We start from the raw sequence: 55676 nt of genomic DNA on the forward strand, positions 1-55676 counted from the left end.
CGTCCTGGTGGCCATGTGCGTGCTCCTGGTCATGCCCGTGGTCATGGTCATGCCCGTGGTCGTGGTCATGCCCGCGGTCGTGGTCATGCCCGCGGTCGTGGTCATGGCCGTGGTCATGGTCATGCCCGCGGTCGTGGTCATGCCCGTGGTCGTGGTCATGGCCGTGGTCGTGGTCATGCCCGTGGTCGTGGTCATGCCCGTGGTCATGGTCATGCCCGTGGTCATGGTCATGCCCGTGGTCATGGTCATGCCCGCGGTCGTGGTCATGCCCGTGGTCGTGGTCATGCCCGTGGTCGTGGTCATGGCCGTGGTCGTGGTCATGGCCGTGGTCGTGGTCATGCCCGTGGTCGTGGTCATGCCCGTGGTCGTGGTCATGCCCGTGGTCGTGATCATGCCCGTGCTCATGGTCATGGCCGTGGTCATGCTCTCCGCCATGTCCTTCTTCGCGGGCCTCTTCATGCGCCGCATCATGATCGTGACCGTGGTCGTGCGGTTCCCAGACCCCGCCCGAGCGCGTGGGCAGCAGATCGAGGTCCATGTCCTCCATCAGGGTCACGACCGTGGTACCTTCTCCCCGATTGCGCAGGGGTGATTCGAGGAAGGTCTCCAGGTCGGGCCCGACCCAGACCACCACTTCGGCGTTCTGCAAACGCCGGGCTTCGGACGGGCGCATGGAGTAGCCGTGCGGTGAGGCATCCGGCGGCAGCAGGACATCGGCCTCCATGACGTCATCCACCAGGCCCGCGACCAGGCCGTGGATCGGGAGGATGCTGGAGACCACCCGCGGGTCGTCCGCCTGTGCGGGTATGGCCAGCGTGGCGCTGGCGACCAGGGTGCCGGTGAGCAGGGGGAAACGTTTGCGCATCATGACCGGGGCTCCGTCTGGGATCTGGATGTTATACAATACCATCATGTTCGCGAGCGTCCACAACTGGTTACGCGGTCACCGTGCGGGCCGCCATCCGCGGCCGCGCCCGGAGCGGGGTTCCGGGCCGCTGGTGGCGGCCCGCGAGGTGACGGTGGAGCGGGGCGGACGGACGATCCTCGACCGGGTGTCGATGGCGGTGCACGCGGGCGAGGCGGCGATGATCATCGGCCCCAACGGCGCGGGCAAGACCAGCCTGCTGCGTGTGCTGATGGGACTGTGGCAGCCGGACGGCGGCCATGTGGAACGCGCCCCGGATCTGCGGGTCGGTTACATGCCTCAGCGGCTGCAGATCGAACCGGTGCTGCCGCTGTCGGTATATCGTTTTCTGCGCATGCGCCAGCGGCTGCCGCGGCGTGAACTGCTGGCCAAGCTGGAGCGGGTGGGGGTCGGCCACCTCATCGATTCGCCGATCCAGTCGCTGTCCGGCGGCGAGACCCAGCGGGTGCTGCTGGCGCGGGCATTGCTGGGCGAGCCCGATCTGCTGGTGCTGGACGAACCGGCCCAGGGGGTCGACGTGGTGGGGCAGGGCGATGTGTTCGCGATGCTGGACGACATCCGCCGCGAGTCCGGCTGCGGGGTGCTGATCGTCTCGCACGACCTGCATTTCGTGATGGCCGGGGCGGAGACGGTGATCTGCCTGAACCGGCATGTCTGCTGCACCGGAAACCCCGAGGAAGTCTCGCGCCACCCGGAATACCGGCGCCTGTTCCCCAGCGTGGATCTGCGGGGTCTGGCGGTCTACACCCACGATCACAACCATGTGCACGGCCTGCACGGCGAGGTCCGGCCACTGGACGGGGCTCCGGAAGACTCGGCCGGGGCTTGTGACGACCCGAAGCACGGCCCGGGGTGCCGTCACTGATGGACATCGCCGGCTGGCTGGATGACTTCCTGGTGCGCGCCGTGCTGGCGGGCCTGATGGTGGCGGTGGTCGCGGGGCCGCTGGGTGCCTTCGTGGTGTGGCGGCGCATGGCCTATTTCGGCGACACGGTGTCGCACTCGGCACTGCTGGGGGTGGCCCTGGGCTTTCTGCTAGGGCTGAATCTCAACCTGATGGTGACGCTGGTGTGCATCGCCATCGCGGTGCTACTGGTGATCCTGCAGCGCTATCAGGAGCTGGGCTCGGACACCCTGCTGGGGATCCTCGCCCACAGCGCGCTGTCGCTGGGGATCGTGGCGGTGGCCTTCGTCGAGGGGCTGCGGGTGGACCTGATGGCCTATCTGTTCGGCGACATCCTCGCGGTGGGGCGCGACGACCTGCTGGCGATCGCCATCGGCGGGCTGATTGCGCTGGTGCTGCTGATCGCGCTGTGGCGGCCTCTGCTGGCACTGACCGTGCACGAGGAACTGGCGCGGGTGGAGGGCGTGCGGGCCCTGCCGGTGCGCCTGGGCATGATGCTGCTGATCGCGCTGGTGATCGCGGCGGCGATGCAGGTGGTCGGCGTACTGCTGATCACGGCGCTGATGATCATCCCGGCGGCGACCTCGCGACGCTTCGCCCGCACCCCGGAGCAGATGGCGATCCTCGCCGGGGTGCTCGGCATGCTGGCGGTGGGGGCGGGGATCGCCGGCTCGTTCCAGTGGGATACCCCCACCGGGCCGAGCATCGTGGTCGCGGCCCTGCTGGGCTTCATCCTGGTGCAGCTGCTACCCGCGCGGCTGCTGCCGCGCTTCGGCACGCGCTGATCCGGCTCAGCGCCGCTCCAGACGCTCGAAGGTGAACGCGCAGGCGTGCTGCTCGTCGGCCGGGTGGTATTCCGACTCGATCAGCGTCCATTCCGCGGGATCGATGGCGGGGAAATACGTATCGCCGGGATGGCGTTCGTGCACCCGGGTCAGGTGCAGGACCCCGGTGCGCGGCAGGGCCTCGGCGAACAGCCCGGCCCCGCCGATGACGAACGCCGGACCCGAATCGATATTCGCCAGCGCTTTGTCCAGGTCGGAAAAGACCTCGACGCCTTCGGGCTGCTGCCAGTCGGTCTGCCGGGTCAGCACCAGGTTGCGGCGCTTCGGCAGCGGCCGGCCGATGGATTCGAACGTGCGCCGGCCCATGATCACCGGATGGCCGGCGGTCACCCGCTTGAAGTGCCGCAGGTCGTCCGGCAGCCGCCACGGCAGGTCGTTGTCGCGCCCGATCACGTGATCCGGGTCCAGCGCCACGATGATATGGATCTCGGGTCCCCGGGCTTCAGGCTGCATCGATTCGCACGGTTTCGCTGGAATGGTGCGGTTCGGGAATCGGCTCGCCTTCGTCATGCAGGGCTTCCAGGTGCATGGTGATCGCCTCGCGAATCGCGGCCATGACTTCCTCGCGGCTGTCACCGGTCGCAATGCAGCCCGGGAGGTCCGGAACATAGGCTCCCCAGCCGCTGTCGCCCTGCTCGATAATGACCGTGTATTGCTTCATGGTCGCCTCCCGGTCCTCAGAACCAATCTAGCGCATGGCGGGCTAGATGGCGATGGGGGCGCGGATGGCGGGGTGGGACTGGTAGTCGCGGACCTCGATGTCCTCGAAGCGGAACGCGAACAGGTCGCGCACCTCCGGGTTGAGGTGCAGGGTCGGCAGCGGCAGCGGTTCGCGCTCCAGCAGGGTGTCGACCTGCTCGGCGTGGTTGGCGTAGAGGTGCGCATCGCCCAGGGTATGGACGAATTCGCCGGGTGCCAGGTCGACCACCTGCGCGATCATGTGCGTCAGCAGGGCATAGCTGGCGATGTTGAAGGGCACGCCCAGGAACACGTCGGCGCTGCGCTGGTAGAGCTGGCAGGACAGCCGGCCGTCGGCCACGTAGAACTGGAACAGGGCATGGCAGGGGGCGAGGGCCATAAGGCCGGCGGCCGCGTTCTCTTGCGGGGCACGGGTCTCGTCCGGCAGGTCGGCGACGTTCCATGCGGAGATCACGTGGCGGCGCGAGTGCGGGCGGGTGCGAAGGTTGTCCAGCAGCTCCGTCAGCTGATCGTGGGTGCCTCCGTCGGGCAGTGGCCAGGAACGCCACTGGGCGCCGTAGATCGGGCCCAGTTCACCGCCCTCGGTGGCCCATTCATCCCAGATGGTTACCTTGTTGTCGCGCAGGTAGCCCACGTTGGTGTCCCCCGCGAGGAACCAAAGCAGCTCGTGGATGACCGAGCGCAGATGGGTCTTCTTGGTGGTGACCAGGGGGAAGCCCTGCGCCAGGTCGAAGCGCATCTGGTAGCCGAACACCGAGCGCGTCCCGGTGCCGGTGCGGTCCGGGCGGTCGCTGCCGTGGTCGCGGATGTGGCGGACGAGATCCAGGTATTGCCGCATGGTGCGTCCTCAGGGCTTCCCGGAGGTGTCCGGGCGGGGTTCGGGCAGGGGATTGCGGCGCGACCAGACGATCAGGCCGAGGCCGAACAGGATCACCGGTAGTGACAGGACCTGCCCCATGGTGACCCAGCCGAAGGCGAGATAGCCGATGTGCGCGTCCGGTTCGCGCACGAACTCCACCAGGAAACGGAACGCGCCGTACAGGGTCAGGAACAGGCCCGAGACCAGACCGGTCCGCCGCGGCTGGCGCGACACCAGCCACAGCACCACGAACAGCACCACGCCTTCGAGAAAGGCCTGGTAGAGCTGCGAGGGATGCCGGGGTACGTAGTCGGCCGCGGGGAAGACCATCGCCCACGGCAGGTCGGTGGGCTTGCCCCACAGCTCGCCGTTGATCCAGTTGCCCACGCGCCCGGCGCCCAGACCGATGGGGATCAGCGGGGCGATGAAATCGGTCAGGCGGAAGAACGGCTGGTGCAGATGCCGGGCGTACAGCCAGGCGGTGACCAGCACGCCGATCAGCCCGCCGTGGAAGGACATGCCGCCCTCCCACAGCCGGATCAGGCTCAGCGGGTCGGCCAGCACGCCGTCGAAGTTGTAGAACAGCGCGTAGCCCAGGCGCCCGCCGATGATCACGCCGATCGCGCCCCAGAACAGCAGGTCGCCGACCTGGCGCGGTTCCAGCGGATCCCAGTCGCGCGAGCGCGCGCGCCAGACCCCCAGCCCCCAGAAGGCCAGGAATCCGATGACGTACATCAGCCCGTACCAGTGGATGCTGACCGGGCCCAGGGAGAACGCGACCGGATCGATAAACGGGTGAACAGGCATGGGCGCTTGCGGTGGCCGAAACAGCCGCACATCCTACCGGTCCTGCAAGGCATTCGCACGCATCGGGACCGTCTTCGTCCCGGCTTTCGCCACCCACGTTTCCAGGGAGGTCGCCATGAACCGTCTCGCCGGCGCCAGCAGCCCGTATCTGCAACAGCACGCGGACAATCCGGTCGACTGGTATCCGTGGGGCGAGGAGGCCCTGGAGCGGGCGCGGACCGAGGACAAGCCGATCCTGCTGTCGATCGGGTACTCCGCCTGCCACTGGTGCCACGTGATGGCGCATGAATCCTTCGAGGATCCGGCGACCGCGGAGGTGATGAACCGGCGCTATGTGAACATCAAGGTGGATCGCGAGGAGCGGCCCGATCTGGACCGCATCTACCAGAACGCGCACATGCTGCTGGCGCAGCGCCCGGGTGGCTGGCCGCTGACCGTGTTCCTGACCCCGGATCAGGTGCCGTTCTTCGCCGGGACCTACTTCCCGAACACCCCGCGGCACGGGCTGCCGTCGTTTGTCGACCTGCTCAACCGTGTGGCCGATTTCCTCGCCGAACACCCGGAGGAGATCCGGCGCCAGAACGATTCGCTGCAGCAGGCGCTCACGCGGATCTACAACCCGGAGGGCGGCAGCATCCCGGCGCTGAGCGTGGTGGACAAGGCCCGCGCGGAACTGGCGCAGAGCTTCGATGCGGAGCATGGCGGTTTCGGCGATGCGCCCAAGTTTCCGCACCCGGCCTCGCTCGACTGGCTGGCCTGGCATGCGGCCCGCCACGGCGACGGCGAGTCCCGCCGCATGCTGGACGCCACCCTGGACGCGATGGCCGCCGGCGGGCTGTTCGACCAGGTCGGCGGCGGGTTCTGTCGCTACTCGGTGGACACCCGCTGGATGATCCCGCATTTCGAGAAGATGCTGTACGACAACGGGCCGCTGCTGGGACTGTACGCCGAGCGCGCGGCGCGCGGCGACACCCGTTCGCGGCGGGTCGCGGAGCAGACAGTGGCCTGGCTCGAGCGCGAGATGCGGGATGCCAGCGGCGCCTTCTGTTCCAGCCTGGATGCCGATTCCGAAGGCGAGGAAGGGCGCTTCTATGCCTGGGACCCGGAGACCGTGGAATCGCTGCTGCCGGCCGAGGAATGGGCGGTCGCCGCACGCGTGTGGGGTCTGCAGGGGCCGCCCAACTTCGAGGGCCGCTGGCACCTGCACGAAGTGGTGCCGCCGGACACCGTCGCGGATGCCCTGGGGATCTCCCCGGAGGAGGCCGCGTCCCGCCTGAACCAGGCGCGCGAGCGGCTGCTGGAGGCGCGTGAACAGCGCGTGCGCCCGCATCGCGACGACAAGCTGCTGGCCGGATGGAACGCGCTGATGATCACCGGCCTGGCGCGCGCCGCCCGCGCGCTGGATCGCCCCGACTGGCTGGTGCTGGCACAGGACGCAATGGCGGCGGTACGGCGCCTGCACTGGCACGACGGCCGCCTGTATGCCAGCTATCGCGAGGGGGCGAGCTCGGCCATGCCGCGCGCCTGCCTCGACGACTATGCCGCGCTGCTGGAGGCGACCCTGGCGCTGCTGGAGACTGAATGGGACAGCGAGCTTCTGGACTGGGCCGTGACCCTGGCCGGGGCCCTGATGGAGGATTTCCACGATGATGCCAGCGGCGGCTTTTTCTACACCGCGCGCGACCACGAGGCCCTGATCCAGCGGCCCAAGGTGTATTCCGACGATGCCATGGCCGCGGGCAACGGGATCGCCGCGCAGTGCCTGATCCGGCTGGGGCATCTGCTGGCCGAGCCGCGCTATCTGGAGGCGGCCGAGGGTACGCTGGCCAATGCCGGGCCGATGATCGAACACGCGCCGATGGGCCACATGAGCCTGCTGGTGGCGCTCGACATGCATTATCACGCCCCGCCGCTGGTGGTCCTGCGCGGGCAGGGCGAGACGCTGGCCGACGCGCGCCGGACGATCGCTGCCGCCGATGGCGCGGCGCGGGTCTTCCCCGTGCCCGACGATGCCCGCGATCTGCCCGACGCCCTGGCCGGCAAGGCGCCGCGCGAGGGCGGACCGCGCGCCTGGCTGTGCCGCGGTCTGCATTGCGAACCCCCGGTGGACGACCCGGCGGCGCTGGCGGAACGTCTGGCGGCGGGCGAATGACGCCCCCGAAGAAACACTGAGCCGGAGAAACACTGAGCTTGAAATCGGCGGCGAAGCCCTCAGACTGCAAGGGTTATCCGTTCAACCATCAAAACTTCACCGAACAAAAGGAATGCCCCATGAGCGAAAAGCTGATGAAGGATTTTGTCGCCGCGGCACGCGAGGACATCCGCGAGATCTCCCCGGAAGAGCTGCACGAGGCGATCCAGAAGGGCGAGGACTGGACCCTGGTCGACGTGCGCGAGCCCTATGAATACGAACGTGCCCACGTGCCGGATTCGCTGCTGATCCCGCGCGGTCTGCTGGAAGGCGCGGCCGACCCCAATACCCCGCATCGCATCGAGGCGCTGTACTCCGCGCGCGAGAAGCCCGTGGCCATCATCTGTGCCACCGGTGGTCGCGCCGCCCTGTCGGTCCTGCGCCTGCAGGAGATGGGCTTCACCAACGTGGTCAACGTCGCCGGCGGGATGAAATCCTGGGAAGGCGAGGACCTGCCGGTCGAATCCGGCGCCTACACCGGTCAGCTGCCGTAGGCCCGAGCCGCCCCTTCCTGCCCGACCGGGCCGCTGCCGCCAGCCGGCGGTTGCCTCCGGCCCGGTCACTCAAACGTCACGCGCCGGTCAAGGCGCTGCAAGCCGATGGCCGTAGTCTCCCGGGATATGACCCGTGGAGACTTCGCCATGTCCGATTCGTCCCTTCATGCGACACATTCCGCCGACCCCGGTTACGAGTGGCGCGTGGCCAGCGACCGCGAAGAACTGCGGGCAGCCCAGCGTCTGCGCTTCCGGATCGCGGCGGAGCATCGCGGTCGCTGTCTGCCGGCGCGTCTGGCCGGGCTGGATCGTGACCCGCTGGATGCCTGGGGCCACCATCTGCTGGTATTCGCTCGCGGCACGCGCGAACCGGTGGCCTGTGCCCGTCTGCTGGTGGAGGAGACCGTGGCTGCGGCTGGCGGCTTCCCGGGCCTCGAGGACTTCGATCTCGGCCCGCTGATGGCCCTGTCCGGGCGCGGTGCGGAGCTCGATCGCGTCCGTTTCCTGCCCGGGTTCGAGGAGCGTGAAGCGGCGGTCGCCGCGCTCTGGCGCGGGGTGACCCGTCTGCTGGAAAGCCTCGACTGCCGCTACCTGATCGCGCGCACGTCGCTGCCTCTGGATCGCCATACGCCGGCCAGCCTTGCCTGGTTGCGCAATTTTCGTCGCACCCCGTCGCGGTGCCGCGTGAGCCCGCGCAAGCCGCTCCCCAATGCCCTGACGATCTGGCACGGCATGCCGTCGGCGGAGGGCCTGCCGCCGCTGGCCCGGTCGTGGCTGGCGTTCGGGGCGAAGGTCGCCGGCGAGCCGTCGCATGACGTCAGCGGGGATGCGGCCAGCCTCCTGATGCTGCTGCGGCGCGCGGACATCCCGGCCCGCTTCCGCTCGGCGGAGCCGTGGCATTCCGGGGCTGGCAGCGACCCCGCCGGCCCGGGTCGTTTCGCCTCGGGGGAATGGTGATCATGGCGGCCAGCCCGCGCGTGGCCGTGGTGACCGAGACCTGGCCACCCGAGATCAATGGCGTGGCCCTGACCCTGCACCGCCTGGTGGAAGGGGTCCGCGAATGTGGCTGGCAGGCCGAGGTCGTGCGTCCTCGCCAGGCGGTGGACCGGGCGCGCGGTCCGCAGCCGGTGGCGGAGGAAGACGAATACCGGGTGCCGGGGCTGCCGCTCCCGGGCTATCCGGGCCTGCGCATGGGGTTGCCGGTGCGTCAGCGTCTGCTGCGACGCTGGTCACGCCTGCGGCCCGATGTCGTGCATGTGGCCACCGAGGGCCCGCTGGGGCACGCGGCAGTGAGCGCCGCCCGCCGCCTCGGCATCCCCGTCAGTTCGGCCTTTCACACCCGATTCGATGGCTACGCCCGGCATTACGGCATGCGCTGGGCCGAGCCTCTGGCGCTGGCGGTGCTGCGGCGCTTTCATAATCGTTGCCATGCCACCCAGGTCCCGACCCGGACCCTGGCCAGAGAACTGGATTCGTACGGCTTTCACGGTGTCCGGGTGCTGGCGCGGGGGGTGGATTCTGCGATGTTTCACCCCGGCCGGCGGTCATGGCCCCTGCGCCAGGAATGGGGTGGCGGCGTGGACGCGCCGGTGCTGATGAGCGTGGGCCGGCTGGCGCCGGAGAAGTCACCCGAAGACGTCATTCGCGCCTGGGAAGCGGTCCGCACCCGCCTCCCGAATGCGCGTCTGGTGATGGTCGGGGACGGACCGTCGCGTCCCGCCCTGGAGGCCCGCCACCCCGAGGTGATCTTTGCCGGCATGCGTACCGGCGAGGACCTGGCGGCCCATTACGCCAGCGCCGACCTGTTCGTGTTCGCCTCGCGATCCGAAACCTTCGGCAACGTGGTGATCGAGGCGATGGCCAGCGGTCTGCCGGTGCTGGCCTTTGACCGCGCCGCGGCGCGCGAACACCTGCGCGACGGCGAGAACGGTGCGCGGGTGCCGGTCACCGGTCATGCGGATCGGGACAGCGAGGCGTTCGCCGGAGTGGCACTGCGTCTGGCGGAAAAGCGTCGGCGTGACCGCCTGGCCTGGAAGGGCATGGGCGAGGCCGCCCGCCTGCGGGCCGAAGGACTGGACTGGTCCTGCATCGTGGCCCATTTCGCCGCCCAGCTGGAAGAACTCCTTGCGGAGGAGGGGCGGCATGCGTCTGCTGCAGCGGGTTGACCATCTCGACGGCCGTGTCGCTCGCCACTGCAACCGGTTCGCGCGGCATCCGCTCGTCAGTCGGTTCTTTGCCGTCGTCTCGCGACTGGGCAATGGCGGGGCCTGGTACGCGATCATGCTTGCACTGCCGGCGATCCACGGGATCTGGGCGTGGACGGTCAGCCTGCACATGATGGCCGTGGGTCTGGTGTCGATGCCGCTTTACCGGGTACTCAAGCAGGGGGCCGGCCGGCCGCGGCCTTACCGGCGCCACGACGACCTGCTGCCGGGGGTGCCTGCGCTGGACGAGTTCAGCTTTCCGTCCGGGCACACCATGCACGCCGTGGGTTTCACGGTCGTGCTGGTGGCCTGGCTGCCGGCCTGGGCCTGGCTGGTGGTGCCGTTCGCGCTGCTGGTGGCCATGTCGCGCCTGGTGCTGGCGCTGCACTACCCCAGCGACGTGGCGGTGGGGGCCCTGATCGGCGCATTGATCGCCGGTGCCAGCCTGGCGCTGGTTCCGTGGTTGCCCCTGCCGCTTCCGGTCTGAAGCGCACGGGCGAGCGCGCTGTCCAGCGACACCAGCAGGGCCGTCAGCGCCAGTGTCAGGCCGGCGCGTTCCAGGACCGGGGCCGCGGCCAGCGCAAGTCCCGGGTGGCCGCGCAAAACGAGTCGTTCCATCCAGTCGAGCCCGCCCCTGCCGCTTCCGCGACGGGATCCCGGGATCGGGTCCTTCCTGAACCGCTTCGATAACGCCTGCAGTCCACCGGTACGGCAGGTCTCGTTTACCATGAGCGGCGCGAACCGGGCGCACGCCATCCGGCCGTGGCCCCGCAACACAAGGGAAGGGCATGACAGGTACCGCAAGAGGGATATTCCGACTCGTCCGGATTCTGGGCCATCTGCTGGTCGGGGTCTGGGTCACCTGGCGGCTGCAGCGACAGGGCGCCGGCCCCGAGGCGCATTCGCAGGTGCGGCGCGCCTGGTATCGCAGGGCACTGCAGCTGGCGGGCGTGTACTGCGAGGTCGCGGGGGAACCACCCCGCGAGGCGTCGCTGGTGGTCGCCAATCATGTGTCCTGGCTGGATATCCCGTTGCTGGGCGCGGCGGTGGACCCCTGTTTCCTGTCCAAGGCCGAGATCGCCCGCTGGCCGATCATTGGCTGGCTGGCGCGACGCCACGGTACGCGCTTCATCCGTCGCGGCGGACACGAAGCATCGGCGCACGTGGAAGCGATGCGCGAAGGGCTGGACGCGGGGCGGCATTTCGTGGTGTTCCCCGAGGGCACGACGACCCGGGGACACGGGCTGCGCCGCTTTCATCCCCGGCTGTTCGCTGCGGTCACGGGGACCGCGCATCCGGTGCAGCCGGTGGCGCTGGATTACGAAAGCTACAGCGACGGTACGGTGCCGGTGGCTTTCGCCGGACATGATCGTCTGGTGCCCAACGTGTGGCGGCTGCTGTGCCGCCCGCGCACGCGGGTGAGCGTGCATGTGCTGGAGCCGCTGCAGGGGCATGATCGCCCGCGCCGCGAGCTCGCCGAGGCGGCGCGTTCGCAGATCGTGGAGGCGCTGGGCGTCCCCGCGGAGCCGGTCGACGATCCCCGCCCCGGGCGGGGCTGACGAGGGCCGTCCGGGGCTTCTCAGGTCCCCGGACAGGGGGTCTGTTCCACCGGCGCGGTCTGCGGCGTGGCACCGTCCAGGCGTGCCAGGCTCATCGCATTCCCCCAGACGCAGCCGCTGTCCAGCGCCAGCCAGTCGGGGCCGCGGCGGTGACCCAGCGCGGCCCAGTGGCCGAACACCACCGGGGTGCCGCGGCTGCGGCGTGCGGGGTGTTCGAACCACGGGACCAGCGTCGCCGGGGCTTCTTCCGGCGGGCCGTTGCTGGCGAATTCCAGCGCGCCGCCGGGACCGCCGCCGACCATGCGCATGCGGGTGAAGCCGTTGATCGCGAAGCGCAGGCGATCGTAGCCCTGAAGGGCCGGATCCCATTGCGCCGGCGTGTCGCCGTACATCACCTCCAGCAGGGCACGACGCCGGCGCGGTTCGCCCAGTTCGGCCTCTACTCGCCGCGCCTCGGCGGCGGCGGTGTCGGTGTCCCATACCGGCGGGATGCCGGCGTGGACCAGCGTCCAGTCGTTGTCGGGGTCGCGATGCAGCAGCGGCTGGCTGGCCACCCATTCCAGCAGCTCCGCGGCATCCGGGGCGTCCAGCACCTCGCGCAGGGTGTCGCGCCGGCCGGGTTCGCGCAGGCCCTCGCTGGCAGCCAGCAGATGCAGGTCGTGGTTGCCGAGCACGGTGGTCGCGGCCGCGCCCAGCGAGCGCACCCGCCGCAGGCAGCCGGCCGAGTCCGGCCCGCGGTTGACCAGGTCCCCGACCAGCCACAGGCGATCGCGGGACGGGTCGAAGCGTACGCGTTCCAGCAGGCGCTCCAGCGGATCCAGGCAGCCCTGCAGGTCGCCGACGGCGTACAGTGCCACGCCGGCCTCAGTGCAGCGTGCGGGGAACGGACAGGGTGAACGGCGGGATGGTGGCCTCGAAGGTGTGCCCCTTCTCGTCGCGCATCTCGTAGCTGCCTTCCATCATGCCCACCGGGGTCTCGATCACCGTGCCGCTGGTGTACTCGAAGGAGTCGCCCGGGGCGATATGGGGCTGCTCGCCGACCACGCCCTCGCCGCGCACTTCCTGGGTCTGGTCGCGCCCGTCGCGGATGATCCAGTGGCGGTTGAGCAGCTGCACGCTGCGCTCGCCGGCGTTGCGGATCACCACGTGGTAGGCGAAGACGTAGCGGTCCTCTTCGGGTTCCGACTGGTCTTCGACATAGGCGCTGGAGACCTCGATCTCGACGGGATTTTCCTGCTGCATGGTCATGGGGCGGATGCTCCGTGGGGGCCGGCCCGGGAAGCGGCGACCGCGGCTCCCAGCAGGCCCGGTTCGGGATGAATGATCAGTTCCACTGGCAGGCGTTCCAGCAGGTCTTCCATCGGCGGGCGTGCACGGAAGGCCTCGCGGAAGGCCGGGGCGAGAAAATGGTCGGCCCAGCGCGGGGCGATGCCGCCGCCGATGAAGACGCCACCGCGCGGCAGCGCGGTCAGCGCCATGTCGGCCAGCTGCCCGGCGTACAGGGTCACGAAGCGGCGCACCACCCGCAGTGCGGCCGGGTTACCGGTGTCCGCCAGCGCGCTGATGGCGGCGGCGGGTTCCGCGGCGGCCAGCGCGCGCCCGAGTTCGGGGTCGTCGCGGCGCTGCAGCTCGAAGCGCCCGATGCGCGCGATGCCGCGGCCGCTGAGCAGGTGTTCGCGAGTGCACAGGCCGGCCTCGGCGGTGACGAAAGCGGCCAGTTCGGTCTCGTCGGCGTCGGTCGGGGAAAAACGCGCGTGGCCACCTTCGCCGGGATGGATCGCCGGCGGGGCATCTGTGCCCGCGGGCGGGGTGACCAGGCAGGTGCCCAGCCCGGTGCCGGCCCCGGTGACCAGCCGCGGTCCCGCGGGGTCGGCTTCGCCGTCCTGCAGGATCAGGCGGTCTTCCGGGGTCAGGGCCTCGAGACAGGCGCCCACCGCGCCGAAATCGTTGAGCAGGGCGACCGGCACGCCGGCCACCGCGGCCAGTTCGGCGGTCGCGAGTTCGGGCCAGCGCAGGTTGGTGACCCGGGCGCGCCCGGCGTGCACCGGCCCGGCGACGGCCATGCCCGCGCCGCTGAAGCTCATCCCGGACTGTTCCGGGCGCGCCAGCCAGTCCTCGAGGATTGCACCCAGGCCGGCGTACTCGCGGCTCGCATAGCGGGTGGTCGCGTGCAGTTGCCACGTACCCCGGGCGTATTCGGCCTGCGCCAGGCGGGTGTGGGTCCCGCCGACATCGGCGACGATCAGCTGCATGCGGTCCCTGCCAGTCATGTGCCCATGGTAACGCGAGCGGGGCGTGGAGGGAGAAAAACGGACCCGGCGCGGGGCCGTGCCCCTGCCCGGGTCACTCCGCGCCGGCGGATTCGGGGATCCGCCGGGCGAGGGCGTCGAAACCGGCGACGTCGACGGTCTCCGGACGCTGGCCCGGGTCCAGGCCGGCGGCCTCGATATCGGCCGCCTCCAGCAGGCCGGCAAGCCCGCGCCGCAGGGTCTTGCGCCGATTGGAGAACGCGCGGTTGACCAGCGCGGCGAAGGCGGGCAGCCGCGCAGCGGGTACCCGCGGCTCGGCATCCGGGACGATGCGCACCACGGCCGAATGCACCTTCGGCGGCGGGTGAAACGCCCCCGGCGGGACTCCCAGCAGTTCGGTGGCGCGGGCGCGCGCGGCGACCATCACGCTCAGGCGGCCGTAGCGCTTGCTGCCCGGCCCGGCGGTGATGCGTTCCACTACCTCGCGCTGCAGCAGGAAATGCATGTCGCGGATGTGCTCGCTCTGCGCCAGCAGGTGGAACAGCAGCGGGGTGGAGATGTTGTAGGGGAGGTTGCCCACCACGCGCCAGCCGGCGGGCGGGGTTTCGCCGAGCGCGGCCAGGTCCAGTTCCAGGGCGTCGCCGGTGTGGAGGGTCAGGCGTTCGGGCGGGAAGTGACTGCGCAGCGCTGCGGCCAGATCACGGTCGATCTCCACCGCGTCCAGTTTCTGCAGGCGGTCCAGCAGCGGGGCCGTCAGGGCGCCGCGCCCCGGGCCGATCTCCAGCATGCGATCGTCCGGCTGCGGGTCGATGGCCCGCACGATGCGATCGAGGATGCCGGGGTCATGGAGGAAATTCTGGCCGAAGCGGCGGCGGACCGGGCCCGGTCCCTCGTCGGCTGCGGCCGGGCGCCGGGTGCGTCGGGTCATGTCGCGGTCCCCGCCGGGGGTGCCCCGCGGTGGCCCGCGAGACGGGCGGCCAGGTTCTCCGCCGCGGCCAGACTGCCGACCTCGGCGCGTCCGCTGCCGGCCAGATCCAGCGCGGTGCCGTGATCCACCGAGGTGCGCACGAAGGGGAGGCCCAGGGTGACGTTTACCGCCTCGCCGAAGCCGGCGTGCTTGAGCACCGGCAGGCCCTGGTCGTGGTACATGGCGAGCACCGCGTCGACCCGGGCGAGGGCACGCGGGGTGAAGGCGGTGTCGGCCGGCAGCGGCCCGGTCAGGTGCATGCCGCGTTCGCGCAGGCGGGCGAGCACCGGTTCGATCACGAGCTCTTCCTCGCGTCCCAGCACGCCGCCCTCGCCGGCGTGCGGGTTGAGCCCGAGCACGGCGATGCGCGGCCGCGCCAGGCCGAAGTCGCGGCGGAGGTCGTGATCCAGGATGTGCAGGGTCCGTTCCAGCACCGGCGGGGTAATCGCGTCGGGGACCTCGCGCAGGGGCAGGTGAGTGGTCACCAGGGCAACGCGCAGATCACCGGCGACCAGCATCATCACCGGTCGGCCGGAGCCGGCGCGCTCGGCCAGCCATTCGGTGTGGCCGGTGAAATCGTGGCCGGCCCGATGGATCACTCCCTTGTGGACCGGGGCGGTCACCATGGCGTCGAAGTGCCCGTCGAGGCAGCCGTCGGCGGCTGCGGCCAGCAGGTTGAGCACGTGCCCGGCATTGGCCGGTTCCAGGGCCCCGGGGGTCACCGGTGCTTCCACCGGGACCTCCAGCAGCTCGAGGGTGCCGGCAGGTGTAGGTTTGCGCGGTGCATCGGGGTCGTGCGCGCGCAGGGTGAGGGCGATGCGCAGATCGCGTGCGCGGCGTTCGAGGACGCCCGCATCGCCGATCGCGACGCGCTGGGCCGGACCGGCGTGGCGCGCCAGCATGGCCAGCAGGTCGGGTCCGATTCCGGCGGGTTCGCCGGCGGTCAGCGCCAGACGCGGGACCGGTTCTCCGGCCATCGGCTCAGGGCTCGAGGCCGTCGACGCGGTATTCGACATAGGCGCCCTCGCGCAGGCGGCGCAGCCACAGCTCCATCTCGTCCTGGCGCTTGCGGTTCTGCAGGACTTCGCGGGCGCGGGCGCGGATCTGCTCGCGGGTGGTGTCGACTTCGCGGCGGTCCAGCACCTCGATGATGTGCCAGCCGAACTCGCTCTGCACCGGCTCGCTGATCTCGCCCGGCTCGAGCCGGTTCATGGCCTGTTCGAAGCCGGGCACCAGCTCCCCGGGGCTGACCCAGCCCAGACGGCCGCCCTGCGCGGCGGACCCCGGGTCGTCGGAGTTGCCGCGGGCGAGATCGCCGAAGTCCTCGCCCTCCTGCAGGCGGTTGTACAGGGCGCGGATCTGGCGCTCGGCCTCTTCCTCGCTGCGGACCTCGTCGGGACTCTTGAGGATGTGACGGACTTCGGTCTGCTCCACCAGCGTCTGGTCACCGCCCTCGCGGTCCTCGAGCCGGATGACGTGGAAGCCCTGCGGTGAACGCAGGACGTCGCTGACCGCGCCGGTGCGCATCAGGATGGCCTCGCGGGCCAGCACCGTGGACAGCTCGCCGGGGCTGCGCCAGCCCAGGTCGCCGCCCTGCAGGGCCTGCGGTCCGTCGGATTCTTCCATCGCCACCCGGGCGAATTCCTCGCCTTCACGCACGCGGGAGCGCAGCTCCGCGGCCTTTTCCCGCGCCTCGCGGATCTCGTCGCTGCCGGCGCCCTGCGGCACCGCGACGAGGATGTGCGAGAGGCGGTAGCGCACGTCGCGGTCGATGGCGCCGCTTTCCGAGGCGATGAGGTCTTCGATCTCCTGATCGGAAACCCGGACCCGGTTGTCGACCTGGCGGCTGCGCAGCTGGTTGATGGTCAGCTCGGTGCGGATCTGTTCACGAAACGCCTCGAAGTCCACGCCGTCCTGCATCAGGGCGCGGCGCAGCTGGGGCAGTGTCATGCGGTTCTCGCGCGCGATCTGCTCCATGGTTCGGTTCAGTGTCATCTCGTCGATGCTGATGCCGATCCTGCGGGCTTCCTGCAGCTGCACGCGTTCGGTAACCAGCTGTTCCATGACCTGGCGGGCGAGGGCATCCTGGCCGGGCGGACGCTGCCCCTGTTCGGCCATCTGCTGAGCCACCAGGTTCATGCGTTCCACCAGCTCGCGCTGGGTGATCACGTCTTCCTCGACGATCGCGAGGATGCGGTCGGTGAACTGGTCTTCCTCCGGCGGAGTGATTGCCGGGGCGGGCGCGCCGGCATCGGTGGCGGCACCCGGGGTGACCGGGGCCTGTACCCCCGTTTCGGCGCCGGGGCCCGCTCCGGCGCCCGCTCCGGTGCCCGTACCTTCGGGCATGGAGAGCGGGTCGTGCTGGGCCTGGGCCAGCGGCGCCAGGGCCAGGGCAAGCCCGGCCAGGAGCAGGGGGCGGGCAAGCATGCCCGCGCGGCGACCGGCGCTTTTAGCGGTCGGGGTGCGCATCATATCCGGCAATACCTTCGCTCAGGAGGCTGTCGACTCCGCCGTCGAAACGGGCCAGTCCGTCCAGCGTGATCTGGAAATGGATCGAGTTGTCGTAGCGCTGGTCGGAATCCAGCGAACGCCGGGCGACCACGCGCAAACCATAGCAGCAACTACGATACTGGAGACCGGCCAGAAGTTCGAGGTCGCGTTCACTGCGCAGGCTGTAGTTCCAGCGTCCGACCAGGTCCACGCGGTCGCCGGCCGGCCACAGTACGGACACGTCGGTCTGTTCCAGCTGATCGGCCCGCTGGCGGTAGCCGAGGTTGATGCGCCGGCGCTCATCCGGGCTCCAGGACACGCCGAGCGCGGCCAGCGAGGTGTCCTTGTGCTCGCGGTTGTAGAGCACCGAGCCGCGGCCGTCCCAGGCGTCGCCGATACGCAGGCGCCCCTCCACGGCGAGGTCCGAATGGCGGTCCTCCAGTGCCGGCGCGGAGGGGCTGCGGCGTACGCGGCGGTCGCGGAAATAGCGGATCTCGCCGACCGACAGCCGGGCGCGTTCCTGTCCGGTGGTCGTATCGAGGATGCGGCTGGTCAGGGCGGCGGTCAGCTGGTGGGTGTCGCCCACGCGGTCGGCGCCGGTAAAGCGCTGCAGGCTGAACAGGTTGTCGAAGCTGAACTCGCGCTCGCCGGTGTCGAACACCGGGATGTCGTCCTGGTCGCGGTAGGGCACGTAGCCGTAGAACAGCCGGGGCTCCAGGGTCTGCAGCCGTTCGCCGTCGGCCAGGTCGCGTTCGAAGATCAGGCCGCTGTCCACCGCGGCGTGCGGTACGGTGCGGCGGATGGACTCGGGGCCGGGTTCGCCGCGGCGGTCCAGCTCGTAGGCGGTGTAGCGCACCCCGGCACGGGGCTCGACAAAGATCCCGCCGGTGTCGAAACGCCAGGCCAGTTCCGGGTCGAGGTCGAAACGCAGGCCGGTGGGACGGTCCGAGGCGCGTTCCTGACGGGCGAAACGCACCAGTTCGGCGTCCAGGTCCCAGGTGACTCCGCCGCCGGCCCATTGTCCCGCGTATTCGCCGGCTTCCAGGGTGATCTGCGGGAGGCGCTGGTAGGGCTCGCGCCGGTCGGCCAGCTCGGTGTCGACGATCTGATAGTCCTCGACCCGGGTGCGCAGGCGGTAGCGCGGTTGACTCCAGGTCAGGTCGGCCCGGCGACGCAGGTCGCGCACCGAGCTCGAATAGCGGTCGGCGGAGCCGAAATCGCGGAAATATTCACTGTCGGAGACGTCCGCGGCATCGATGTCCAGGCGCAGGCCCGGGGTGATGCGGGTGCGGTGCTGCCAGGCCACGAACTGCCGATCCTCGCCGGTCTCGCGATCGTCCGGCAGGTAGCGAAAATCGACCTGTCCTTCGTGGGCAGGCTGCAGGTAGCGGAATTCGGTGCTCAGCTTGATCCCGCGGTCGGCCATGATGCGCGGTGTGAACGTGGCGTCGTAATTGGGCGCGATGTTCCAGTACCACGGCAGGGACAGATCCGCGCCGGTGCGTCCGCCGGTGCCGAAGCTGGGCAGCAGGAAGCCGGACTTGCGCCGGTCGTCCAGGGGGAAATCGATATACGGGGTGTAGGCCACGGGTACGTTGCGCACGCGCAGCACGGCGTGGCGGGCGACCCCGCGTCCGCTTTCCTGGTCGAGGTCGAGGCGGGCGGCGTCCAGGCGCCAGGAGTCGCGGTTGACCGGGCAGGTGGTGTACTGCGCCCGTTCGAAGCGGTGCCGGTCGGGGTCGAGCTGCGTGCCGGCCCCGGCCTGTCCGCGTGCGGGCACCGAGCGCACCATGTAGTCGATGCGGCTCAGCTCCCCGGTATCTTCGTCGAGCTGGAAGCGGCCGTCTTCGCCTTGCAGCAGCAGGTCGCCGTCGAACAGCCGGACCGCTCCCTCGGTCCGTGCCAGCCCCCGGGCGCGGTCGTAGTCGAGGACCTCGGCGTCCAGCCGTTGACGGTCTGCGTACAGCTGGACATCGCCCTCGGCGCGCACCTGGTCGCCCTCGCGACGTACATGATCCGCCTCGATCTCGCGCACGTCGGGCGGCAGTTTGCGCAGGGCGGGCCAGACGGCGTCGGGCGCGAATTCGCAGCCGGCGGGACGATCCCCGCCGAAGGCCGTCTCCGCGCCGGCCGCCGGGGCGGTGGCGACCAGCGCGAGGCACACCGCCGCGGCACGCGCCGGCCGCATCGCGGATCAGTCCAGCAGGCCGCGGATCTCGTCGAAGATCCGTTCCATGTCGCGGGTGCCGTCGACGTGCTTGAGCAGATCGCGGGTGTCGTAATACTCGATCAGCGGCTGCGTCTGTTCCTCGTACACCTGCAGGCGGCTGACCACCGTCTCCTCGGTGTCGTCCGCGCGGTGGACCAGGTTGCCGCCGCACTGGTCGCAGATGCCTTCCTTCTGCGGCGGGAAGGTGTGGGTGTTGAACACCGCGCCGCAGCTTTCGCAGGAGACCCGGCCGGTCAGGCGCTGCTTCAGTTCCTCGAACGGCACGTCGATCTGGACCGCGCGGTCCAGCGGACGCTCGATGTCGCTCAGCATGCTGTCCAGGGCCTCGGCCTGGGCGCAGTTGCGCGGGAACCCGTCGAGGATGAAGCCCTTTTCCGCGTCCGGTTCCTGCAGCCGGTCACGGATCAGACCGAGCACCAGGTCGTCGGGAACCAGCTGGCCGGCATCCATGGCACTCTTGGCCTTCAGGCCCAGTTCGGTCTCTGCGGCGACGGCCGCGCGCAGCAGGTCGCCGGTGGAGATCTGGGGGATGCCGAAGTGGCTGACCATCTTCTTGGCCTGGGTGCCCTTGCCGGATCCGGGGGCGCCCATCAGGACGATTCGCATAATTGACTCCTGCCGTGTGCCGTTCGCGCCCGCATCGGCGCCGGCACGTGGATTGGGTATCGAAAGCGCACGCGGTCTTATACCGACTGGCCGGGGGGCTCGCAAGCCGCCCGGGATCGTTCACCTGTCGCGCAGTCCCGTTATAATGCCGCGCCAACCAATCAAGCGGAAAGAGACGATGGATCTGAATCAGATTGAAGCCGGGAAGGATCTGCCCGATGACATGAACGTGGTCATCGAGATCCCTGCCCACGGTCAGCCGGTCAAGTACGAGGTCGACAAGGACAGCGGGGCGCTGGTGGTCGACCGTTTCATGACGGTCGCCATGTTCTACCCCTGCAACTACGGGTTCGTGCCGCAGACCCTGTCGGAAGACGGGGATCCGGTGGACGTGCTGGTGATCACGCCGGTGCCGCTGATGCCGGGTTCGGTGGTGCGCGCGCGGCCGGTGGGCGTGCTGCAGATGTCCGACGAGGCCGGGCAGGATGCGAAGATCCTGGCGGTGCCGGTCACCAAGCTGCATCCGGGGTACGAGAGCGTGAAGGGCCCGGAAGACGTGTCGCAGGAGCTGCTCGACAGCATCAAGCACTTCTTCGAGCACTACAAGGAGCTCGAAGCCGGCAAGTGGGTCAAGGTGGAAGGCTGGGCGGACGCCGAGGCCGCCAGGACGGAGATCCTTGCCAGCTACAAGCGTTTCCAGAAGAGCAAGATCTGAAGCCTTTCGCGCAGCCATGGGCGTGCCGTGCGGGCCCCGGGGGAGCCGGTCTCCCGGGCGCGTCGCTGCGCGTGCCCGTCCGCGACCCGATGGAGCGGTCCTGATGGCCGCGGGCGGGCGGCCCCATGGATGAGCGCGACGCCTATGGACAGGAACAGCACGATCACCGGCGTTTTGTCGCGCGGGTGGTGCTGTCCCTGGTGCTGCTGGCGGCGGTGCTGGGCCTGATCGGCTGGCACACCGCCAGTCTCCAGGTGGGTGCGCACGAGCACTACACCACGCTTTCCGAGAACAACCGGCTGCGCATCGAGCCCATCGCCCCCAGCCGGGGCGTGATCCGGGATCGCAACGGCGTGCTGCTGGCCGGCAACCGGGCTTCCTATCAGCTCGAGGTCACGGTGGAACAGGCCGACGACCTCGACCGGCTGCTGGAGCGGCTCGAGGACTTCGTGGAACTCTCCGATGCCGACCTCGAGCGGTTCCGCCGCGGGGTGGAGCAGCGGCGCCCGTTTCAGCCGGTGTTGCTGAAGGCGGGGCTGGACGACGAGACTGTCGCGCATCTGGCCGTGTCCCGGCATGAGCTGCCCGGGGTCGAGATCGAAGCGCGTCCGATGCGCTATTACCCGGCCGGCGAGGCGTTCACGCATGTGGTGGGCTACGTGGGCCGGATCACGCGCGAGGACCTGCAGCGCGTGGACCGGCGTGCCTATGCCGGGGTATCCCACATTGGCAAGACCGGTATCGAGCAGCATTACGAGGAGCTGCTGCACGGCCGCCCGGGCCACCGTCAGGTGGAGGTGAACGCCCAGGGCCGGGCGATCCGCGAGCTGGAGGTCAGCCCGCCGACGGCGGGGACCGACATCCATCTGACCCTGGACTACAACCTGCAGCTGGCGGCCCGCCGCGCACTGGGGGATCAGCGCGGGGCGATCGTGGCCATCGAGCCCGCCAGCGGAGACGTCCTGGCCATGGTCAGTGCCCCGGGATTCGATGCCGAGCCGTTCGTGAAGGGGCAGTCGCAGGAAGAGTTCTCGGCACTGCGCGACCATCCGGGGCGGCCGCTGTTCAACCGGGTGCTGCATGGCCAGTATCCGCCGGGGTCCACCATCAAGCCGATCGTGGCCCTGGCCGGCCTGCACGAGGAGGCGACCACCGCCGACCGCGAGATGTTCGCCCGCGGCTACTACCAGATCCCCGGGCACGAACGCCGCTATCGTGACTGGCGCCGGGAGGGCCATGGACTGGTCGACATGTCGCGTGCGATTGCGGTGTCGTCGGACGTGTATTTCTATGATCTCGCCCACGACATGGGGATCGACCGGATTACGCCGATGCTGGAAGCCTTCGGTATCGGCGAACCCACCGGCATCGATCTCAGCGGCGAACGCACCGGCATCCGGCCGGGACGCGACTGGAAACGTGCCACCCACGGCACCGTCTGGTATCCCGGCGAGACCCTGATCACGGCCATCGGGCAGGGCTACATGCTCAGCACCCCGCTGCAGATGGCCGACTTCACCACCACGCTGGCGAATCGGGGCGAGCGCGTGCGCCCGCGCCTGCTGCGGGCGATGGGGGATGGCCGGGAACGGGAAATCGGCGAGACCCTGCTGCCCGATTACCGCCAGCCGGTGGCGCTGGACGAAGCCCACTGGGACGTGATCCACGAATCCCTCGTCGAGGCGGTGCACGAACCGCATGGCACCGCCTGGGGCAGTATCGGGAGCACCCGTCCGGAGTACACCATCGCGGGCAAGACCGGGACCTCGCAGGTCTTCAGCCTGGGCGAGGACGAGGAGTACGACGAGGACGAGCTGGCCCGGCATCTCTGGGATCACGCCCTGTTCACCGGCTATGCCCCGGCGGATGACCCGCAGATCGCGGTTGCGGTGCTGGTGGAGCACGGCGGCAGTGGTGGCCGCGTAGCGGCGCCCAAGGCGCGCGAGGTCATGGATGCCTGGCTGCTGGGCGGTGGCGGCATGAGGCTGCCCGTCGAGGAGGCCGGGGAATGATCAGCGTGACCGGACGTGAGCTCTCCGCCGGCCAGTGGGCCCTGCGCAGCCTGCGGATGGATGGCACGCTGCTGATCCTGCTGTCGCTGCTGCTGATGCTCGGTCTGGTGGTGCTGTTCAGCGCGACCGGCGAGAGTCTGGTCGCGCTGGAGAACCAGGTGTTGCGGATCGGTTTCGGGGTCGCGGCGATGCTGGTGATCGCGCAGATCCCGGTGCGTGTACTGCGGGTCATGGCCCCCTGGCTTTTCGTCGCCGGCCTGGTGCTGCTGGTCGCGGTGCTGTTCTTCGGCGAGATCGGCAAGGGGGCCCGGCGCTGGCTGGACATGGGGCTGGTGCGTTTCCAGCCTTCGGAGATCATGAAACTGGCCGTGCCGATGATGACCGCGTGGTACCTGTCGCTGCGCCAGGGTGCGCCGCGGGCGCGCGATCTGGCCGTGGTGCTGCCGATCATCCTGGTGCCGGTGTGGCTGATCATGGAGCAGCCCGATCTGGGCACCGCGATGCTGGTGGGCGTGGCCGGGCTGCTGGTGGTCTTCCTCGCCGGGCTGTCCTGGCGCTGGTTCACCGGGCTCGGGGCCCTGGTGGCCGCGGCGGCGCCGGTGCTCTGGCTGCAGATGCATGACTACCAGCGCCAGCGCGTGCTGACGCTGTTCAATCCCGAGTCCGATCCCCTGGGGACCGGTTATCACATCATCCAGTCGCAGATCGCCGTCGGCTCGGGCGGGTTCTACGGCAAGGGCTGGCTCAACGGGACCCAGTCGCAGCTGGACTTCCTGCCGGAACGGTCGACCGATTTCATCTTCGCGGTGTATGCCGAGGAATTCGGCTTCATGGGGGTGGTGCTGCTGCTGGCGCTGTATTTCGCCATCGTCGCGCGCGGGCTGTGGCTGGCATCCCTGGCGCAGGACCGCTTCGCCCGTCTGCTGGGTGGCAGCATCAGCCTGACCTTTGCGGTGTACATGGTGGTCAATATCGGCATGGTGACCGGGCTGCTGCCGGTGGTGGGAGTTCCGTTGCCTCTTGTGAGCTATGGCGGAACTTCGCTGGTGACGCTCATGGTGGCCTTCGGTATTCTCATGAGCATTGCCTCCGAAAAACGCCTGGTGAATCGATGAACCCCGTAAATCCGTGTCGCTTCGCGACGACTGTTGCCGTCTCCTGCCTGTTTCTGGCCGCCACCGCCACGGCGTCCAACTCCGAATACCGGGCGGGCGAGACGCCCTATCTCGAACGCGAGGAGGTGCAGGAATTCATCGACGAACGGGCGGAGGCGGGATTCGATCGCGAATGGCTGGAAGAACTGTTCGAGGAGGCGCAGCCGCGCCAGGACATCATCGACAGCATCTCCAGCCCCGCCGAGGCCCTGCCGTGGAAGGACTATCGACCGATCTTCGTGAATGATCGCCGGGTCCGCCGCGGGCGCGAGTTCATGGAAGAGCAGGCCGAGTGGCTGAAACGCGCCGAGGAACGCTTCGGTGTCGAGCCGGAAATGATCACCGCGATCATCGGCATCGAGACCGATTACGGACGCAACACCGGCAGCACCCGCGTGCTGGATGCGCTGGTGACCCTCGGGTTCGACTACCCGCCACGGGCGGCATTCTTCCGCAGCGAGCTGGGCCATCTGCTGGAGCTGGCGGAGGAGGAGGATCTGGAGATCCTTGATCTGCATGGCTCCTACGCCGGAGCGATGGGTTACGGCCAGTTCATCTCCTCCAGCTACCGTCATTACGCGGTGGATTTCGATGACTCCGGGCGGCGCGACCTGCTGAATTCCTGGCCCGACGCGATCGGCAGCGTGGCGAACTACTTCGCCGAGCATGACTGGCGCTGGGGGCAGCCGGTGGTGGCCCGCGCCGAGGTCGACGACCATCCGGAAGAACTGGTCGAGCAGGGCTATACCGCGCGCTTCGACCTGGACGAGCTGGCCGAGCACGGCGTGCGTCCGGCCGAAGGCGAAACGGTCGACCCGGACGGTGATTATTCGCTGGTGTATCTGGAGGCCGACGAGGGCGATGTCTATTATCTGGGGTATCCGAATTTCTACGTGATCACGCGATACAACCGGAGTCCGCTGTATGCGATGGCCGCCCATGAGCTGGCGCAGGCGCTGTACGACTGACGGGCGTGCGATCGGCGGGGCCGCCCTGCCGGTTGCGCTGCTGGCCAGTATGATCCTTGCCGGTTGCTCGGGTACGCCCGAGCGCGACCGCCCGCTGGGGGACGCCGCCCATGACAGCTATCCCGATCCCGACGAAGTACCGCGGGATCTGGCACTCCTGCCGGATGCCGAACCCACCGACGAGCCGCCCAGTCGTTACGGCAATCCGGCCGAGTACGAGGTGTTCGGTCAGCGCTACGTGACGCTGTCTTCTTCCGAAGGTTTCGAGGAGGAGGGGATGGCGTCATGGTACGGAACGAAGTTTCACGGCCGCCGGACCTCCAGTGGCGAGCCCTATGACATGTACGCCATGACCGCGGCGCACAAGAAGCTGCCGCTGCCCAGCTTCGTCGAGGTGACCCATCTGGAGAACGGGAAGCAGGTGGTGGTCCGGGTGAACGACCGAGGCCCGTTCGTGGATGACCGCATCATCGATCTGTCCTATGCCGCGGCCCATCGTCTGGGCATGACCGATGCGGGCGTGGCGCCGGTGCGTATCCGCGCGGTTGGCCCCGGGGACGTGAACGGCGAGGCGCGTACGGCCGAACGCGATCGCAAGGGTGCCGACACCCTCGCGGAGCCGGAGCCGCTGGCGGTGGACGCGAATGACCCGGACGCAACGCGGGAGATGGCCGGGACGGTCGACGGCGACGGGGCGTACAACGGTGACCCGGGGTCCGGAAAGGGGGGCAGCCAGGAGCCCGCGCGCTATATCCAGGTAGGCGCCTTCGGTGAACGGATGACGGCCGAGCGCCTGCGCGAAAGCCTGCGGGCGGACGGATTCCGGGTGGCCGAACTCGGTCGCGTGGAGACCGCCGGCGGCGAGGAGCTGCACCGTGTGCGGGTGGGCCCGCTGCACGGCGAGGACACCGTGCGCGACACGGCCCGGCGGCTGGAGGCGGTGGCGCCCGGGGATTTCCGTATCGTGACCGATTGAGAACCCGGACGGCGTGCCGGTCTGGTATCTTTGCACCCTTCGGTGTCCGGCCGCCGTCTGCGCCCGCAATTCCCCGGTCCTCATCCATGGAGACTCCTTCGGTTCATGAAGTCATTACTTCGCAATTCCCTGATCACCGTCAGTTTTCTGCTGTTCCTGCCCGTGGCGGCCAGCGCCGTGGAACTGGAACTGCCACGCGCCGGAACCGGACCTTCGGCGCCCGGCAGCATCCCTTCTCCGCCATCGGACATCACCGCGGCCAGCTATGTGCTGAAGGACTTCGAATCGGGTGTGGCGCTGGCAGAGCGCGATCCGTCCGCGCGGCGCGAGCCGGCGAGCCTGACCAAGCTGATGACGGCCTACGTGGTGTTCGGCGAGATCCGGGACGGCCGACTGTCACTGGAGGAAGAAGTCACCATCAGCGAGCGGGCCTGGCGTACCGGGATGGAGGGCGCTTCGCGGATGTTCATCGAGGTCGGCGAGGAAGTCCGGGTCGAGGATCTGCTGCGCGGCATGATCATCCAGTCCGGTAACGACGCCTCCACCGCGCTGGCCGAACGCGTGGCCGGCTCGCAGGGTGCCTTCGTGGACATGATGAACAACCAGGCCCGGCGCCTGGGCATGCAGGATTCCTACTTTGCCAACCCCCACGGGTTGCCGGAAGAGGAGTCGCAGTACACCACGGCGGCCGACATGGCAACCCTGGCGCGGGCCCTGATCCGGGAATTCCCGGATCTGTACAACCTGTATTCCGAGCGCTCGTTCGAATACGCCGGCATCGAACAGAACAACCGCAACCTCCTGCTTTGGCGCGATGCCGGTTTCGACGGCCTGAAGACCGGCTGGACTTCGGCGGCGGGCTACAACCTGGTGTCCTCCGCCGAACGCAACGATCGTCGCCTGGTGGCGGTGGTGATGGGCATCGACGCCCCCGACCATTCGACCGGAGGCACGCGCCGCGCGAACGAATCCCAGGCACTGGTGAACTGGGGCATGCGCTTTACCGAAACCCGGCGCTTGTTCGGTGCCGGCGAGGCCCTGGGCATGCCGCGGGTCTACAAGGGGAGCGAACAGGAGGCACCGGTCGGCCTGGCGGAGGATTTCTGGGTGGTGATTCCGCCCGGCGAGGGGGATGACCTGTCGGCTTCCATGGAGATCGACCATCCGCTGGAAGCGCCGCTGCGCGAAGGGGCCCGGGTCGGGCGCGTGGTTGCGACCCTCGACGGCGAAGCCGTCCACGAACAGCCCCTGGTCGTGCTGCAGGAGATCGAGACCGGCGGGTTCATCCGCCGTGGCTGGGACGGCGCGGTGTTGTGGGTGCAGTCGGTGTGGCCGTTCTGAGGCGGACATGAGCATTGCCCTGTTCAATGGCGAATTCCTGCCGCTGGAGGAAGTCCGGATCTCCCCGCTGGATCGCGGCTTCCTGTTCGGCGATTCGGTGTATGAGGTCATCCCCAGTTACGCGGGCCGGTTCTTCCTGCTGGACGCGCATCTGGACCGTCTCGCGCGGTCGCTGGCGGCCATTCGTCTGCCGAACCCCTTCGGCCGCGAACAATGGGAACGTCATCTGGGCGATCTGCTCCGCCACAACGGCGCGGAACCGGCGGACGGGTCGACGCCGCCGGATCTGGGACTCTATCTGCAGGTGACCCGCGGGGTGGCCCCGCGGGATCACGCCTTCCCGGATGTCTCCGAACCCACGGTACTGGGGATGGTCAGCCCCATCCGTCCGCTGGGCCCGGCGGTGCGCGAGGCGGGCGTGAGCGCGGTGACCCGCACCGACGAGCGCTGGGGTCGCTGCGACATCAAGGCCACCACCCTGCTGGCCAACGTGCTCGCGCGTCAGGAGGCCGTGGAATCCGACGCGGTGGAGGCGCTGCTGTTGCGCAATGGTCGGCTGACCGAGGGAGCCGCCAGCAACGCGTTCGTGGTGCGCGACGGGACGCTGGTGACACCGCCACTGGACAGCGGGATGCTGGCAGGGGTGACACGCGATTTCGTGCTCGGGCTCGCCCGGGGCGAGGGTGTGCCCGTGGAGGAGCGGGGCGTGACCGCCGCGGAACTGCGGGCGGCCGACGAGGTCTGGCTCAGCAGTTCCACCCGCGAATTGCTGCCGGTGACCCGTATCGACGGTGAACTGGTGGGTTCCGGCCGGCCGGGTCCTCTGTGGGCGCGGCTGCACGCCGCCTACCAGGCCGCCAAACCCGGTGCCGCGCGTCGACAGTCGGAGGCCATGAATAATGAGTGACGAAGAAGAACGCGAGACCCTGATCGAATTCCCCTGCCGCTTCCCGATCAAGATCATGGGGGACTCTCACCCCGAATTGATGGAAGCGGTGGAATCCTGCGTGAACGACCACGTGGACGAGCCCGGGGATGCGGTGATCCAGCAGCGGGCATCCAGTGGCGGGCGCTTTGTCGGGATTACGGTGACCATCACCGCCACCAGTCAGCTGCAGCTGGACAACCTCTACCGGGCCCTGGGGCAGTGCAACCGGGTACGGATGATCCTCTGAATACGCTGCGGGTTCACCGTCTGGGCGAACGGCCCTACCTGCCGGTGTGGCGGGCGATGCGCCTGCATGCGGCGGAGCGCGGGCCGCACACGCCCGATCAGCTGTGGTGTGTGCAGCACCCGCCGGTCTATACCCAGGGGCGCAACGGTCGTGCCGAACACCTGCTCGATCCCGGCGCGGTGCCGGTGATCGCGATCGACCGCGGCGGACAGGTGACCTGGCACGGGCCGGGGCAGCTGGTGGTGTATACCCTGCTGGATCTGCGGCGCCGCGGGCTGGGGGTGCGGGCGCTGGTGGAGCGCCTGGAACAGGCAGTGATCAATGCCCTGGGAGAATGGGGCATCGTCGCGGGCCGCCGCGAGGGCGCGCCCGGGGTCTACACGGGCGATGCGAAGATCGCTGCACTGGGCCTGCGCGTGCGCCACGGGGTCAGCATCCACGGGCTGGCGCTCAACGTGGATCCGGCCCTGTCGGCCTTTGGCCGTATTCATCCCTGTGGTTATGCCGGACTGGCGACGACTTCGGTGGCCGCGGAAGGGGGACCCGCGAACCCCGAGCGGGTGCGGCGCGTGCTCCTGCGGGCGCTGGCCGTGCAGCTGGCCACCGGGGGGCAGGAAACGCCGTCGGCCTGCGAGGAGGTGCCGACGCTGCCGCCGGAACTGCTGCGCTGCCTGGCGCGGCCGCAGGCCCCGGCGGCCTGAACGCCCCGCCGGGTGGGCGGCGACTGAGCGGCGCGTTCAGACGGCTTCGGTCTCTCCGGCGACGCCCTGTGCCTGCAGGTCCGCGTGGTAGGAGGAGCGCACCATCGGGCCGCTGGCGACCTGGCGGAAGCCCATCTCGCGGGCGCGTTCGCCCAGCTCGTCGAACTCCTCCGGTGTGAGGAAGCGGGTGACCGGCAGGTGGTGGCGCGAGGGCTGCAGGTACTGCCCGAGGGTCAGCATGTCGCAGCCATGGTCGCGCAGGTCCTGCAGGACCTGCAGCAGTTCCTCGCGTTCCTCGCCCAGACCCAGCATCAGCCCGGACTTGGTGGGGACGCCCGGATGCTGCTCCCGGAAACGCCGAAGCAGGTCCAGCGACCACTGGTAATCGGCGCCCGGGCGCGCCTCACGGTACAGCCGCGGCACGGTCTCGAGGTTGTGGTTGAAGACGTCCGGCGGGGCCTGGCGCATGATCTCCAGCGCCCGGTCCATGCGCCCGCGGAAGTCGGGCACCAGGACCTCGATCTTCGTGTTCGGGGTGCGTTCGCGGATCTCGCGGATGCAGTCGACAAAGTGTCCGGCACCGCCGTCGCGCAGGTCGTCGCGGTCCACCGAGGTGATGACGACGTATTTCAGGCCGAGGGCCTCGATGGTCTCGGCCAGGTGCCGGGGTTCCTCGGGGTCCAGGGGCTCGGGACGGCCGTGGGCCACGTCGCAGAACGGGCAGCGCCGGGTGCAGACCTCGCCCATGATCATGAACGTGGCCGTGCCGTGGTTGAAGCACTCGCCGAGGTTGGGGCAGCTGGCCTCTTCGCACACGGTGACCAGCTTCTGCTCGCGCAGGATGCCCTTGATGCGCTGGACCTCGGGGCGCGCCTGGCTCTGCGCGCGGATCCACGAGGGCTTGCGCTGCGGTTTCGTGGTCGGATTGATCTTCACCGGGATGCGCGAGACCTTGTCGGCGGCGCGCTGTTTCTCCCCGGGTTGCGGGCGGTTCGTTGCGGTCATGGTTCGGTTCCTGCCGGTTGACGCCTCAGGCGAGTTCCTGCATGAGGGCTTCGATCTTCGGCCGTGCCTTCTCCACCGCGGCCAGTTCGCCGTTTTCATCCAGCGTGAAGCCGAGCCGCCGGATGGCCTGGAGGTTTTCCAGCGGGATGGCCCGGGCGCGTTCCACCTCGGAGGCGTCGCGCAGACAGGCGTTGCGCGCGATGCGCACGATGTCGGTCAGGGGCGCGGCATCGGGCTGTTCCGGCCCGCCGGAGTCACGGATGGCCGCCATGATATCGGAGGCGAGTCCCCATTGCTGGGCAACCAGCTCGCCGGTCATGGATTCCAGGCGCTGAATGATGTGTTCCATCTCCACGGCATCCGGGCGCTCTTCGCGGGAGGCGATCTCGCCGAGGATCGGCAGGGCGCCGACCCGGTGCAGCAGGCCGGCGAGCAGCGCACGCTGACGATCGGCTGCGCCGGATTCATCCGCCAGTACGAAGGCGATGGCGGAGATGCGCGTGGACTGACGCCACAGTTGCTCCATCAGGGTCCGGTACGGGCTCTGCCGGTCGATGAACACCTGCTGGGCGGCCAGCGCGAGCACCAGCTGGCGCGTGCGTTCGAGACCCAGACGCGCGATCGCATCGCCGAGGCGCGTGATCTCGCGCCGCGAGCCCATGGCCGGGCTGTTCGCGACCGACAGCAGGCGGGCCGCGGTGCTGGGGTCGCGTTCGACGATCTCGGTGACCCGGCGGATCTCGATATCGGGGTCGTCGATGGCCTCCTGCAGGTGCAGGGCCACGTCCGGCAGCTGCGGCAGGGCCAGTTCGCCGGTCTGGGCCTTGTGGAAGAGGGTGGCCAGCAGTTCGCCTTCCTGCGCCGTGAGATCGACTTCACCGACCTCCATGGCGTCGCCAACGCAGTTGAGCTGGGTTTCGTAGACGTTGCGGTCGAAACGGACCAGCGTGCTGGGGCGGGCGGCGACGGCGTGGGTACGGTAGTCGTGGGGGGCGAACAGGGGCTCCAGCGCGGCCGGTTCGTCATCCTCCACGGTGTGCGCCTTGTCGCCATGCGCCAGGACCATGCGGCCCTTCAGCAGGAACAGCAGGTGGCGGTATTCCTCGCGCGCATACACCTTCTGCCCGGGCTTGAGCTCGACCATCCGGGCATGGCGGATCAGTTCGCGGCGGCCGCTTTCGCCGAGGTCGGCGAACGGCTTCAGCCGCGGGACGACGGGGTCGAGGGTCAGGGCTTCATGCATTGAACAGCAGCTTCAGTTCGTTCAGGTCGTCGTTGCGTTCCTCGAGGAACGGGATGGGGTCGCCCGGCGCGGGCGGGTCGATGCCCAGCACCTCGAACGCCGCGACCTCGCGGGCATCCGGGTGGGGCTTGCCGCTGTAATGCAGGGCGGCCCATTCGGCCACGATGCCGACGCTGGCGTAGTCCGGCTGCTCGGCGCGGTAGGACCAGTCGTACGCGTGTTCGGCCACTGCCACCAGGTCCTCGCCCAGGTCCCAGTAGTTGATGACCAGGACCCCGGCGAGGTTGCGCAGGCGCTCGATCAGCATTCCGAGACGCTCGGCGCCGGGGTTCTCCTCGCGCATCTCGGCGAACTGGATGATGGGCACCGCGCCGATCCCGGCCACCAGTCCGCCCAGCAGGGCCCGCTCCCGGTCGAGCAGGCGCAGCGAGTCGGCGATCAGGTAGGCGAACGCGGAGTTCAGCACGCCTTCGCTCCATACCTCGGCCATGGCCTCGCGGGTGGCCGCGTGCTTCGCCTTGAAGGTCTGGCGCAGGGCCATGTTCATCGCCAGCATGCGGGTGTTGCGAAAGCCCAGACGGGTGACCGCCTCGCGCACTGACTGGATCTGCTGGGCGCCGCGGAACAGCGGACTGTTGGTGGCGTGCAGCAGGGCGCCGGCAATGGTGCCGTCTCGCTGGATGACCTCGGTGAGGTCGTCCATGCTGGCTTCGGGGTCGTTGGTCAGTTCCTGGATGCGCAGCGCGACCTCCGGCATGGTCGGCAGCTCCAGGCGATTGCTGGTGATCAGATCGTAGAGTTCGCTGAAAAACGCGCCCTCGGTGTCGTCCAGCTCGGTGTCGCTGACCACCACGGAAGATGAATACGCCCTTTCCAGGGCGGCCTTGGGCACCGCGAGGATGCGGCAGGGCTGTTCGGTGAGGACGAAGTCCTGATGCCCGGGGCTGCCCTCGAACAGTTCGACCGGGACGTCGCCATCCTCGCCATCGAGGCGGATGCGCTCGGGGGTACCGCCGACCACGCGCACCAGCTGGCCGCTCAGCAGGAACAGGTGGTGTTCGCTGGCCGCATCGGGTCGCAGGCGCTTGCCGGCGGCTTCATCGAGGGTTTCGCACTGGGCTGCGACTTCGTCACGGGCGCCTTGCGACAGTCCGGAGGTCGGGTCCAGTTGCTCGAGCAGCGGGCTGATCGTCGGGGTGTCCATGGGCAGGCCTGAAATCCGTGCGGTTTCCGAACAAATTCGGAGTGTACCATCGTTTTTTACGTCTGCCGTGAGATGAGCGTTAGTCGCGGGTCAGGTGCCGCGCGCTCGTCCGGTCAGGCGGCCACCGGCGTCGATCAGGCCGTGCTGCTGCAGGAACCGGCGCGCATCGTCCGCGTCCTCGCGGAACCAGGCCGAGGTGCTCCCGAGACGGAAGCTGTAACCCCAGGCGTCCATGTCGCGCATCAGCCGCTCGCGGCCGACACCGGGCAGGGCGTCGGCCAGCAGGATCTGCAGATAGCACACACCGCATTCCTCGAGGTCGTCGCCGCCGGCGTTGGTGTCGAGGGTGGCGCGGCGCGCAGGGTCCATGCACAGGGTATGTCCGGCCTCGTGCAGGGCCGAATGGACCGGCGTGTCCGGGCGGACGTGCACCTGCAGGCCGACGATGCCGGCTTCCGGTTCGCCCCACCAGGAGCCGGGCAGCGAGGCCCCCGCCGGATGCAGGATAAGCTCCAGGCCGTAGCCCTCGAGCAGGGCGGCGAGTGCCCCGGCCTGCTGCGGGTCGCCACAATACAGGATCTCGTCTTCGGACGCGGTGTTCATGTATCGGCGTCGTGGTCGTGGTCCAGCCCGCGCCGGTGGCGTGCGGCCCGCCGCGGGCACTCTTCGGGGTGGTCGCGGCACCAGCGGTCGACCCGCTCGGTCAGGTCATCCTGAAAGCACAGCAGGTAGAAGCGCGCCTGCTCGCGGTTGACGATCTCCGGGCGCCCGAGGGCGTCGACCACGCCGGTGCGCAGCGCGGCGATGATGGCGTTTGCGGCCTTTTTCTGGGGCCAGGAGGTGATCTCCCGCCAGGCCTGCGGTTCGAAGTACAGGCGCAGCAGGTCGGGCCGGGTGGTCAGCAGCATGCGCGTGACATTGCGCAGCGTGGTTTCCGCCTCGGCCCAGTCTTCCACCAGGCCGCCCTCCAGCAGGCGCTGGATCTCCTCGCGACCCTTGGGTGACAGCATCACGGCGACGGTGGCCGTTCAGCCTTCCGCCTCGGCTTCCTCCGGCGTCAGGGCAACGATCGACAGGGCGTGCAGTTCGCCGCTGTCGATCTGCTCGCGCACGGTGGCGTAGACGGTCTGGTGTTTCTTCACGCGGGACATGCCCTCGAACTGCGGGCTGATGACGCGCGCCTCGAACTTGCCTTCACCCCCGGTCACTTCGACCGACCGGGCATCGGGCAGGCCCGCGCGGATGAGTTCGGCGACCTGACTGGCTTCCATGGGGATTCTCCTGATTGAATGCACTGTCGGCACGGGATTCGGGTCCGCGATGATAGCGGTCGCCCGCGGACGACAGAAGAGCCCCCGCATGCGGGGGGGAGACCCGGGACCCGGAGCGGTGGAACTTGTGCCCGCCCGCAGGGCTCAACCGCACATGGAAACGTCGCGTGGCGCCGGCCGGCGGGAAAAGCCAGCACTCGGGGTGTCGGTGGTTGGTCACGCGCTCATGATACGGGCTAGTATTTCAGCAAGTCCTAATACACGTCGGAGGACACGACATGATCTTCAAGCAGCTGTTCGAACCTGAATCCTCTACCTACACCTATCTCCTGTCCTGCCCGGATACCGGCAAGACGGCCCTGATCGACCCGGTCCTCGAGACCGTGGATCGCGATCTGGAGGTCCTGCAGCACATGGGCCTGAGCCTGGATTATGCGGTGGAGACCCATATCCACGCGGACCACATCACCGGCGGCAAGATGCTGCGCGAGAAGACCGGCTGCCAGCTGGCCGGACCGGCGCTGGACGAGCTGCCCTGCCGCGATATCGGCATCCGCGAAGGCGAGCCCTTCCGCGTGGGCAACCTGGTCGTGAATCCGCTGTTCACTCCGGGGCACACCGATACCCACCATGCGTATCTGCTGGATCATGTGGGGCTGAAGATGCTGTTCTCCGGGGATGCGCTGCTGATCGAGGCCTGCGGCCGGACCGACTTCCAGTCGGGGGACCCGCACACCCTCTATCGGTCGATCCACGACAAGTTCTTCACCCTGCCGGACGAGACCCTGGTCTACCCCGGGCACGACTACGAGGAACGCCAGATCACGACCATCGGGCAGGAAAAGATGCGCAACCCGCGTCTGGGCAAGGACAAGCCCGAGGAAGAGTTCGTGAAGATCATGAACGAGATGGATCTGCCCTATCCGAAGAAGATCGACTGGGCGCTGCCCGGCAACGAAGGCTGCGGCATCTGCCCGGACAACATGCCGGAGGACAAGAAGCACCTGTGCGATTCGAACGCCCAGGGCTGAGGCCCTGAAGCACGGCAGACGGCGTCCGCGGTCGGATCCGCGGGCGCCACTGGTCCGAGCCGTTTTTCGACCCGGCCGTGGGGGCTGCGCGCTCCGACGGCCGGGTTTTCTTTCGGTGGCAGCGGCGCGACAGTGCTACACTGTGCGTTTTCGTTGTGACCTTCGCGATCGCCGCATCGCGACGCAAAAGGGAAGACCCCATGCACGAGATCGAGACCCTGGAAGGGAAGTTTACCGACGCCGGCGGGCGCCGTTTCGGCCTGCTGCTGGCGCGCTTCAACAGCCTGGTGGTGGAACGTCTGCTGGAAGGCGCGGTGGATACCCTGCGCCGGCATGGCGTGGCGGATGACAACATGACCATCGCCCGGGTCCCCGGGGCCTTCGAACTGCCGCTGGCGGCCCGCACCATGGCGGGCTCCGGTCGTTACGACGCCATCATCGCCCTCGGCTGCGTGATCCGCGGGTCCACGCCGCATTTCGACTATGTGGCGGGCGAGGCCGCCAAGGGGCTGGCCCAGGTGCAGATGGAGGCCGACCTGCCGATCAGCTTCGGCGTGCTGACCACCGATTCCATCGAACAGGCCATCGAACGCGCCGGGACCAAGGCGGGCAACAAGGGGGCGGATGCCGCCATGGGGGCCATCGAGATGGTCAGCCTGATGCCGCGCCTGCGTACCGGTGCCTGAGCGGGATGCCGTGAACGCCGTGACTGAATCTAGCAACTCCGGTTCTCCCGACCGCCCCCCGCGCGAACAGACCCGCGCCGACAAGGGCGGGCGCAAGCAGCGACCGCGCAGCACGCCCGAGCAGCGCGCGCGGCACGCGCGCTCGGTCGCGCGCCGCCGCGCGATGCAGGCGCTCTACTCCTGGCAGCTGACCGGGGACGATCCGAAGAACATCCTGCTCGCGTTCCGCGAGGAGGACGAACACGCCAAGGCGGATCCGGAATACTTCCGCGAGATCCTGATGGGCGTGACCCGGGCGCAACAGGAACTGGACGCGCGCATGCAGCCCTGGCTGGGGCGCGAGCTCGACCAGCTCGACCCGGTGGAACACGCACTGCTGTGGATCGGCCAGTGGGAACTGGCCGAGCGCATCGAGCTGCCCTATCGGGTGGTGATCAACGAGGCGGTGGAGCTGGCCAAGCGCTTCGGCGCCGAGCAGTCCCACCGCTACGTCAACGGCGTGCTGGACCGCCTGGCCGCCGAGCTGCGCAGCGCCGAGATCCGTCGCTGAGGCGGATACTCCACCATCCGGTGCGCGGCGCATGGCGTCCCCGTCCCTGTCCGAATTCGATCTGATCCGGCGCTATTTCCGGCCGGCCGGCCCTTCCGGGGATCCGGTCGCGGACGCGCGCGTGGTCCTCGGGGTGGGGGACGACGCCGCATTGCTGCGCCCGGACCCCGGCCATGAGCTGGTCGTCAGTACCGACACCGTGGTGGAGGGCCGGCATTTCTTCGCCGATCATCCCCCGGCGAGCCTGGGGCACAAGGCCCTGGCCGCCAGTCTCAGCGACCTGGCGGCGATGGGTGCGGAGCCGCTGGGCGTACTCCTGTCGCTGGCGGTTCCGCAGGCCGAAGATGCGTGGCTGAGGCCCTTCAGCGAGGGATTCCTGCAGCTGGCGCGGGAAACGCGCGCTCCGCTGGTGGGGGGGGACACCGTGCGCGGGCCATGTTCCGCGGGGGTCACCGTGCTCGGCCAGGTGCCCGCGGGATGCGCGCTGCGTCGCGACGGGGCGCGCTCCGGGGACCGGCTGGTGGTGACCGGCGAGCTGGGGGGCGCCGCGGCCGGGCTGGCGGCCGAGACCCGACGCCGCGAGCAGGGGGCGGGGCCGCCGGACGCCAGCGCCGCGGTCGTTCGACGACTCTTCTGGCCGCAGCCCCGGCTGGCGGCGGGGCTGGCCCTGCGCGGACATGCGCACGCGGCCATCGATCTGTCGGACGGACTGCTCGCGGACCTGGGGCATATCTGCGCCGCCTCCGGCTGCGGGGCCCGCGTCGACTGGCCGGCGGTGCCGCTGGATCCGGCACTCGCCGGGGCGGATGCGGCGCTGGCGCGGGAATGCGCCCTGGGCGGGGGCGACGACTACGAACTGCTGCTGGCGTTGCCTCCGGAGGTGGAGCTGGCACCGCTGGCGGAGGCCGCCGGTGTTGCGCTCCACGTGATCGGGGAGTTCACCACCGGCGATGCCATCCGCGTGGTGGATGCCACCGGCGCCCCTCTGGACGCGGGGCGTTCGGGGCACGATCATTTCGCGGACTGACTGAACAATGAGACGAGGGCCGGACTGCATGGTTCCAGGGATGACGAAAACGACGATGCCGTCGGCACGCACCGTGTTCGGCGACCCCATCCATCTGCTGGCCTTCGGCTTCGGCTCCGGGCTGTCGCGCTGGGCCCCCGGCACTACGGGTTCGCTGGCCGCCCTGGTGCTGTATTTCGCGATCATGAACTTCCCCGAGTGGGCCTATCTGGCGATCACCGTGATCGTGACCATGGCCGGCTTCCACATCTGCGGGGAGAGCGCACGGCGCCTGGGCGTGCACGACCATTCCGGGATCGTGTGGGACGAGTGGGCGGGGATGCTGGTGACCCTGGCCTTCATCCCGCCCGGGATCACCCTCGCGGGTGACACCGCCGGGCTGGTCTGGGTCGCGCTGGGTTTCTTCCTGTTCCGCCTGTTCGACATCCTCAAGCCCTGGCCGGCGCGCTATTTCGACGAGAAATGGCACGACGGCCCCGGGATCGTGATGGATGACGTGGTGGCCGGGCTGTATGCGGGCCTCGCCCTGATGCTGATCGTGCTGGCGGCGCAGCAGACCGGGCTGGCGGTGGGCACGCCGCCGGCCTGATTCAGCGGGCGGCGCGGCTTACAGCGTCACCGTGACGCCTTCGCGGGCGAGCTGGATGGCCGGTTCGTCCGCGGGGTCCGGCGGCGGGTTGCGTTCCAGGGCTTCGGCGAAAATGCGTTCGAGTTCGTCGTCGTCGCGCGTCGGTTCGTGGTGGGTCAGCCACACCTGCCGTACCCCGGCCTCGCGCGCGGCCCGGATGCTGGTGTCGTAGGTGCCGTGGCCCCAGCCCGTGCGGCGTCGATACTCCTCGGGCGTGTAGGCGGTGTCGATGATCAGGGCATCGGCGCCGCGGAAGAAATCGATGATCGCCGCCCGGCGTTCCTGCACCATCGCTTCGTATTCCGCATGGCCGTCCTCGCCCGGGGGATGGATGTTGTACGGCCATTCGTGGTCGCCGGTGAACACCAGCGTTCGCCCTCCGGACTCCAGACGGTAGGCGAAGTTGAGTACCGGATGGCCCATGATCATGGGCGTGACGGTCACGCTGCCCACCTGCGTGGCCTGACCTTCGTGCAGGGTGGCGTACTCCATGCTGGCCGCCAGTTCGTTGTCGCGCACCGGGAAGAACGCGTAGTCCATCTGCCGTGCGAGGACCTCGTGGATGTCGCGCTGGTTGACCGGGTCCGCCGCTCCGTGGATCCGGATGCGGTTTCCCGCAACGAAGATCGGGATGAAGAAGGGCAGCCCCTGGATGTGGTCCCAGTGGGTGTGGGTGATGAAGATGCTGGCCTCCAGCGGCATGTCCGCCTGCAGCTGCCGGGCCAGCTGGAAGATGCCGGTACCGGCGTCGAGGATGATCAGCTCGTCGTCGGCGCCGCGCACCTCGATGCAGGTGGTGTTGCCGCCGTAGCGCACGGTCTGCGGGCCGGGAACGGGGATCGAACCGCGCACGCCCCAGAAGGTGAATTTCATCGACCGTCCTCCTCGCTCTGCATGAACAGGCGGGTGGCTTCCAGCTCCGCGCCCGGGTCGTCCAGGGCTTCCGTCAATTCCGCAAGATCGGCGCCGAAACGCTCGCGAATCGGTCGCGGGAAGGGTTCGATCACCGGATTGCCGGAATCGCCAAAGTCCAGGTGACGCACGATCTGGTTGGCCGCGAACACCGTGTCGCGCAGCAGGCTCCAGTCGCCGTCGCGATCCGGCGCGTGATGGTAGCGGATCGCCCCGGCCAGCGTGGCGGGCAGGCCCCAGTGTTCGATCAGCAGACCGCCCAGTTCGGCATGATCCACCTCCAGGCGCCGGGCCTCTTCCCGATGCAGCGGTACAGGACCGGCGGCCGCGGCCGCGAGGACCGGAGCGTAATCCTCGCCGGCGTGTCGGATCAGCACGATCTTGCCGAAATCATGCAGCAGGCCGGCGACAAAATGGTCGGTGTTCTCGCTCTCCGGCACCCCCAGGCGCCGCGCCAGCAGGCGCGCGATGGTGGCCACGCCCAGCGAGTGCTCGAGAAAGCGGCCGGTGTCCATGCCGGCATCGTTGCGCGCCGGCAGCATGCCCACCGCCGCGATGCTGAGCGCCAGATTGCGCAGGGTGTTGAACCCGGCGATCACCAGGGCCTGGCGCACCGAGCTGACCGGGCGCGCCAGGCCGAACCATGGCGAATTGACCAGTTTGAGGATCCGCACGGTGATCACCGGGTCGCGTTCCAGGGCCGCCACCAGCTCGCGTGGCTCGCTGTCCGGGTCGCCGGTCAGATCGAGGATGCGCTGCACCGACGCCGGAAACCCCGGCATCCGGTCGATCAGGGCCGCGTAGCGGTTGAGGCGTTCATCCCCGGCCATGGGCTGTTCTCCTGCGCCTGCCTGTAGACTGTGTCCCGGTCACTTGCTGTCGCGGCTCCAGCTGCCATCCCAGTCGGGGGCCGGTGGCTCGCGCCGCAGGTGCTCGATGCGGTCGAGGTACAGCCGGTAGAGTCCGACCCCGGGGTGCGCCCCGGCCAGCCGCCGGAAGGCTGTCTCCGCCGCATCCAGATCCGCTGACCGGAATGCGTCCAGGGCCTGCGCCAGCGAATCCAGTTCGGCCTGCAGCTCGGGCGTGTGCTCCGAGGACCGGCAGACCGGCTCGAACACCCGCACCGGCCGGTCGCGTCCCTTGACCCGCACGCGGTCCAGCTCGCGCCAGACGAAGCGTTCGCCGGTCAGGTCCCGGGTGCGCTCGCCGACCACGATCCCGACTCCATAATACTTGCTGCTGCCCTCCAGGCGTGAGGCGAGGTTCACGGCATCGCCCAGGACGGTGTAGGCGCGGCGGTACTCCGAACCCATGTCACCCACGTTGACTACGCCGCTGTTGATGCCGACTCCGACATGGATGGCCGGAAGTCCCTGCGCGACGAAGGTCTCGCGCAGGCGCGCGGTCTCCGCCTGCATTGCCAGGGCCGCCTCCACCGCGTGGGTGGCGTGCTCGCGATCGTCCACGGGTGCGCCCCAGAACGCCATCACCATGTCGCCCACGTACTTGTCGATGGTACCCCGGTGTTCGAAGATCACCCGGGTCATGGGGGTGAAATAACGGTTCAGCAGCCGCTTGAGCTGGTCGGCTTCCAGCGATTCCGACAGACCGGTGAAGCCGCGGATGTCGGAAAACAGGATACTCAGCTCGCGCGAGCGGCCCTCGAAATCGAAGGCCTCCGGATGCTCGCTCATCTGCTCCACCAGCGCGGGCGGCACGTACTGCCCGAACATCGCCTTCAGCCGGTGCCGGGTGCGCGCCTCGAACAGAAAGCCCCAGCCGAGATTGAACACCGCGATCAGTACCACCGCCATCAACGGGGACGCCAGGTCCAGCACCAGGCCATGCGCCGACCACAGCCACGCGGTGAACGCGAGCAGGACACCGCCGACGGCCAGGGACGCCGCAAGCTGGCGCAGCGGCGACAGACGGGGCAGGACCAGGGCCAGCAGTCCGCCGGCCACCAGCAGCATGGCCAGGTTGGCGCCCGGGGCCCAGGCCGGTTCGGTGAGGAAGGCCTCGTCCAGCATCGCCGCGATCAGGTTGGCGTGGATCTCCACTCCGGGGAACACCGCATCCATCGGGGTCGCGCGCAGGTCGAACAGCCCCGGCGCCGTGGTCCCCACCAGCACGATCGCCCCGGGCGGGATGCGCTCCGCGGGGTCGTCTTCCAGCACCTGCCAGGCCGATACGTACGGAAAGCTTCCGGAGGGGCCGCGGTACGGCACCAGCATGCGGCCCCGGCCGTCGACCGGTACCGCCAGATGGTCGTCGAGGTGCAGTGCCTCCAGATGCTCGCGCCGGTCGATGGTCTCGGTGGTCAGGCGGGCCTCTTCCAGGAACAGGAACTGGCGCACCGTCTCCGTGGCCAGCGAGCCGTACAGCTCTCCGTCGATGCGTGCCAGCAGCGGGGCGCGGCGCAGGGTGCCGTCGGCGTCGGGGATCAGGCTGAAGAACCCGGCCGTCGCGGCCGTTTCGCGCAGCACCGGCAGCGGCGCGCTGTAGCCACTGGCCGGGGGCAGGGCCAGCGTCTCCACCGCAAGCGGTTCCGCCAGCGGCAACGGCTCGGGGAGGGCACCCGAACGCGAGCGCTCCCGCGCGTGGAAGACATAGCCCAGGACTACCTCGCGGTCCTCCAGGACCCGCGCGAGCCGGTGGTCACCATCGAGTTCCGGCGCCAGCCGGTCCAGCCGGGCCTGCAGCGCGGCGTCCTCCGGCAGGTGTTCACGGACGGCCTCGACCGGATTGCGCTCGGCCTCGGCGAACAGGATATCGAGTGCGATGACCCCGGCCCCCGCCGCGTCGAGGCGTTCGACCAGCTCGGCAATGCGCCGGCGCGGCCAGGGCCACTGGCCCTCGCGTTCCAGCGAGGCCTCGTCGATGTCGACGATCACGATCGGGACCTCCGCCTCGGTGGCCTCGCGGGCGGGCGGATGCGCCTGCATGCGCAGGTCATAGACCAGCCGTTCGACCCGGTCCAGCGCCGGGGTCACCCCCGGGATCCCGGTCACCTGCGGCAGGGCCAGCAGCGCGACCAGGAGGCCCCCGAGGGCCGTCGCGAACCGGCGGGAGCGGGCGGGGCTCACTAGTCCTGTTCGAAGGCGATTACGCCGGTGCCGGCGAACTGACCGTCCTGACGGATCTCGTAACCGGCGATGGCGCCCTCCGCGTCGGAGCCGACGAAGCGTCCCCCCAGGCTGCCCTGGACGTTGACACCAAACTCGAGCGGAATCCCGTCACCGTGGAACTCCGCGATGTCGACCGGCCCTCCGACCGTTTGCAGCTGCTCGCCCCCCCCGAACACCAGAGTCGCGTCGATGGTCGCGGCGCCGAAATCGACAAGCAGGGAGCCTCCATCGATTGTGAACATGCCCGTTCCCTCGATCCCCACATGCGAGTAGCTGGCCGTTCCCGTTCCGGGGAGATCGGCCGGGTCATGGATGACACCGGTGGAGGTGATCCAGGTGAAGCTGTCGTTTCCGCCCGAATCGTAGGGTTCGATGTCGTTGAGGCGCTGGACGTCGGCATCCGTCCACCGGCCCCAGGAGACCGACGCGTCGCCGATCTCCGCGGTCCCGGTGGTCCCGGTGTCGTCACTGTCCACCACGAAGGTCTCGATCGCCAGCTCCGGGTTCAGGAATGCCTCGCCGTCCTCCGCCTGCAGCAATTGGCGGTCGTCACCCAGGGTCACCGGTGATTGCAGAAAGCGGCCGGCGTAGAGATCGGTGGTGCCCGGTTCCGTGTACTGGCCGGTTACGAACCCGTAGGAAGCGGGCTCCGCGATCTCGGGCGGCTCGGTGGCGTCGGTGAAGATGTCGCGGTCGTGTTCCAGCAGGGCGGTCTCGCCGAAGCCGTCGTCCGCGGCGCGCGCCACCGGGCGGCCGGCTTCGCCCCAGCGGTCTTCCGACGGGCCCGGGGCCGCGCCCGGATCCGTGGTGGCGGTCGGTTCGGGGTCCTCGGCCATGGCCCGGTCCACGTCGCCCTCGAAGGCGTCGAAGAAGAAATCCGGGAGTTCGTCGCCCGTCAGGGCTTCCGGGGCCGAATCCGGGTCGCGGATGTAGGCGGCGTCGCGTACGGTACCGCCGCTGATCTCGACGCGCCCGTGCGGGTTTTCCACGTACAGCGCCCCGCGGCGGACGTGCACGTAGAGGTCGTCGCCGCGGGTGAAGGCGTCGAAGGAGGTCCCGCGGATGCCGATGGTGCCGGCGCGGGTCTCGACCCGGTAGCCGTCGCCGGCGACCGCGCCGGTGATGGTGCGCAGACCGCCCTGCAGCAGGCGCTTGATGCTGCGGTCCGCGGCGTCGGGACCGGCTTCGGGGGCGTGTTCCAGGGTGTCGATGTAGAGTTCGGCGGATTCGCTCAGGGACAGGATCTCCCCGTCGATCATGCGCAGCTGGGCGCGCCCGCCCTCCGGTGTCCGTACGGTGTCGTGCACGTAGACTTCGGACCGCCGCGCCAGCTCGCGCGGGTCCTGGTCGCGGTACTCGGCGGTCACGCCGGTGGTGGCCACCAGCACGCGCCCGGCGTCCTCGCGTTCGGCTGCGCCGGCCACCGGCGGGCCGGCCAGGAGGAGGATGGCGGCCAGCATGGCCGGGATGGCCTGCGCGAACGGAATACGGAATCGGGACGGGTTCATGGTGGTCACCATTCGCGGCGCACGCCGGCGGTGACCTGCGTGCGGCGGTAAGAATAGAGATCGAGACTGGAATCGTTGTCGGCGTGTTCCACGCCCAGTTCCAGCCGCCAGTCAGGAGCGGGATCCCAGGCCCAGCCCAGTCGGGCCCGGTTCAGCCGGTCGCGGCGCCGGTCGAGGAACGCGGGGTCGTCTTCGCGGTGACGGCTGACGAGATGGTCCAGACGCAGGTCGATCCGGTGATGTTCGTCGACGGCCCAGCCCGCCCCCGCCTGCAGTCCCGCATAGCGGCGTCCGAAGTGCTCACCGCGCGAGCGGCGGGCGTGTTCTTCGCCCGCCAGTGTGCCGCCGAACACGCGCAGCCGGGGGTCGGGGCGCCAGCTGACGCGGGCACCGGCCGCGACCCCGTCCACATCGCGGGCGTCGGCGGGCTTGTGCTGCACCCGGCTGACCTGCCCGAACAGGGTGTATTCCAGCGGCCGACCCGGGCGCAGGGTCCATTCGGCGCCGGCCGTGGCCCGGGTGTTGCGGACATCGTCGTCGCGGCGGGTGTGACGCAGTTCCAGGGGCAGGGTCAGGCGCCAGCCGTCTCCGAGCAGTACCGGCCCGCCGCGCAGCCGGGCGGTGTAGCGGTCGAAGTCGCGTTCGGAATGATATCCGCGTCCCTCCAGTCCGCCCTGCAGGAACCAGCCGCGGCGGTCGCTCGTCTGGCGTTGGTGCGCGAAGCCGCCGTACAGCTCGAAGAAACGGTCGCTTTCGGGGTCGGGCAGCTGCAGGGGCAGCACGCCGAACAGGGCCACGTCGTCATCGGTGTGGGCGCCCACGTTGCTGTCGTGTCCCAGGCGCGCGCCCAGGTGCCAGCGGGTGACGGCATCGCGGACCGGCGCGGGACGCCCGGCCTCGCGCTCCTCGATCGCCGTCAGGAACCATTCGATGCGGCGGATCACCGTCGAGGGCGGTGGCGGGTCGCGTTCCAGGACGCGGCTGAAATGGCGGCGGGCGGCGATCGTGCTGCCCATGGCGAAATGCGCCCGGGCCAGCTCCAGGCGTGGCAGCGGGGCCCCGGGGTCGTGCATCAGCACACGCTCGAAGGCCAGCAGGGCATGGTCGGGTTCGCCGCTTTCCAGTGCGGCGATGCCGAACGCCAGGTCGAAGTCCGGATCGCCGGCATGGGCCTCGAACTGCTCCTGGCCGAGGGTGAAGGCGTCGGCGTGGTTGCCGGCCTCGTTCAGCTGTTCCAGCCGTTCAACGGGGCTGTCCTCCCGGGCCGAAGCAGACGAGACAGCCAGGCCGAACGCGGCGATCAGGACGAGGACCGGCAGATGCCTCCAGTGCCGACGGATTCGAGGGGGACGGGTAGTCGGGACGGACATGGCGCGATCTCCGTGCGCGGGGTTCAGGGACGCCGGATCCCGGGGAGGCGGTCGGTGTCGATCTCGTCGATCTGGCGCGGGTCGAGCTGCTGTTCGGCGTAGCGCCGATACACGCCCTCGTCGACGAACACCCGGAACAGGTCGGGGTCGAGATGGCCGTCCTCGACCATGCGTCCCATGATGGTCAGCGCCTGCGACAGGGGCATGGGCTTCTTGTACGGCCGGTCGGGGGCGGTCAGCGCCTCGAAGACATCGGCGATGCCCATGATGCGTGCCGGGATCGACAGCTGGTCGCGAGTCAGGCCGCGCGGATAGCCACGCCCGTCCATGCGTTCGTGGTGGCCCAGGGCGTACTCCGGGACCCGCTGCAGGTGACGCGGGAAGGGGAGCTGTTCCAGCATCTGCATGCCCACGGTCATGTGGCCCTCCATGATGCCGCGTTCCTCGTCGTTGAGCGTGCCGCGCCGGACGCACAGATTGCGGACCTCGTTTGTGTCCAGCAATGGTTGTTGTGTGCCGTCCAGCGCGGTCCAGCGGCGGTGGGCGAGGGCCTCGATACGGGCGATGTCCTCGTCGGTCATGAATTCGCCACCGGTGTTGGAGCGGCGCAGGAATTTGAGGTCCTGGTTCAGGCCCTCGCGGCGTTCGGCGCTGGTGCGATCCACCTCCTGCAGGGCTTCGCTGCCGCCGGGCTGGCGGGCCAGGGCCTCGCGCAACTGCCGGATCTCGTGGTCGCGTGCGAGGATTTCGACCCGGTCGCCGATTCCGTCGATGCGGTCGAAGATACCTTCCAGTTTGGTCGACTTTTCCATCACGTGATGCGGCGTGACGACCTTGCCGCAGTCGTGCAGCCAGGCGGCGGTGCGCAGTTCGTAGTAGTCGTCGGGCCCGAACCGGAATTCGCGGACCGCGGGGTCGCCGGATTCGCTGGCGGCCTCGGCCAGCAGCAGAGTGGCCTCGGGGACCCGGCGGCAGTGGGCGCCGGTGGAGGGCGATTTGGCGTCGATGGCGGTGGCGATGACCTGGACGAAGTGGTCGAACAGTTCGCGCAGCTCGTCGATCAGGCGCTGGTTGGTGAGCGCCACTGCGGCCTGCGAGGCGAGTGACCGGGCAAGATCCCGGTCCTGTTCGTCGAACGCCCGGATCCCGCCGTCCACGGTCTTGTTGAGCAGCTGCAGCGCCGCGATGACGTTGCCTTCGTGGTTGCGCAGGGGCACGGTCAGGACCGAGCGGGTGTGGTAGCCGGTGCGCTGGTCGAAGGCGCGCGTGCCGGAGAAGTCGAAGCCCTGTTCGCGGTAGGCATCGGCGATATTCGCCGTGCGGTCGTTGAGCACGGACCAGACGACCACCGCCTGGTCATTGGGACTGGCGTCCTCGCGATACAGCGGTACCGCGGGCAGCTGGCCGTCGACCGGCTCGCCGGTGCCGCCAAGGTGCAGGCCCAGGGTGTCGTTCTGCACCAGGGCGAATTCGAGCTCCTGGCGGTCGGAATCCAGCAGATAAACGGATCCGGCGTCGGCACCGGTCAGGGCCCGGGCGTGGCTCAGGATCTGTTCCAGCAGCTGCGGCTTGTCGCGTTCGGCCGACAGTGCAATCCCGATCTCGTTGAGCCGGCGCACGCGTTCCAGCAGGTCGTCCCGGGCTTGCTCGTTGCTGTGCGTCATGGCGCCTTCCCCGCGGGGTGACCACCGGCCACACGCGCGATCCGCGTGCCCGGCAGGACCTCCCGCCATTCCCCCTTTGGCAGAATAATGGACCGGACCGGCGTGGCCGTCCAGAAAATCCGGAGGTGTACCCCCGTTGGGTGTTTGCCTAAACTTCGGCTTCCGCCTCTCCCCCGGAAACCGCAGCGTGAAATTCTACCTCATAGACCGTCAGTTTTTCCGGCATCCGCAGCATTACCTGCAGCAGGTGGGCGTGGCATTCCTGGTGATCGCGGGGCTGGTGGCGGGACTGGGTATGGTCACCGAGGTGGTCGTGGTGGCGGCCATTGGTTCCAGCGCGTTCATTACCTTCGCGATGCCGCATTATCCGACCGCCACCGCCCGCCGGCTGATCGGCGGACACGTCCTCTGCATCGCAGTGGGGTGGCTGTGGTCGGTACCGTACGCCGCGGGCGTCTTCGGCAACGGTGATGCGGCCCTCGCGATGGCCGCCGGGGCCGCACTGGCGAGCGCCAGCCTGCTGATGCTGATCACCGACACCGCCCATCCGCCGGCGGCCGGCAACGCGATCGCGTTCGCCATCCTCGGGATGTCGCTCCCGCATGTGCTGTTCTCGGTGGTGGCGGTTCTGCTGCTGGCCCTGATCCGCTACATGCTGCGCGGCTGGCTGCGCAACCTGGTGTGACCCGCGCGGATCAGGCTTCGCGCGGCAGGTCGTGGCTGAGGGCCTCGGCGCCCGGGTTGCCGATGATGCACTGGTCGACCTGGCGCAGGCTGCGGGCCGCCCATTGCCGCCAGTCGGGTTCGCGGGCATGCCGTTCGACCTCGAGCAGAACCTGGCGCTCCACGTTGGGATTACCCTGTTCCCGCGCCTCGGCGCGTGCCCGTTCCAGTTCCTGCCAACCCTCCGGATCCGCCCCGTGCGCGAGCTCCAGCAGGCTGCGGGCACGCTGGAGCCGGATGGTCGGCTGAAAACAGCGGTCGCCGCGCTGCAGCGAGCTGGCCAGGGCCGCATCGGCGATCGTCAGGCATTCCTGCGGATCGGGGGCTCCGCGCCGGATCGCGTCCAGCAGGAACAGCCGGAACAGGGTGCTGACGCCGTCCATCACGCTGCGCATGATCTCCACCTGCTCGCGGATGATATCCACGGCCTGGTCATCGCCCAGTCGGGTGCGCGCCCAGGCGGATACCGCGACGGCCCCGGTGCGCCACAGCGGGTAGTCGTAGGCCTCGGCGATGTCGTGGGCCTTGCGCGAGGCCGCCAGTGTTTCGTGCGGGCGGTCGGCGAAGAAGCCGAGGGCCGAGCGAAAGCTGTAAACGAAGGCCTGGGTCGGCCGGTGATCGAGCTGGTCGGCGTGCTGGCAGGCCCGGTCCATCTCCACCCAGGCACGTTCGTGGTTGCCGGAAAACAGCAGCGTCCAGGCGAAAAAGGCGCGTGACAGAATGGCGGGGTTCTCGGTGTGGCGGGCGATCAGGCGCGCGTGATCACGCGGCTGGTAGAGCTCCAGGGTCCTTGTCTGGTGGTCCATGGCCTGGCGGAAGTGCCCGGTCCAGAAGCAGGTGTTGCCCTGGACGTAACCCGCGGCGATCCGCAGCAGGCGATCGCCCGAGCGCTCCGCCACCACCTCCGCCTCGTGCGCCAGGCGGGCGGCTTCGTCGAAGCCCTGACAGGATCCGGCTCCGTGCCACAGTCCCCACAGTACGCGGAAATGCTCCACCGGGTCGCGCTCGGGCCGCGACAGCTCCGCCGCGCGTTCGAACAGGCCGTGGACCGTGCGCGAGCCGTATCCCATCAGCGCCAGACTGGCCGACCCCAGCCCGCTGAGGGCCCGCAGGGTGTCGGCCTCGTTGAGAGAGGCGCTGTCGGCGAGGTCGTTCTGGAGGCAGTCGAGGGCATCCTGAAAGTGCTGCGCCGCTTCCGGCAGCATGCCGCGGGCAAAGGCCTGCTCGCCGGCCTGCAGCCAGTGGGTCACCGCTTCGCGGTAACGGCCGGCCTGGTGCAGGTGCAGCGCGACCCGGCCGCCGGCCGGGGCCCCGTACGGACGTTCCGCCTCTTCCTGCAGCAGATCCGCGAGCCGGTCGTGCAACCGGGAGCGCTCCGAACGCAGCATGGCCTCCAGCGCGCTTTCCCGGTACAGCGCATGGCGGAAACGGAACAGGCTCCCCTCGGAGGCGCCGGCGGGTTCGACAAACCCCTTGCGCATCAGCAGTCCCAGTTGCTGGCGTACGTCATCGGTGGAGCGTTCCAGCAGCCGGGCCAGGATGTTGACGCTGAAATCGCGCCCGATGACCGCTGCCGCACGCGCCAGTTCGCGCGCCGGACCCAGCTGTTCCATGCGCGCGATCAGGAGGTTGTTCAGGCCGGGGGGCAGTTCATCGCCGGGAGTGCCCGGGTGCCCGTGTTCGAGGGCGAAGCGGGTCAGCTCCTCGAGGAACAGGGGGACGCCCTCGCCCCGCGCGACCAGTTCGTCGCGTACCGCGCGTGGCAGGGCCTGGCCGGGGTCCAGCGCGGCCACCAGATGCCCGGCGGCCGCATTGTCCAGCCCCTGCAGAACGATGGACTCCATCTCCACGTCGCGCCATTCGCTGCGATAGCTCATGCGCGCGGTGAGCACCACCATCAGGGCGGCATCGCGGCTGCGGTGGTTCAGTCGCCGCAGGAATTCGGAAGTCGCGGAATCCATCCAGTGCAGGTCATCCACGATCAGCAGAAGAGCCCGGCCGCGCATGCCGGTCAGGGTCAGGTCCACCAGGGCGTCGAGCAGGTGGTCGCGGTCGACGTTTCCGGAGCGGAACAGCTCATGGTCCGGGGTCGTGGGACAGGTCAGCCAGCCGGCAATGGCGGCGGCCTTTTCCGCGGCTTCGCCGTGGCGTTGCAGAAGCCTGCGGAGCAGGCGTTCGGCCGCCGCCCGGCGGTTGCGTGTGGCCGCCCATCGTCCCAGCGTCTGGCGTACCGGGGCCAGCAGCTGGCGGGCCGTGTCCTCGCGGCATTTGAGGGCCCGGACCACGCCGTGACCATCCACCTGATCGGCCAGGCCGCGAGCCAGACGGCTCTTGCCCATGCCCGCCTCGCCCTGGATCAGGACCCAGCGGGAACCGCCACGACGGGCCCGGTCCCATTCGCCCCGCAGGCGGCGCAATTCCGCATCGCGTCCGGCCAGCGGGGCCTGGTGGGTCGCCGGGCGTGCATCCACGCGGTCGCGCGGACCCGGGTCTTCGATGACCCGGAAGCCGCCGGGACGTCCGCGCCAGGGCTGGAATTCGAAGAAACCTTCGAGGTTTTCCCGCAGCTCGGGCGACACCCACAGGATGCCGGGGCGCAGGGAACGCGCGACGGCCTGGACGCGCGCGGTGAAACGGCCGGCAGGGTCGGGGATGTCGGGGTCGTCACCGGTGATCACGGTGTCGATGTCCACCGCCGCGCGCAGTTCGACCCCGGACGGCGCGGTGCCCAGGGCCTGCCAGGCCGCCCGGACCGCGTCCATCATGGCCTCCTCGCGCCCGGCCGGATAGCCGAAATACGCCAGCAGGCCCTGGCCCGGGGCGCGTACCACGTGGCCGTGATGCGCCAGCAACAGGGCGTCGAGCGTTTCCAGCGCCGTACGAATCCGCTCCCACTGTTCTTCGATGTCCAGGTGTTCGGGTGCCCGCAGATCGCAGACCACGAGCACCAGCCGGCGACGCTCCTGACGCAGGGCGGTGGCGGAGGCCGCCGCGCGGTCGGTCCGCTGCACGCCGTCATCGCGCGCGCGTTCGAGCTGTTCGCGGATTTCGGCCAGCGCCGGCCCGGGGGCGTGGCCGTCGGTTTCTTCCAGGAGCTGTTCCACGCGGCGATAGTGTTCTTCGGCACGTGCCGGCTGGCCGGCCAGCAGCAGGGTCCGCAGAAACACCGCATTCAGGGCCTCGTCCGCCGGGGCGAGGTCCAGCAGCCGCCGCATCTCGCGGATCCCGCGCTCCGGTTCGCCCGCCCGCCGCAAATATTCGTGGAGGCGCTCGACCGCGGCGCGCGCATGCGACCACAGGGTTTCCCGCTGCTGGCGCACCCAGGCTTCGAGGCGGGGCAGGCTTTCCACCACCGCGTCGGTGGCGAGGAAATGCCCCTGGTACAGTTCCAGGCGCGCCAGCTCGCGGTCGGCAAGGTTCAGCGCATCGTCCGGGCTGGCTTCGGGAGGGGCGACGAACGCGGGTCCGAAAGAGGTGTCTTCGGCAGCGACCCGGAGGAAATCGGCACGGCAGCGATCGTCGACCCGGAACCCGACGTCGCGGGTTGCCGCCTGCAGGTTTTCCGCGAGGGTGTCGCCCAGGTGGCGGCGGATCTGGAACAGGCCCTGACGCAGATTGACGCGGGCGTTGTTGGAATCGAGTTCGGGCCAGAAGAGTTCGGCCAGTTCGCGGCGCGGGACACGGCGGGGGCTCTCGGCGACCAGATAGATCAGGAGCAGTCCGGCCTTGGTCCCGGACAGGGCCGGAATCTCGCGGTCGTCCACGCTGACCCGCTCGGTCCCGAGCGTCGTGATCTCCAGTTGCGCCAAGGCCTTCCCCCCGTGCCGATCACCGGCCACTCGGATCATACCAGTGTTGGCCGGGGCGCTGAATGCCCCCTGGAGCACCAGGGTTGGGCGGGGTGGTGTCAGTCGATGCGGATGGTGCTGTACCCCTGCCGCTCGTAACCCATGATGGACAGGAAGGTGTTGCCGACCAGCTCGATGCCGGACAGCAGGTCCTGTTGCCCGAGATCGAAGCGCCGGGTGGCGATGCTGCAGGCCTCCATGTGCACGTTGTCGAGACCCTGCAGATCCCGCAGACGGTCGTGCAGGCGTTCGACCGCGTCGGCGTCGGCGAGGTCGAGGTGATCGGTGGAGTCCGCGACCAGACCGGCCGCCCCGCCACGGAAGGCGAAGATCATGTGCGGTTCCAGGCCCTGGCGCTGCATGTCCTCGCGGGTCTCGAGAATCACGTCCAGCCGCGCGATCAGGCGTTCGGGGTCGCCCAGGGTCACGTCCCAGAGGATGCGTCCTTCCTCGAGGCCGTCGATGGCGCGGGCATCGCCCGGCTTGTCCGCCAGTGCGGGCAGCGCCAGGGCCAGAAGGAGCAGGAGCGCCAGACCGCGGGACAGGCCGGAGATCGGGCCGGAGATCGGGGAATGGTCGAGTGTCATCGGTCGCCTCCGTCAGATGGGTTACTTGAGGATAGCAGGTGACGCTCCGCCAGCAGGCGATAGGGGCCGGGGTGGCCGTCACGACCGGATTCGATCAGCACCAGATGGTTTGCATGCCAGACCACGGGGACGGCCGGTGCCTCGACTTCGGGCGGCGTCGGCGCGTGGCGGCGCAGGGTCACGTGCGGGTGGAACGGGCGCTCTTCGAGCCGGACCCCGGCGGCACGGCAGGCCCGGGCCGCGGCGCTGGCGAGGGTCTCCAGCGCCGGCGGGATGGATGAGGGCCCGATCCAGCTGACTCGGGCACCGGGGAAATGCCCGTAGCGGTCCAGGTGCAGGTGCAGGTCCACGGCATGTGCCGGAAACGCCGGCAGGGCCTGCGCCAGGGCCTCGGCGACCGACGCATCCACGGTGCCGGCAAAGGCCAGGGTCAGATGCAGGTGGGCGTGCGGTACTGGACGCCCCGGGCCCGGCAGTTCCCGGGCCCGCGCATGCAGGGCATCGCGGGTGGACGAGTCCGGCCACAGGGCGAAGAAGACCCGGCGTTCGGCGGGCGTGGCAGTCACGGCGTTCACGGGCGCGGCAGGTTTTCGCGCTGGCGGCGTTCCCACAGGGTTTTGCGGCTGATGCCCAGGGCACGGGCGAGTTCGGTCTCGTTCATGCGGGTCTGATTCTCCAGCACGAACTGGCGGAAGTAGTCGTTGAGGCTGGTGCTCGCCGGGGGCTCCGGGGCTGAGGGGCCGCTGGCGGCTGGCGCGCTGGCATCGAGGCCGAGGTGCGCGGGCTCGATACGTGCTTCCGGGGCCAGCACCGCGCCGCGCTCCAGCGCGTTGGCCAGCTCACGGACGTTGCCGGGCCAGTCATGGCGGCGCAGGAGCTCCAGGGCCGCCGGTGTCAGCTCCGGCGGGCCGCCGGCGGAGCTACGTTCGGCCAGGAAATGCCGGGCCAGGACTTCGATGTCCTCCGGTCGTTCGCGCAGGGGCGGGATCGCCAGTTCCAGCACCCGCAGGCGGTAATACAGATCGGCGCGGAAGCCGCCGTCGGCGATCATGCGCTCGAGGTCACGATGGGTAGCCGCCAGCAGCCGGACATCCACCTGGCGGGCCTCGCTGGATCCCACCGGCCGGATCTCGCCATCCTGCAGAAAGCGCAGCAGACGGGCCTGGGCGGCCGGGGCGAGCTCGCCGATCTCGTCAAGGAACAGCGTGCCGCCGTGGGCACTCGCGATCAGGCCGGTGCGCGCCTGTACGGCCCCGGTGTAGGCCCCCTGGGCGTGGCCGAACAGCTCCGCCTCCACCAGGCCCTCGGGGATGGTGGCGCAGTTGACCGCGACGAAGGGACCGTCGGCCCGCGGCCCCAGACGGTGCAGTGCCCGCGCGGCCAGTTCCTTGCCGGTGCCGGATTCCCCGCGCAGCAGCACGGTGGATTCGGTCTGTCCGATGCGGCGGATCTGTTCGCGCAGGTGGCGGATACCGGGGCTGTCGCCCTTGAGGCCCAGGTCGTCGCTGCTCGTGTCCCGCTCCGCGTCCGCATCGGGCTGCGCGCCGGCGCGTCGGCGCAGGGTGGCCCGCAGCGTCAGCAGCAGGGCGTCGTGGTCGAACGGCTTGGCGATGTAGTCCGCGGCGCCGTTTTTCATCGCCTCCACCGCCGACGGCACCGAGGCGTAGCTGGTCATGATCACCACCGGCGCGCGGGTCTCGCCCAGCAGCTGCGTGCCTTCGCCGTCGGGCAGGCGCAGGTCGGCCAGCAGCAGGTCCGGCTCGCCGCGCGCCAGCTGCCCGCGCGCCCGGGCGAGATCCTCCGCGGTGTCCACCGTCAGGCCGTGGTGGACCAGATAGCGGCTCACCGCGCGTCGGATCGGGGCCTCGTCGTCCACCAGCAGGATGCGCGTCATGACGGATCTCCTCCGGGGAGCGTGAGCAGGAAGCGGGCGCCGCCCTCGGGGCGGTTGCTGGCGGTCAGGGTACCACCGTGATCCTGCACGATGGAGTAGGCCACCGGCAGGCCCAGGCCGGTGCCCTGGCCGGTGGGCTTGGTGGTGAAGAAGGGCTCGAACAGCCGGTCGAGGCTGTCGGGCTCGATGCCCGCGCCTTCGTCCTCCACCGCGACCCGGATGCGGCCGTCTCGGCGTTCCGCGCCCACGCGCACCGTGGCCCCCTCGGGGGAGGCCTGTTCGGCGTTGGTCAGCAGGTTGATGAAGACCTGCAGCAAGGGCCCGCGGGCCCCGCGGACCTGCAGCCCCGGGGCGTCCAGGCCGAAGGTGACGAAGTGCAGGTCCTTGCGGCCGGCCAGCCGGGTCAGGCGGATGGCCTCGTGGATCAGTTCCCCGGGGTCGAGGTCTTCGAACCGGCTGCCGGCCGGTTCCTCGGCATGGGCAAAGGTGATCAGCGACTGCACGATGTCGTTGATGCGTCGGGTCTGCGCCAGTACGTCGTCGGCGATCGCACGGATCTCGTCGGGGTCGTCCTCCAGCGGCAGGGTCTGCGCGAGCGAGGCGATGCCGGTCAGCGGATTGCCGATCTCGTGCGCGACCCCGGCGGCGAAACGGCCGATGGAGGCCAGGCGGTCGCTGTGGGCGATCTCCGCCTCCAGCTGGGCGCGGTCGGTGACATCCTCGATCAGGATGATGCGGCCCTCGCGCCGCCCGTCCGAATCCAGCAGGTCGGACTTGTGCAGGTTCAGGCGGCGCCCGCCGTCCTCCAGTTCCAGGTGCAGTTTGTACCACTGCGGGTCGGGACTCTCGATGAACGCCGTCAGCAGCCCCCGCCAGGGCCGCGGCAGGCTGTCCAGTGGCTGCCCGGTGGCGGTGTCCGGCGGGATGCCGGTGAGCTGGCCGAGGGCCTGGTTCCAGCCGGTGATCTCGCCGCTGGCGGTCAGGCTGGCCACGCCCAGCGGCAGTTCGTGCAGGATCTGGCGGTGAAAACGGCGCAGGGCATCCAGTTCGGCGGCCAGCCCGGACAGCGGCAGGGCGCGCGTCTCCAGCTGTTCCTCCACCCGGCGCAGACTCTCGCCCAGGGTGTGGCGGCCGGCGGCGTCCAGGCGCAGGTGCTGGTCGACGATCATGCGTGCCAGCACCGGTCCCAGCAGCCCGGAAAGGTTGCGCTCGATGCGTTCGCGCAGGCGCCGCAGGTCACTGCGCGAACGGGTGTGGCGCGGCAGGCCCAGTTCGTCCAGCGCCCGCTGAACCTCGTGGCGCGCCGGTCCCGGACCCAGGGTCGCCCCCAGCGCGGTCTCCATCTCGCCCACGTCACCGGCCAGCGGCAGCCCGCCGGCGGTGCCCGCGGCGGCGTCGCCCGGGCAGCAGGCACGGCCGGCCTCGCGCTCCTCCGCATTGGGCCGGGTCAGCAGGGATACCGCCACGAACAGCAGCGCGTTGAGTCCCAGGCTGAGGGTCAGGGCGAACGTCCAGGGATCGAGATGGCCGGCTTGCAGCCAGTCCCGCGGGTCCGGCAGCCCGGGCAGGATGCCGGCGGTGTCCAGCAGTGGCAGGACCAGGGTGAACAGCCAGCCGAGGATGCCGGCACCGAGGCCGGCGAGGAAGCCGATGCGGGTGGCGCGGTTCCAGAACAGCAGCCCGGCCAGCCCAGGCAGCAGCTGGGCCACGGCCGCGAACGAGATCAGGCCCAGTTCGGCCAGCCCTTCGACCACCTGCAGCACGCCGTAGAAGGCGTAGCCCAGACCGATGATCAGTACCACCCAGGTACGGCGGGCCCACAGCAGACGGCGGTACAGGTTGCTGCCGGGCGCGTCGTCTTCCTGCAGCCGGCCGATCGGGGTGAGGTAATTGGTGCCCATGTGCGCCAGGGCCAGGGTGGTCACGATCATCATCGCGCTGGCCGCCGAGACCCCGCCGATGAACACCAGCAGCGCCAGCGTGGCCGAATCCAGCCACCCGGCGATGCCGATGGCGTAGTAGTTGGGGTCGATCGCGAGCCCGGCCGCCTCCCCGGCCCAGTAGAGCACGGGCATCGGCAGGTTCAGCAGCAGCAGGAAGGCCGGGAACGCCCACGCCGCACGGTTCAGGGCGCGCGGATCGATGTTCTCGGTGAACAGCATGTGGAACTGGCGCGGCAGCAGGAACGCGGCGGCGAAGGCCAGCACCATCATCGCGAACCAGCCGCCTTCGCGCACCGGGGCGTAGAGTGCCTCGGTGGCCCCGGGGTTGGCGTCCAGCCATGCGTTCAGACCGGCCGGCCCGCCGAACACCGCGAACAGCGCGA

Annotated in this window: 53 protein-coding genes (1 of these 53 running past the window's edge); 23 read left to right on the top strand and 30 right to left on the bottom strand. The window is 69.5% G+C overall.

Features of this window, described 5'->3' with window-relative positions; translation table 11 throughout:
- On the bottom strand, positions 1-868 hold an 868-nt coding region (locus tag C998_RS14555; RefSeq protein ID WP_231364980.1), incomplete at its 3' end, for a metal ABC transporter solute-binding protein, Zn/Mn family.
- A gap of 25 nt (positions 869-893) precedes the next feature.
- Here C998_RS14555 and C998_RS0110770 point away from each other — a divergent pair.
- Positions 894-1790 (top strand): ATP-binding cassette domain-containing protein, encoded by an 897-nt coding sequence (locus C998_RS0110770; protein WP_026279579.1) that lies wholly within the window; start codon positions 894-896, stop codon positions 1788-1790.
- Positions 1790-2614, top strand: a complete 825-nt coding sequence (gene znuB / locus C998_RS0110775) for a zinc ABC transporter permease subunit ZnuB (protein WP_018870875.1) — start codon at positions 1790-1792, stop codon at positions 2612-2614. Before C998_RS0110770 ends, znuB begins: the two co-directional genes overlap by 1 nt.
- Before the next feature lie 6 nt (positions 2615-2620).
- Here the strand turns inward: znuB and C998_RS0110780 are convergent, their stop codons facing one another.
- From C998_RS0110780 to lgt, 4 genes are read right to left on the bottom strand one after another with little or no spacing between them, the layout of a single operon-like run.
- The gene (locus C998_RS0110780) at positions 2621-3127 is read right to left on the bottom strand and encodes a dihydrofolate reductase (RefSeq protein WP_018870876.1); all 507 of its coding nucleotides are present in this window, start codon (positions 3125-3127) and stop codon (positions 2621-2623) included.
- A complete protein-coding gene (locus C998_RS0110785; RefSeq protein WP_018870877.1) occupies positions 3117-3335 on the bottom strand; it encodes a type II toxin-antitoxin system HicB family antitoxin in 219 nt (72 codons plus the stop codon). The genes C998_RS0110780 and C998_RS0110785 overlap by 11 nt, the downstream gene beginning before the upstream one ends.
- A 42-nt stretch (positions 3336-3377) precedes the next feature.
- Positions 3378-4211: a thymidylate synthase gene (locus C998_RS0110790; protein ID WP_018870878.1), complete on the bottom strand. Its 834-nt coding sequence runs from the start codon at positions 4209-4211 to the stop codon at positions 3378-3380.
- A 9-nt stretch (positions 4212-4220) separates the two neighbouring features.
- Complete coding sequence (gene lgt, locus C998_RS0110795) at positions 4221-5039, bottom strand: prolipoprotein diacylglyceryl transferase (protein ID WP_018870879.1); 819 nt, start codon at positions 5037-5039, stop codon at positions 4221-4223.
- Between the two features lie 115 nt (positions 5040-5154).
- On the opposite strand from lgt, the gene C998_RS0110800 reads away from it, so the two are divergent.
- The 6 genes from C998_RS0110800 (at position 5155) to C998_RS0110825 (ending at position 11487) form a co-directional block, all read left to right on the top strand.
- A complete protein-coding gene (locus C998_RS0110800) occupies positions 5155-7191 on the top strand; it encodes a thioredoxin domain-containing protein (protein WP_018870880.1) in 2037 nt (678 codons plus the stop codon).
- A gap of 119 nt (positions 7192-7310) precedes the next feature.
- Positions 7311-7724: a rhodanese-like domain-containing protein gene (locus C998_RS0110805; RefSeq protein WP_018870881.1), complete on the top strand. Its 414-nt coding sequence runs from the start codon at positions 7311-7313 to the stop codon at positions 7722-7724.
- 147 nt (positions 7725-7871) lie between these two features.
- On the top strand, positions 7872-8681 hold the full coding sequence (locus tag C998_RS0110810) for a GNAT family N-acetyltransferase (protein ID WP_018870882.1): 810 nt from the start codon (positions 7872-7874) through the stop codon (positions 8679-8681).
- The gene (locus C998_RS0110815; protein ID WP_018870883.1) at positions 8675-9889 is read left to right on the top strand and encodes a glycosyltransferase family 1 protein; all 1215 of its coding nucleotides are present in this window, start codon (positions 8675-8677) and stop codon (positions 9887-9889) included. Before C998_RS0110810 ends, C998_RS0110815 begins: the two co-directional genes overlap by 7 nt.
- Complete coding sequence (locus C998_RS0110820) at positions 9867-10415, top strand: phosphatase PAP2 family protein (RefSeq protein ID WP_018870884.1); 549 nt, start codon at positions 9867-9869, stop codon at positions 10413-10415. Before C998_RS0110815 ends, C998_RS0110820 begins: the two co-directional genes overlap by 23 nt.
- A gap of 301 nt (positions 10416-10716) precedes the next feature.
- A complete protein-coding gene (locus C998_RS0110825; RefSeq protein WP_018870885.1) occupies positions 10717-11487 on the top strand; it encodes a 1-acyl-sn-glycerol-3-phosphate acyltransferase in 771 nt (256 codons plus the stop codon).
- A gap of 20 nt (positions 11488-11507) precedes the next feature.
- Here the strand turns inward: C998_RS0110825 and C998_RS0110830 are convergent, their stop codons facing one another.
- The 8 genes from C998_RS0110830 to C998_RS0110865 all read right to left on the bottom strand — a co-directional run bounded on the left by C998_RS0110830 (position 11508) and on the right by C998_RS0110865 (position 20029).
- Positions 11508-12344, bottom strand: a complete 837-nt coding sequence (locus C998_RS0110830; RefSeq protein WP_018870886.1) for a symmetrical bis(5'-nucleosyl)-tetraphosphatase — start codon at positions 12342-12344, stop codon at positions 11508-11510.
- A 7-nt stretch (positions 12345-12351) separates the two neighbouring features.
- Positions 12352-12735 carry a Co2+/Mg2+ efflux protein ApaG gene (gene apaG, locus C998_RS0110835; protein ID WP_018870887.1) on the bottom strand — a complete coding sequence of 128 codons (384 nt, stop codon included), beginning with the start codon at positions 12733-12735 and terminating at the stop codon, positions 12352-12354.
- Positions 12732-13739, bottom strand: coding sequence for a glucokinase (locus C998_RS0110840; protein WP_018870888.1), 1008 nt, complete (start codon positions 13737-13739; stop codon positions 12732-12734). The genes apaG and C998_RS0110840 overlap by 4 nt, the downstream gene beginning before the upstream one ends.
- 91 nt (positions 13740-13830) lie before the next feature.
- Entirely contained in the window at positions 13831-14664 is an 834-nt protein-coding gene (gene rsmA, locus C998_RS0110845) for a 16S rRNA (adenine(1518)-N(6)/adenine(1519)-N(6))-dimethyltransferase RsmA (RefSeq protein ID WP_018870889.1), read from the bottom strand.
- Positions 14661-15680, bottom strand: coding sequence for a 4-hydroxythreonine-4-phosphate dehydrogenase PdxA (pdxA, locus tag C998_RS0110850; RefSeq protein ID WP_018870890.1), 1020 nt, complete (start codon positions 15678-15680; stop codon positions 14661-14663). The genes rsmA and pdxA overlap by 4 nt, the downstream gene beginning before the upstream one ends.
- Positions 15681-15684: 4 nt before the next feature.
- Positions 15685-17175: a peptidylprolyl isomerase gene (locus C998_RS0110855; RefSeq protein WP_026279580.1), complete on the bottom strand. Its 1491-nt coding sequence runs from the start codon at positions 17173-17175 to the stop codon at positions 15685-15687.
- Positions 17153-19381, bottom strand: a complete 2229-nt coding sequence (locus C998_RS0110860) for an LPS-assembly protein LptD (protein WP_018870892.1) — start codon at positions 19379-19381, stop codon at positions 17153-17155. The genes C998_RS0110855 and C998_RS0110860 overlap by 23 nt, the downstream gene beginning before the upstream one ends.
- A 6-nt stretch (positions 19382-19387) precedes the next feature.
- Positions 19388-20029 (bottom strand): adenylate kinase, encoded by a 642-nt coding sequence (locus C998_RS0110865; RefSeq protein ID WP_018870893.1) that lies wholly within the window; start codon positions 20027-20029, stop codon positions 19388-19390.
- 178 nt (positions 20030-20207) lie between these two features.
- On the opposite strand from C998_RS0110865, the gene ppa reads away from it, so the two are divergent.
- From ppa to lipB, 9 genes are all read left to right on the top strand, one after another.
- The gene (gene ppa, locus C998_RS0110870; protein WP_018870894.1) at positions 20208-20744 is read left to right on the top strand and encodes an inorganic diphosphatase; all 537 of its coding nucleotides are present in this window, start codon (positions 20208-20210) and stop codon (positions 20742-20744) included.
- A 125-nt stretch (positions 20745-20869) separates the two neighbouring features.
- Positions 20870-22756 (top strand): penicillin-binding protein 2, encoded by a 1887-nt coding sequence (mrdA, locus tag C998_RS0110875; protein WP_018870895.1) that lies wholly within the window; start codon positions 20870-20872, stop codon positions 22754-22756.
- Positions 22753-23871 (top strand): rod shape-determining protein RodA, encoded by a 1119-nt coding sequence (gene rodA, locus C998_RS0110880; RefSeq protein WP_018870896.1) that lies wholly within the window; start codon positions 22753-22755, stop codon positions 23869-23871. Before mrdA ends, rodA begins: the two co-directional genes overlap by 4 nt.
- The gene (mltB, locus tag C998_RS0110885) at positions 23868-24878 is read left to right on the top strand and encodes a lytic murein transglycosylase B (protein ID WP_018870897.1); all 1011 of its coding nucleotides are present in this window, start codon (positions 23868-23870) and stop codon (positions 24876-24878) included. The genes rodA and mltB overlap by 4 nt, the downstream gene beginning before the upstream one ends.
- Positions 24850-25854, top strand: coding sequence for a septal ring lytic transglycosylase RlpA family protein (locus C998_RS0110890; protein ID WP_018870898.1), 1005 nt, complete (start codon positions 24850-24852; stop codon positions 25852-25854). Before mltB ends, C998_RS0110890 begins: the two co-directional genes overlap by 29 nt.
- Positions 25855-25959: 105 nt before the next feature.
- A complete protein-coding gene (locus tag C998_RS0110895) occupies positions 25960-27195 on the top strand; it encodes a D-alanyl-D-alanine carboxypeptidase family protein (RefSeq protein WP_018870899.1) in 1236 nt (411 codons plus the stop codon).
- A 7-nt stretch (positions 27196-27202) separates the two neighbouring features.
- On the top strand, positions 27203-28102 hold the full coding sequence (locus C998_RS0110900) for a D-amino acid aminotransferase (RefSeq protein WP_018870900.1): 900 nt from the start codon (positions 27203-27205) through the stop codon (positions 28100-28102).
- Entirely contained in the window at positions 28095-28370 is a 276-nt protein-coding gene (locus tag C998_RS0110905) for a YbeD family protein (RefSeq protein WP_018870901.1), read from the top strand. Before C998_RS0110900 ends, C998_RS0110905 begins: the two co-directional genes overlap by 8 nt.
- Positions 28367-29071, top strand: coding sequence for a lipoyl(octanoyl) transferase LipB (gene lipB / locus C998_RS0110910; protein ID WP_196799385.1), 705 nt, complete (start codon positions 28367-28369; stop codon positions 29069-29071). Before C998_RS0110905 ends, lipB begins: the two co-directional genes overlap by 4 nt.
- 36 nt (positions 29072-29107) lie before the next feature.
- Here the strand turns inward: lipB and lipA are convergent, their stop codons facing one another.
- The 6 genes from lipA to C998_RS0110940 form a co-directional block, all read right to left on the bottom strand.
- Positions 29108-30076, bottom strand: a complete 969-nt coding sequence (gene lipA, locus C998_RS0110915; protein WP_018870903.1) for a lipoyl synthase — start codon at positions 30074-30076, stop codon at positions 29108-29110.
- A gap of 25 nt (positions 30077-30101) precedes the next feature.
- Positions 30102-31319 (bottom strand): HDOD domain-containing protein, encoded by a 1218-nt coding sequence (locus C998_RS0110920; RefSeq protein ID WP_018870904.1) that lies wholly within the window; start codon positions 31317-31319, stop codon positions 30102-30104.
- The gene (locus C998_RS0110925; RefSeq protein ID WP_018870905.1) at positions 31312-32523 is read right to left on the bottom strand and encodes an HDOD domain-containing protein; all 1212 of its coding nucleotides are present in this window, start codon (positions 32521-32523) and stop codon (positions 31312-31314) included. The genes C998_RS0110920 and C998_RS0110925 overlap by 8 nt, the downstream gene beginning before the upstream one ends.
- Positions 32524-32613: 90 nt before the next feature.
- Positions 32614-33126 carry a hypothetical protein gene (locus tag C998_RS0110930; RefSeq protein ID WP_018870906.1) on the bottom strand — a complete coding sequence of 171 codons (513 nt, stop codon included), beginning with the start codon at positions 33124-33126 and terminating at the stop codon, positions 32614-32616.
- A complete protein-coding gene (locus C998_RS0110935) occupies positions 33123-33533 on the bottom strand; it encodes a hypothetical protein (RefSeq protein WP_018870907.1) in 411 nt (136 codons plus the stop codon). The genes C998_RS0110930 and C998_RS0110935 overlap by 4 nt, the downstream gene beginning before the upstream one ends.
- 18 nt (positions 33534-33551) lie before the next feature.
- Complete coding sequence (locus C998_RS0110940; RefSeq protein ID WP_018870908.1) at positions 33552-33794, bottom strand: BolA family protein; 243 nt, start codon at positions 33792-33794, stop codon at positions 33552-33554.
- Between the two features lie 278 nt (positions 33795-34072).
- On the opposite strand from C998_RS0110940, the gene C998_RS0110945 reads away from it, so the two are divergent.
- The 5 genes from C998_RS0110945 to C998_RS0110965 all read left to right on the top strand — a co-directional run bounded on the left by C998_RS0110945 (position 34073) and on the right by C998_RS0110965 (position 37677).
- Positions 34073-34825, top strand: a complete 753-nt coding sequence (locus C998_RS0110945; protein WP_018870909.1) for an MBL fold metallo-hydrolase — start codon at positions 34073-34075, stop codon at positions 34823-34825.
- A gap of 200 nt (positions 34826-35025) precedes the next feature.
- Positions 35026-35511, top strand: coding sequence for a 6,7-dimethyl-8-ribityllumazine synthase (gene ribE / locus C998_RS0110950; RefSeq protein ID WP_018870910.1), 486 nt, complete (start codon positions 35026-35028; stop codon positions 35509-35511).
- A 10-nt stretch (positions 35512-35521) separates the two neighbouring features.
- Positions 35522-36061 (top strand): transcription antitermination factor NusB, encoded by a 540-nt coding sequence (nusB, locus tag C998_RS0110955; RefSeq protein WP_018870911.1) that lies wholly within the window; start codon positions 35522-35524, stop codon positions 36059-36061.
- Positions 36062-36092: 31 nt separating this feature from the next.
- A complete protein-coding gene (gene thiL / locus C998_RS0110960) occupies positions 36093-37088 on the top strand; it encodes a thiamine-phosphate kinase (protein WP_018870912.1) in 996 nt (331 codons plus the stop codon).
- 55 nt (positions 37089-37143) lie between these two features.
- On the top strand, positions 37144-37677 hold the full coding sequence (locus C998_RS0110965) for a phosphatidylglycerophosphatase A (protein ID WP_018870913.1): 534 nt from the start codon (positions 37144-37146) through the stop codon (positions 37675-37677).
- A gap of 18 nt (positions 37678-37695) precedes the next feature.
- Here C998_RS0110965 and C998_RS0110970 read toward each other — a convergent pair whose 3' ends face one another.
- Genes C998_RS0110970 through C998_RS0110995 form a run of 6 tightly spaced genes read right to left on the bottom strand, consistent with a single transcriptional unit; the run spans position 37696 to position 46298 of the window.
- Positions 37696-38589, bottom strand: coding sequence for an MBL fold metallo-hydrolase (locus C998_RS0110970; protein WP_018870914.1), 894 nt, complete (start codon positions 38587-38589; stop codon positions 37696-37698).
- Positions 38586-39458: an HDOD domain-containing protein gene (locus C998_RS0110975; RefSeq protein ID WP_018870915.1), complete on the bottom strand. Its 873-nt coding sequence runs from the start codon at positions 39456-39458 to the stop codon at positions 38586-38588. Before C998_RS0110975 ends, C998_RS0110970 begins: the two co-directional genes overlap by 4 nt.
- A 39-nt stretch (positions 39459-39497) precedes the next feature.
- Positions 39498-41714 (bottom strand): CHASE2 domain-containing protein, encoded by a 2217-nt coding sequence (locus C998_RS0110980; protein WP_018870916.1) that lies wholly within the window; start codon positions 41712-41714, stop codon positions 39498-39500.
- Positions 41714-43264 carry a FecR family protein gene (locus C998_RS0110985; protein ID WP_196799384.1) on the bottom strand — a complete coding sequence of 517 codons (1551 nt, stop codon included), beginning with the start codon at positions 43262-43264 and terminating at the stop codon, positions 41714-41716. The genes C998_RS0110980 and C998_RS0110985 overlap by 1 nt, the downstream gene beginning before the upstream one ends.
- A gap of 5 nt (positions 43265-43269) precedes the next feature.
- Positions 43270-44634 carry a tetratricopeptide repeat protein gene (locus C998_RS0110990; RefSeq protein ID WP_018870917.1) on the bottom strand — a complete coding sequence of 455 codons (1365 nt, stop codon included), beginning with the start codon at positions 44632-44634 and terminating at the stop codon, positions 43270-43272.
- Positions 44635-44657: 23 nt separating this feature from the next.
- Positions 44658-46298, bottom strand: a complete 1641-nt coding sequence (locus C998_RS0110995) for an HD family phosphohydrolase (protein WP_018870918.1) — start codon at positions 46296-46298, stop codon at positions 44658-44660.
- A 187-nt stretch (positions 46299-46485) separates the two neighbouring features.
- On the opposite strand from C998_RS0110995, the gene C998_RS0111000 reads away from it, so the two are divergent.
- Positions 46486-46983 carry an HPP family protein gene (locus C998_RS0111000; protein WP_018870919.1) on the top strand — a complete coding sequence of 166 codons (498 nt, stop codon included), beginning with the start codon at positions 46486-46488 and terminating at the stop codon, positions 46981-46983.
- 10 nt (positions 46984-46993) lie between these two features.
- Here C998_RS0111000 and C998_RS0111005 read toward each other — a convergent pair whose 3' ends face one another.
- The 5 genes in view from C998_RS0111005 to C998_RS0111025 are tightly spaced (at most 59 nt apart) and all read right to left on the bottom strand, a layout consistent with a single transcriptional unit that may run on beyond the window.
- Entirely contained in the window at positions 46994-50869 is a 3876-nt protein-coding gene (locus C998_RS0111005) for an AAA family ATPase (RefSeq protein WP_081617432.1), read from the bottom strand.
- A 59-nt stretch (positions 50870-50928) separates the two neighbouring features.
- On the bottom strand, positions 50929-51456 hold the full coding sequence (locus C998_RS0111010; protein ID WP_018870921.1) for a hypothetical protein: 528 nt from the start codon (positions 51454-51456) through the stop codon (positions 50929-50931).
- Positions 51453-52031, bottom strand: coding sequence for an RNA 2',3'-cyclic phosphodiesterase (gene thpR, locus C998_RS0111015; protein WP_018870922.1), 579 nt, complete (start codon positions 52029-52031; stop codon positions 51453-51455). The genes C998_RS0111010 and thpR overlap by 4 nt, the downstream gene beginning before the upstream one ends.
- The gene (locus C998_RS0111020) at positions 52028-53350 is read right to left on the bottom strand and encodes a sigma-54 dependent transcriptional regulator (RefSeq protein WP_018870923.1); all 1323 of its coding nucleotides are present in this window, start codon (positions 53348-53350) and stop codon (positions 52028-52030) included. The genes thpR and C998_RS0111020 overlap by 4 nt, the downstream gene beginning before the upstream one ends.
- Positions 53347-55676, bottom strand: partial view of a sensor histidine kinase gene (locus C998_RS0111025; protein WP_018870924.1) — the 3' portion only. 610 nt of this gene lie beyond the right edge of the window; the window shows 2330 of its 2940 coding nt (coding positions 611-2940); its start codon lies off the right edge, out of view; its stop codon occupies positions 53347-53349. The genes C998_RS0111020 and C998_RS0111025 overlap by 4 nt, the downstream gene beginning before the upstream one ends.

Source organism: Thioalkalivibrio sp. ALgr3, from assembly GCF_000377325.1.
Taxonomy (GTDB): domain Bacteria; phylum Pseudomonadota; class Gammaproteobacteria; order Ectothiorhodospirales; family Ectothiorhodospiraceae; genus Thioalkalivibrio.

What these genes read in the sequence shown, in the direction of transcription:
- pdxA (WP_018870890.1), bottom strand. Translation starts at nt 15,680, where the DNA reads ATGGCCGGAGAACCGGTCCCGCGTCTGGCGCTGACCGCCGGCGAACCC.
- C998_RS0111010 (WP_018870921.1), bottom strand. Translation starts at nt 51,456, where the DNA reads ATGACACTCGACCATTCCCCGATCTCCGGCCCGATCTCCGGCCTGTCC.
- lipA (WP_018870903.1), bottom strand. Translation starts at nt 30,076, where the DNA reads ATGACCGCAACGAACCGCCCGCAACCCGGGGAGAAACAGCGCGCCGCC.
- ribE (WP_018870910.1), top strand. Translation starts at nt 35,026, where the DNA reads ATGCACGAGATCGAGACCCTGGAAGGGAAGTTTACCGACGCCGGCGGG.
- C998_RS0110990 (WP_018870917.1), bottom strand. Translation starts at nt 44,634, where the DNA reads ATGTCCGTCCCGACTACCCGTCCCCCTCGAATCCGTCGGCACTGGAGG.
- C998_RS0110925 (WP_018870905.1), bottom strand. Translation starts at nt 32,523, where the DNA reads ATGGACACCCCGACGATCAGCCCGCTGCTCGAGCAACTGGACCCGACC.
- C998_RS0110800 (WP_018870880.1), top strand. Translation starts at nt 5,155, where the DNA reads ATGAACCGTCTCGCCGGCGCCAGCAGCCCGTATCTGCAACAGCACGCG.
- thiL (WP_018870912.1), top strand. Translation starts at nt 36,093, where the DNA reads ATGGCGTCCCCGTCCCTGTCCGAATTCGATCTGATCCGGCGCTATTTC.
- C998_RS0110985 (WP_196799384.1), bottom strand. Translation starts at nt 43,264, where the DNA reads ATGAACCCGTCCCGATTCCGTATTCCGTTCGCGCAGGCCATCCCGGCC.
- C998_RS0110905 (WP_018870901.1), top strand. Translation starts at nt 28,095, where the DNA reads ATGAGTGACGAAGAAGAACGCGAGACCCTGATCGAATTCCCCTGCCGC.
- C998_RS0110890 (WP_018870898.1), top strand. Translation starts at nt 24,850, where the DNA reads ATGAGCTGGCGCAGGCGCTGTACGACTGACGGGCGTGCGATCGGCGGG.
- C998_RS0111005 (WP_081617432.1), bottom strand. Translation starts at nt 50,869, where the DNA reads ATGATCCGAGTGGCCGGTGATCGGCACGGGGGGAAGGCCTTGGCGCAA.
- C998_RS0110970 (WP_018870914.1), bottom strand. Translation starts at nt 38,589, where the DNA reads ATGAAATTCACCTTCTGGGGCGTGCGCGGTTCGATCCCCGTTCCCGGC.
- C998_RS0110815 (WP_018870883.1), top strand. Translation starts at nt 8,675, where the DNA reads ATGGTGATCATGGCGGCCAGCCCGCGCGTGGCCGTGGTGACCGAGACC.
- C998_RS0110975 (WP_018870915.1), bottom strand. Translation starts at nt 39,458, where the DNA reads ATGGCCGGGGATGAACGCCTCAACCGCTACGCGGCCCTGATCGACCGG.
- C998_RS0110770 (WP_026279579.1), top strand. Translation starts at nt 894, where the DNA reads ATGTTATACAATACCATCATGTTCGCGAGCGTCCACAACTGGTTACGC.
- C998_RS0110920 (WP_018870904.1), bottom strand. Translation starts at nt 31,319, where the DNA reads ATGCATGAAGCCCTGACCCTCGACCCCGTCGTCCCGCGGCTGAAGCCG.
- C998_RS0111020 (WP_018870923.1), bottom strand. Translation starts at nt 53,350, where the DNA reads ATGACGCGCATCCTGCTGGTGGACGACGAGGCCCCGATCCGACGCGCG.
- C998_RS0110790 (WP_018870878.1), bottom strand. Translation starts at nt 4,211, where the DNA reads ATGCGGCAATACCTGGATCTCGTCCGCCACATCCGCGACCACGGCAGC.
- C998_RS0110855 (WP_026279580.1), bottom strand. Translation starts at nt 17,175, where the DNA reads ATGATGCGCACCCCGACCGCTAAAAGCGCCGGTCGCCGCGCGGGCATG.
- C998_RS0110965 (WP_018870913.1), top strand. Translation starts at nt 37,144, where the DNA reads ATGCCGTCGGCACGCACCGTGTTCGGCGACCCCATCCATCTGCTGGCC.
- rodA (WP_018870896.1), top strand. Translation starts at nt 22,753, where the DNA reads ATGATCAGCGTGACCGGACGTGAGCTCTCCGCCGGCCAGTGGGCCCTG.
- C998_RS0110935 (WP_018870907.1), bottom strand. Translation starts at nt 33,533, where the DNA reads ATGCTGTCACCCAAGGGTCGCGAGGAGATCCAGCGCCTGCTGGAGGGC.
- lgt (WP_018870879.1), bottom strand. Translation starts at nt 5,039, where the DNA reads ATGCCTGTTCACCCGTTTATCGATCCGGTCGCGTTCTCCCTGGGCCCG.
- C998_RS0110940 (WP_018870908.1), bottom strand. Translation starts at nt 33,794, where the DNA reads ATGGAAGCCAGTCAGGTCGCCGAACTCATCCGCGCGGGCCTGCCCGAT.
- C998_RS0110860 (WP_018870892.1), bottom strand. Translation starts at nt 19,381, where the DNA reads ATGCGGCCGGCGCGTGCCGCGGCGGTGTGCCTCGCGCTGGTCGCCACC.
- C998_RS0110820 (WP_018870884.1), top strand. Translation starts at nt 9,867, where the DNA reads ATGCGTCTGCTGCAGCGGGTTGACCATCTCGACGGCCGTGTCGCTCGC.
- znuB (WP_018870875.1), top strand. Translation starts at nt 1,790, where the DNA reads ATGGACATCGCCGGCTGGCTGGATGACTTCCTGGTGCGCGCCGTGCTG.
- C998_RS0110805 (WP_018870881.1), top strand. Translation starts at nt 7,311, where the DNA reads ATGAGCGAAAAGCTGATGAAGGATTTTGTCGCCGCGGCACGCGAGGAC.
- C998_RS0110840 (WP_018870888.1), bottom strand. Translation starts at nt 13,739, where the DNA reads ATGCAGCTGATCGTCGCCGATGTCGGCGGGACCCACACCCGCCTGGCG.
- C998_RS0110780 (WP_018870876.1), bottom strand. Translation starts at nt 3,127, where the DNA reads ATGCAGCCTGAAGCCCGGGGACCCGAGATCCATATCATCGTGGCGCTG.
- C998_RS0110825 (WP_018870885.1), top strand. Translation starts at nt 10,717, where the DNA reads ATGACAGGTACCGCAAGAGGGATATTCCGACTCGTCCGGATTCTGGGC.
- C998_RS0110930 (WP_018870906.1), bottom strand. Translation starts at nt 33,126, where the DNA reads ATGAACACCGCGTCCGAAGACGAGATCCTGTATTGTGGCGACCCGCAG.
- ppa (WP_018870894.1), top strand. Translation starts at nt 20,208, where the DNA reads ATGGATCTGAATCAGATTGAAGCCGGGAAGGATCTGCCCGATGACATG.
- C998_RS0110865 (WP_018870893.1), bottom strand. Translation starts at nt 20,029, where the DNA reads ATGCGAATCGTCCTGATGGGCGCCCCCGGATCCGGCAAGGGCACCCAG.
- C998_RS0110895 (WP_018870899.1), top strand. Translation starts at nt 25,960, where the DNA reads ATGAAGTCATTACTTCGCAATTCCCTGATCACCGTCAGTTTTCTGCTG.
- rsmA (WP_018870889.1), bottom strand. Translation starts at nt 14,664, where the DNA reads ATGACCCGACGCACCCGGCGCCCGGCCGCAGCCGACGAGGGACCGGGC.
- mrdA (WP_018870895.1), top strand. Translation starts at nt 20,870, where the DNA reads ATGGATGAGCGCGACGCCTATGGACAGGAACAGCACGATCACCGGCGT.
- C998_RS0110900 (WP_018870900.1), top strand. Translation starts at nt 27,203, where the DNA reads ATGAGCATTGCCCTGTTCAATGGCGAATTCCTGCCGCTGGAGGAAGTC.
- C998_RS0110785 (WP_018870877.1), bottom strand. Translation starts at nt 3,335, where the DNA reads ATGAAGCAATACACGGTCATTATCGAGCAGGGCGACAGCGGCTGGGGA.
- C998_RS0110810 (WP_018870882.1), top strand. Translation starts at nt 7,872, where the DNA reads ATGTCCGATTCGTCCCTTCATGCGACACATTCCGCCGACCCCGGTTAC.
- mltB (WP_018870897.1), top strand. Translation starts at nt 23,868, where the DNA reads ATGAACCCCGTAAATCCGTGTCGCTTCGCGACGACTGTTGCCGTCTCC.
- C998_RS0110945 (WP_018870909.1), top strand. Translation starts at nt 34,073, where the DNA reads ATGATCTTCAAGCAGCTGTTCGAACCTGAATCCTCTACCTACACCTAT.
- C998_RS0110995 (WP_018870918.1), bottom strand. Translation starts at nt 46,298, where the DNA reads ATGACGCACAGCAACGAGCAAGCCCGGGACGACCTGCTGGAACGCGTG.
- apaG (WP_018870887.1), bottom strand. Translation starts at nt 12,735, where the DNA reads ATGACCATGCAGCAGGAAAATCCCGTCGAGATCGAGGTCTCCAGCGCC.